At 68.2% G+C, this 47,448-nt stretch carries 43 protein-coding genes and 1 tRNA gene (1 of these 44 cut by a window edge); 15 read left to right on the forward strand and 29 right to left on the reverse strand.

Going from position 1 to position 47,448, the window contains the following annotated elements; translation table 11 throughout:
- The 3 genes in view from RBB34_RS11860 to RBB34_RS11870 are tightly spaced (at most 25 nt apart) and all read left to right on the forward strand, a layout consistent with a single transcriptional unit that may run on beyond the window.
- Window positions 1-569, forward strand: partial view of an L-rhamnonate dehydratase gene (locus RBB34_RS11860; RefSeq protein ID WP_306119439.1) — the 3' portion only. The gene continues 604 nt to the left of window position 1, outside the view; the window shows 569 of its 1,173 coding nt (coding positions 605-1,173); the start codon falls outside the window, past its left edge; it ends in the stop codon at window positions 567-569.
- A gap of 9 nt (window positions 570-578) precedes the next feature.
- Complete coding sequence (locus tag RBB34_RS11865; RefSeq protein ID WP_306119440.1) at window positions 579-1,454, forward strand: amidohydrolase family protein; 876 nt, start codon at window positions 579-581, stop codon at window positions 1,452-1,454.
- A 25-nt stretch (window positions 1,455-1,479) separates the two neighbouring features.
- Window positions 1,480-2,295: a FadR/GntR family transcriptional regulator gene (locus RBB34_RS11870; protein ID WP_306119441.1), complete on the forward strand. Its 816-nt coding sequence runs from the start codon at window positions 1,480-1,482 to the stop codon at window positions 2,293-2,295.
- 21 nt (window positions 2,296-2,316) lie between these two features.
- Here RBB34_RS11870 and urtE read toward each other — a convergent pair whose 3' ends face one another.
- The 11 genes from urtE to RBB34_RS11925 all read right to left on the reverse strand — a co-directional run bounded on the left by urtE (window position 2,317) and on the right by RBB34_RS11925 (window position 14,073).
- The gene (urtE, locus tag RBB34_RS11875) at window positions 2,317-3,012 is read right to left on the reverse strand and encodes an urea ABC transporter ATP-binding subunit UrtE (RefSeq protein WP_306119442.1); all 696 of its coding nucleotides are present in this window, start codon (window positions 3,010-3,012) and stop codon (window positions 2,317-2,319) included.
- A gap of 3 nt (window positions 3,013-3,015) precedes the next feature.
- Window positions 3,016-3,756 (reverse strand): urea ABC transporter ATP-binding protein UrtD, encoded by a 741-nt coding sequence (urtD, locus tag RBB34_RS11880; RefSeq protein WP_306119443.1) that lies wholly within the window; start codon window positions 3,754-3,756, stop codon window positions 3,016-3,018.
- Window positions 3,753-4,970, reverse strand: a complete 1,218-nt coding sequence (gene urtC, locus RBB34_RS11885; protein WP_306119444.1) for an urea ABC transporter permease subunit UrtC — start codon at window positions 4,968-4,970, stop codon at window positions 3,753-3,755. The genes urtD and urtC overlap by 4 nt, the downstream gene beginning before the upstream one ends.
- 4 nt (window positions 4,971-4,974) lie before the next feature.
- A complete protein-coding gene (gene urtB / locus RBB34_RS11890; RefSeq protein ID WP_306119445.1) occupies window positions 4,975-6,921 on the reverse strand; it encodes an urea ABC transporter permease subunit UrtB in 1,947 nt (648 codons plus the stop codon).
- 184 nt (window positions 6,922-7,105) lie between these two features.
- On the reverse strand, window positions 7,106-8,386 hold the full coding sequence (gene urtA, locus RBB34_RS11895; RefSeq protein ID WP_306119481.1) for an urea ABC transporter substrate-binding protein: 1,281 nt from the start codon (window positions 8,384-8,386) through the stop codon (window positions 7,106-7,108).
- A gap of 266 nt (window positions 8,387-8,652) precedes the next feature.
- Entirely contained in the window at window positions 8,653-9,276 is a 624-nt protein-coding gene (locus RBB34_RS11900; protein WP_306119446.1) for a nucleoside triphosphate hydrolase, read from the reverse strand.
- Window positions 9,269-10,123, reverse strand: coding sequence for a sugar phosphate isomerase/epimerase (locus RBB34_RS11905; RefSeq protein ID WP_306119447.1), 855 nt, complete (start codon window positions 10,121-10,123; stop codon window positions 9,269-9,271). The genes RBB34_RS11900 and RBB34_RS11905 overlap by 8 nt, the downstream gene beginning before the upstream one ends.
- 2 nt (window positions 10,124-10,125) lie before the next feature.
- Window positions 10,126-10,896, reverse strand: coding sequence for an ATP-binding cassette domain-containing protein (locus RBB34_RS11910; protein WP_306119448.1), 771 nt, complete (start codon window positions 10,894-10,896; stop codon window positions 10,126-10,128).
- A complete protein-coding gene (locus tag RBB34_RS11915; protein ID WP_306119449.1) occupies window positions 10,893-11,900 on the reverse strand; it encodes an ABC transporter permease in 1,008 nt (335 codons plus the stop codon). The genes RBB34_RS11910 and RBB34_RS11915 overlap by 4 nt, the downstream gene beginning before the upstream one ends.
- A 95-nt stretch (window positions 11,901-11,995) precedes the next feature.
- Window positions 11,996-12,973 (reverse strand): substrate-binding domain-containing protein, encoded by a 978-nt coding sequence (locus RBB34_RS11920; RefSeq protein WP_306119450.1) that lies wholly within the window; start codon window positions 12,971-12,973, stop codon window positions 11,996-11,998.
- 35 nt (window positions 12,974-13,008) lie between these two features.
- Window positions 13,009-14,073: a LacI family DNA-binding transcriptional regulator gene (locus RBB34_RS11925; protein ID WP_306119451.1), complete on the reverse strand. Its 1,065-nt coding sequence runs from the start codon at window positions 14,071-14,073 to the stop codon at window positions 13,009-13,011.
- A 101-nt stretch (window positions 14,074-14,174) separates the two neighbouring features.
- On the opposite strand from RBB34_RS11925, the gene RBB34_RS11930 reads away from it, so the two are divergent.
- Window positions 14,175-15,206, forward strand: coding sequence for a hydroxyacid dehydrogenase (locus tag RBB34_RS11930; RefSeq protein ID WP_306119452.1), 1,032 nt, complete (start codon window positions 14,175-14,177; stop codon window positions 15,204-15,206).
- Between the two features lie 237 nt (window positions 15,207-15,443).
- Here RBB34_RS11930 and RBB34_RS11935 read toward each other — a convergent pair.
- Window positions 15,444-15,517 (reverse strand) — tRNA-Gln (locus tag RBB34_RS11935).
- 241 nt (window positions 15,518-15,758) lie between these two features.
- On the opposite strand from RBB34_RS11935, the gene RBB34_RS11940 reads away from it, so the two are divergent.
- Window positions 15,759-17,378 carry a hypothetical protein gene (locus tag RBB34_RS11940; RefSeq protein ID WP_306119453.1) on the forward strand — a complete coding sequence of 540 codons (1,620 nt, stop codon included), beginning with the start codon at window positions 15,759-15,761 and terminating at the stop codon, window positions 17,376-17,378.
- Window positions 17,375-18,067 carry an RlmE family RNA methyltransferase gene (locus tag RBB34_RS11945; protein WP_306119454.1) on the forward strand — a complete coding sequence of 231 codons (693 nt, stop codon included), beginning with the start codon at window positions 17,375-17,377 and terminating at the stop codon, window positions 18,065-18,067. The genes RBB34_RS11940 and RBB34_RS11945 overlap by 4 nt, the downstream gene beginning before the upstream one ends.
- A gap of 85 nt (window positions 18,068-18,152) precedes the next feature.
- Here the strand turns inward: RBB34_RS11945 and RBB34_RS11950 are convergent, their stop codons facing one another.
- Complete coding sequence (locus RBB34_RS11950) at window positions 18,153-19,202, reverse strand: permease (RefSeq protein ID WP_306119455.1); 1,050 nt, start codon at window positions 19,200-19,202, stop codon at window positions 18,153-18,155.
- Window positions 19,199-19,510 (reverse strand): metalloregulator ArsR/SmtB family transcription factor, encoded by a 312-nt coding sequence (locus RBB34_RS11955; RefSeq protein ID WP_306119456.1) that lies wholly within the window; start codon window positions 19,508-19,510, stop codon window positions 19,199-19,201. Before RBB34_RS11955 ends, RBB34_RS11950 begins: the two co-directional genes overlap by 4 nt.
- A gap of 158 nt (window positions 19,511-19,668) precedes the next feature.
- Here RBB34_RS11955 and guaB point away from each other — a divergent pair, with 158 nt between their 5' ends.
- Window positions 19,669-21,171 (forward strand): IMP dehydrogenase, encoded by a 1,503-nt coding sequence (guaB, locus tag RBB34_RS11960; protein ID WP_306119457.1) that lies wholly within the window; start codon window positions 19,669-19,671, stop codon window positions 21,169-21,171.
- A 36-nt stretch (window positions 21,172-21,207) separates the two neighbouring features.
- Here guaB and RBB34_RS11965 read toward each other — a convergent pair whose 3' ends face one another.
- Complete coding sequence (locus RBB34_RS11965; RefSeq protein ID WP_306119458.1) at window positions 21,208-22,107, reverse strand: hypothetical protein; 900 nt, start codon at window positions 22,105-22,107, stop codon at window positions 21,208-21,210.
- 500 nt (window positions 22,108-22,607) lie between these two features.
- The gene (locus tag RBB34_RS11970) at window positions 22,608-23,168 is read right to left on the reverse strand and encodes a DUF2269 family protein (protein ID WP_306119459.1); all 561 of its coding nucleotides are present in this window, start codon (window positions 23,166-23,168) and stop codon (window positions 22,608-22,610) included.
- 251 nt (window positions 23,169-23,419) lie between these two features.
- Between RBB34_RS11970 and katG the strand changes: the two genes are divergently transcribed.
- Both katG and RBB34_RS11980 read left to right on the forward strand, forming a co-directional pair.
- A complete protein-coding gene (gene katG / locus RBB34_RS11975) occupies window positions 23,420-25,633 on the forward strand; it encodes a catalase/peroxidase HPI (protein WP_306119460.1) in 2,214 nt (737 codons plus the stop codon).
- Window positions 25,634-25,707: 74 nt separating this feature from the next.
- Window positions 25,708-26,016 carry a monooxygenase gene (locus RBB34_RS11980; protein ID WP_306119461.1) on the forward strand — a complete coding sequence of 103 codons (309 nt, stop codon included), beginning with the start codon at window positions 25,708-25,710 and terminating at the stop codon, window positions 26,014-26,016.
- A gap of 26 nt (window positions 26,017-26,042) precedes the next feature.
- Here RBB34_RS11980 and nagA read toward each other — a convergent pair whose 3' ends face one another.
- On the reverse strand, window positions 26,043-27,140 hold the full coding sequence (gene nagA / locus RBB34_RS11985) for an N-acetylglucosamine-6-phosphate deacetylase (RefSeq protein WP_306119462.1): 1,098 nt from the start codon (window positions 27,138-27,140) through the stop codon (window positions 26,043-26,045).
- 142 nt (window positions 27,141-27,282) lie between these two features.
- Between nagA and RBB34_RS11990 the strand changes: the two genes are divergently transcribed.
- Complete coding sequence (locus tag RBB34_RS11990; RefSeq protein WP_306119463.1) at window positions 27,283-28,755, forward strand: protein adenylyltransferase SelO; 1,473 nt, start codon at window positions 27,283-27,285, stop codon at window positions 28,753-28,755.
- A 67-nt stretch (window positions 28,756-28,822) separates the two neighbouring features.
- Here the strand turns inward: RBB34_RS11990 and RBB34_RS11995 are convergent, their stop codons facing one another.
- Both RBB34_RS11995 and RBB34_RS12000 read right to left on the reverse strand, forming a co-directional pair.
- The gene (locus RBB34_RS11995) at window positions 28,823-29,173 is read right to left on the reverse strand and encodes a TIGR01244 family sulfur transferase (RefSeq protein ID WP_306119464.1); all 351 of its coding nucleotides are present in this window, start codon (window positions 29,171-29,173) and stop codon (window positions 28,823-28,825) included.
- A gap of 64 nt (window positions 29,174-29,237) precedes the next feature.
- Entirely contained in the window at window positions 29,238-30,302 is a 1,065-nt protein-coding gene (locus RBB34_RS12000; RefSeq protein ID WP_306119465.1) for a TRAP transporter substrate-binding protein, read from the reverse strand.
- Between the two features lie 120 nt (window positions 30,303-30,422).
- Between RBB34_RS12000 and mutL the strand changes: the two genes are divergently transcribed.
- Together mutL and RBB34_RS12010 are read left to right on the forward strand one after the other, a co-directional pair.
- Window positions 30,423-32,225: a DNA mismatch repair endonuclease MutL gene (mutL, locus tag RBB34_RS12005; RefSeq protein ID WP_306119482.1), complete on the forward strand. Its 1,803-nt coding sequence runs from the start codon at window positions 30,423-30,425 to the stop codon at window positions 32,223-32,225.
- 20 nt (window positions 32,226-32,245) lie between these two features.
- Window positions 32,246-32,467, forward strand: a complete 222-nt coding sequence (locus RBB34_RS12010) for a DUF2093 domain-containing protein (RefSeq protein WP_306119466.1) — start codon at window positions 32,246-32,248, stop codon at window positions 32,465-32,467.
- Between the two features lie 11 nt (window positions 32,468-32,478).
- On the opposite strand, the gene lpxK is transcribed toward RBB34_RS12010, so the two are convergent.
- The 5 genes from lpxK to RBB34_RS12035 form a co-directional block, all read right to left on the reverse strand.
- Window positions 32,479-33,513 (reverse strand): tetraacyldisaccharide 4'-kinase, encoded by a 1,035-nt coding sequence (gene lpxK / locus RBB34_RS12015; RefSeq protein WP_306119467.1) that lies wholly within the window; start codon window positions 33,511-33,513, stop codon window positions 32,479-32,481.
- On the reverse strand, window positions 33,500-34,879 hold the full coding sequence (gene waaA / locus RBB34_RS12020; protein ID WP_306119468.1) for a lipid IV(A) 3-deoxy-D-manno-octulosonic acid transferase: 1,380 nt from the start codon (window positions 34,877-34,879) through the stop codon (window positions 33,500-33,502). The genes lpxK and waaA overlap by 14 nt, the downstream gene beginning before the upstream one ends.
- A 304-nt stretch (window positions 34,880-35,183) precedes the next feature.
- Entirely contained in the window at window positions 35,184-35,420 is a 237-nt protein-coding gene (locus tag RBB34_RS12025; RefSeq protein ID WP_306119469.1) for a DUF4170 domain-containing protein, read from the reverse strand.
- A gap of 56 nt (window positions 35,421-35,476) precedes the next feature.
- The gene (locus RBB34_RS12030; protein WP_306119470.1) at window positions 35,477-36,283 is read right to left on the reverse strand and encodes a 3'(2'),5'-bisphosphate nucleotidase CysQ; all 807 of its coding nucleotides are present in this window, start codon (window positions 36,281-36,283) and stop codon (window positions 35,477-35,479) included.
- Between the two features lie 17 nt (window positions 36,284-36,300).
- Window positions 36,301-37,638, reverse strand: coding sequence for a TldD/PmbA family protein (locus RBB34_RS12035; protein ID WP_306119471.1), 1,338 nt, complete (start codon window positions 37,636-37,638; stop codon window positions 36,301-36,303).
- Between the two features lie 294 nt (window positions 37,639-37,932).
- Between RBB34_RS12035 and RBB34_RS12040 the strand changes: the two genes are divergently transcribed.
- Window positions 37,933-39,765: a monovalent cation:proton antiporter-2 (CPA2) family protein gene (locus RBB34_RS12040; RefSeq protein WP_306119472.1), complete on the forward strand. Its 1,833-nt coding sequence runs from the start codon at window positions 37,933-37,935 to the stop codon at window positions 39,763-39,765.
- A gap of 25 nt (window positions 39,766-39,790) precedes the next feature.
- Window positions 39,791-41,209 carry an MATE family efflux transporter gene (locus RBB34_RS12045; protein WP_306119473.1) on the forward strand — a complete coding sequence of 473 codons (1,419 nt, stop codon included), beginning with the start codon at window positions 39,791-39,793 and terminating at the stop codon, window positions 41,207-41,209.
- A gap of 18 nt (window positions 41,210-41,227) precedes the next feature.
- Here RBB34_RS12045 and RBB34_RS12050 read toward each other — a convergent pair whose 3' ends face one another.
- From RBB34_RS12050 to RBB34_RS12060, 3 genes are read right to left on the reverse strand one after another with little or no spacing between them, the layout of a single operon-like run.
- On the reverse strand, window positions 41,228-42,139 hold the full coding sequence (locus tag RBB34_RS12050; protein WP_306119474.1) for a patatin-like phospholipase family protein: 912 nt from the start codon (window positions 42,137-42,139) through the stop codon (window positions 41,228-41,230).
- Window positions 42,136-42,708 carry a 16S rRNA (guanine(966)-N(2))-methyltransferase RsmD gene (gene rsmD, locus RBB34_RS12055; RefSeq protein WP_306119475.1) on the reverse strand — a complete coding sequence of 191 codons (573 nt, stop codon included), beginning with the start codon at window positions 42,706-42,708 and terminating at the stop codon, window positions 42,136-42,138. Before rsmD ends, RBB34_RS12050 begins: the two co-directional genes overlap by 4 nt.
- A gap of 4 nt (window positions 42,709-42,712) precedes the next feature.
- Window positions 42,713-44,077 (reverse strand): pseudouridine synthase, encoded by a 1,365-nt coding sequence (locus tag RBB34_RS12060; RefSeq protein WP_306119476.1) that lies wholly within the window; start codon window positions 44,075-44,077, stop codon window positions 42,713-42,715.
- Window positions 44,078-44,279: 202 nt separating this feature from the next.
- On the opposite strand from RBB34_RS12060, the gene RBB34_RS12065 reads away from it, so the two are divergent.
- The gene (locus RBB34_RS12065; protein ID WP_306119483.1) at window positions 44,280-44,714 is read left to right on the forward strand and encodes a nucleoside deaminase; all 435 of its coding nucleotides are present in this window, start codon (window positions 44,280-44,282) and stop codon (window positions 44,712-44,714) included.
- 6 nt (window positions 44,715-44,720) lie between these two features.
- Here the strand turns inward: RBB34_RS12065 and RBB34_RS12070 are convergent, their stop codons facing one another.
- Both RBB34_RS12070 and RBB34_RS12075 read right to left on the reverse strand, forming a co-directional pair.
- Complete coding sequence (locus RBB34_RS12070) at window positions 44,721-45,302, reverse strand: hypothetical protein (protein WP_306119477.1); 582 nt, start codon at window positions 45,300-45,302, stop codon at window positions 44,721-44,723.
- Between the two features lie 104 nt (window positions 45,303-45,406).
- The coding region (locus RBB34_RS12075; RefSeq protein ID WP_306119478.1) for a class I tRNA ligase family protein at window positions 45,407-47,448 on the reverse strand (2,042 nt) is incomplete at its 5' end.

Below are 47,448 nucleotides of genomic sequence, written 5' to 3' on the forward strand. Positions count from 1 at the left end.
CGCGCGAGGCGGTCGGTCCCGACGTCGATATCATGGCCGACTGCTACATGGGCTGGAACGTCGAGTATGGCCGACGCATGCTGCGCCTGCTCGAGCCGTTCAACATGCGCTGGGTCGAGGAACCGGTCATCGCCGACGATCTGGCCGGCTATGCCGAACTGCGCGCGCTCGGCCATGTGGCGATCTCGGGCGGCGAGCACGAATACACGCTGGCCGGTTTCCGCCACGCGCTCGATCTGCGCGCCTATGACATCGTCCAGTTCGACGTCAACCGCGTCGGCGGCATCACCGCGGCCAGGAAGATTGCCGATCTGTGCGAGGCCTACGACATTCCGGTCATCCCCCATGCCGGCCAGATGCACAACTATCACATCTCCATGTCGAGCTATGCCGCACCGATCGCCGAATATTTCCCCAAGGTGCCGGTCGAGGTCGGCAACGAGCTGTTCTGGTACATCTTCGACGGCGAGCCCGTGGCCGAAGACGGCTTTGTGAACCTCGCCGACGATCGGCCGGGCTTCGGGCTGACGCTGCAGGAGCCGTCCGAGCACTTCACCCTGACGCGCTAGGAGGCGATCATGCCCAGTTTCCCGATCATCGACACGCATCTGCACATCTGGGACCATGACCGGCTGACCTATTCGGCCTTTCACGGCCATCCGATCTTCGAGAACTCCTTCCACGTCGAGGACTACCGCGAGGCCTGCGGCGACGTCGACGTCGAGGCCATGGTGTTCCTTGAATGCTACGCCGATTTCACGCCCGAGGGCGGCCAGTACATCGAGGAGATCGAATTCGTCGAGGACGAGGCCAGGCGCGACCCGCGCATCAGGGGCATCGTGCCCATGGCGCCGCTCGAGCGCGGGGTGGCCGTCGCGCCCTTGCTCGAGGAGATGGTCACCCGCTTCGACAAGGTAAAGGGCATTCGCCGCATCGTCGAGTTCGACGAAGACCCGCGCGCGCTCACCCTGTCGGACGCCTTCGTCGAGGGTGTGAACACGCTCGACGAATACGGGCTGCACTTCGAGATCAACGTCAACCACACGCAGATGGACATCGTGCGCGAATTCGTGCGCCGCATCCCCAAGGTGCCGATGATCCTGGACCATTGCGGCAAGCCGGGCATCGCCGAGGGCGCCATCGGCCAGTATGTCGACGACGTCAACGAACTGGCGCGCCATCCGAACCTGTGGATCAAGCTGTCCGACCTTCCGGTGGAAGCCGATCACGACAACTGGACCGAAAACGATCTGAAGCCCTATATCGACGCCACGCTGGAAGCCTTCGGCCCCGACCGGACGATCTTCGCCAATGACTGGCCGGTCTGCCTGCAGGCAACGACCATTCCGCGCTGGGTCGAGGTGCTCGACCGGGCGCTGGCGGATCTGAGCGAGGAGGATCGGCGCAAGATCTATCGCGACAACGCCAACCGCTTCTACAGGCTGGGGCTGTGAGCGCGCAGGAGACCGGTTGAGGCCGATGACCGACCAGAAGGGCCGAATCCGCAGCGCCGAGGACGACTTCAACGCCTTCATGCGCGAGGATGGCGAGGCCGGCGAGGGCGCCGAGGGCTTTGCCGGCGGCGTGCTCAAGCGCCGCTCGATCGCCGAGCAGGTGACCGAACGGATCATGGCCATGATCAAGAGCGGCAACCTGAAGTCGGGCGACCGCCTGCCCACCGAGGCGCAGATGTGCGTCGCCTTCGGCATCAGCCGCCCGCCGCTGCGCGAGGCGCTCAAGGCGCTGACCATCATGGGCGTGCTCGACAGTCGCCAGGGCGGCCGCTACACGGTCACCGACCTGTCGCCGACCCGGCTGGTGGCCCCGTTCAACACCATGCTGGCGGTCAACGAATATGACGTGATCGAGCATTTCGAGGCGCGCGCGCTGGTCGATCTGGGTCTTGTGCGCATGTGCGTGGAGCGCGCGACGCCGGCCGAGCGGCAGCGCATCAACCAGCTCGCCCAGGACGGCCATGCCTTCTACGACGACCCGGTCGCCTTTCGGCTGCTGGACATCGAATATCATCGCGCCATCAATGAGGGCGCTCACAACACGCTGATCATGGGGCTCGCCCAGAGCCTTTACGATGTGGGGCTGGACATGCGCCGCATCGCCAGCGCGCTGCCCGGCGTGATCGAGATCTCGGTCACCCAGCATTGCGAGGTCGCCGATGCGATCAATGCCGGCGATGCCGACACGGCCGTCGCCGCCTATCGCCGGCATCTCGAACATGTGCGAGACACCACGCTCCGTTCGATCGAGTTGACCAGCAAGGGCCTGATCGAGACGTGACCGGGCGCGCACCCTCCAAGGTCAGACCGAGACGGCGCGGACCAGTTCCTCGCGGGCGATCTCGCCGCGGTCGCCGCGCAGCGAGACCGCGCCGCGCTGCATGACCACGAACTCGTCGGCCAGCCCGTAGGCAAAATCGAAATACTGCTCGACGAGCACGATCGCCATCGTGCCCTGGTCGCGCAGATATTCGATCACCTTGCCGATCTGCGTGATGATGTTGGGCTGAATGCCCTCCGTCGGCTCGTCGAGCAGCAACAGCTTGGGCCGCGTCACCAGCGCCCGGCCGATGCTCAACTGCTGCTGCTGGCCGCCGGACAGATCGCCGCCGCGCCGGCCTTCCATCTGCCGGAGCACGGGAAACAGTTCGTAGATCTCCTCGGGCACGGCGCGCGCGCCGCGCGGCAGGCAGGCAAAGCCGGTCTCAAGGTTCTCGCGCACGCTCAGAAGCGGAAAGATGTCGCGTCCCTGCGGCACGTAGGCGACGCCCTTGGCGGCCAGCGCATGCGCCGGCGGCGTGCCCAGCGTCTCGCCGTCAAGGGCCACCGTACCGCCCGAACGGTGATGAACGCCGGCGATCGCCTTGAGCAGCGAGGTCTTGCCGACGCCATTGGTGCCCATCACGCAGGTCACCGCGCCGCGCGCGGCCTGAAGCGAAACCCCGTGCAGGATCTGCGACTGACCGTAATGCAGGGTCAATTCGGAAACCGAAAGCATCGCTCAGCGCCCCAGATAGACATCGATCACCTGCTGATGGCCGGTGACGTGGTCGATCGAACCCTCGGCCAGCACCGAGCCCTCGTGCAGCACCGTGACCTTGCAGTTCAGCCGGCGCACGAACTCCATGTCGTGCTCGACGACGATCACGGCGCGTGTCTCGGCCGCCCGCTTGAGAAGGTCAGTGGTGTGCTCGCGTTCGTCGAGCGTCATGCCCGCCGCCGGCTCGTCGACCAGCAGCAGTTTCGGATCCTGGGCGAGAAGCATGCCGATCTCCAGCCACTGCTTCTGCCCGTGCGCCAGTTCGCCGGCCATCCGGTTGAGCTGATCGGCAAGCCCGATCTCGCGCGCCAGTTCGGCGACTCGGTCCATGTCCGTGGCAAACGGCCGATAGAACACCACGCTGAGCGGGTCGCGCGCATTGTCGAGGGCCATCGTGAGATTGTCGCGCACGCTCTGCTGCTCGAAGACGGTAGGCCGCTGGAACTTGCGGCCGATGCCGGCGCGCGCGATCTCGCTTTCGCTCATGCGCAGCAGGCTGGCCGGCGGCTCGCCATAGTCGACGCGGCCGCTGTCGGGGCGCGTCTTGCCGGTGACGATGTCCATGAAGGTGGTCTTGCCGGCGCCGTTCGGCCCGATGATCGCGCGCAACTCCGCGGCGCCGATCTCAAAGGACAGATCGTTGATCGCCTTGAACCCGTCAAAGGCGACCGAGACCCCGGCGACTTCCAGAAGGCTGCTCATGCCGGTTCCTTGGCGCTTTGCGGCGGTCTTGCCGGCTGCGGCCGCGCGGCGCGCGGGTTGCGGACGAGCCTGTCGACGAGCCCGCCAAGGCCCTGCGGCGCGAACAGCGTGACCAGCACGAAGCCGAAGCCGAGCAGCACCAGCCACCAGTCGACCCATTCGATCGTGTAAAAGCCAAGCGGGATGTCGGGCGCCCGGCCGGAGGTGAACCAGGTCGACAGAAGCGAGACGAGCGCGGCGCCGATCACCGCGCCGTAGAGCCGGCCCCGGCCGCCGATCGCCACCCACACGGCCAGGTAGATCGAGGCGATGGGCGCGATCTCGGCCGGATTGATGATGCCCGCCTGCGGATAGTAGAGCGCCCCGGCAATGCCGGCGATGACGGCCGTCAGCGTGAACACGACGAGCTTGTAGGCCTCCACATTGTAGCCCAGGAAACGCACGCGCGCCTCGTCGTCGCGAATGCCGCGCACCACATTGCCGAACTTGCCCGCAACGAGCCAGGCCGCGAGCAGATAGCCCGCTCCCAGCGCCAGCGCCGACGCCCACAGGAACCAGACCGAGACCACGTCCTGCGAGATGTTCTCGGCGCCGGGAATGTTCTGCAGGCCCGAAAGGCCGTTATTGCCGCGCAGGCCCGAATCGTTCTGGAACAGATAGAGCGACAGCGCCAGCGTCATCGCCTGGGTGAGGATCGACAGATAGACGCCCGTCACGCGGCTGCGAAAGGCCAGCCAGCCGAACACCAGCGCCAGCAGGCCCGGCACGAGCACGACGAGGGCGAGCTGGATGATCAGGCTGTCGGCGAACATCCAGATCGTCGGGATCTCCGAGCCGCCGACCACGCCGAAGATCTGCGCGCCGATCGCCTCGCGCACCTCCTCGGGCGTCGGCGGCAGTTGTGCGGCGGCGAGCTGGTCGACGACGATGCCCTTGGTGCGCTCATACATCAGCCACATGCCGATCATGTAGCCGCCAAGGCCGAAGAAGGCGAAATGGCCCAGCGACAGGATCCCGCAATAGCCCCAGACGAGGTCCATGGCGATGGCGACAAGGCACAGGCACAGCGTCTTGCCCAGCGTCTTGACGAAGCTGGTCGAGATCAGCCCGATGCCGAAGCCTTCCGACAGGATCGTTGCGCCCAGCGTGAACAGCGCGAGAAGCGCGATGAAGATCATCACCGAGGGATGGCGGATCAGGAAGGTGCGTTCCATGGCCTCAGTCTCCCGCCGCGCGGCCGCGCAGGGCGAAGATGCCCTTGGGCCGGAACTGGATGAAGATGATGATGAAGATGATCATGTAGGTCTGCGCGGCCAGCGTGTTGGCCGGGTTGAACCATTCGATCAGCTTCTGCAGCGAGCCGATCATGCCCGCGCCGGCCAGCGTGCCCCAGATATTGCCGACCCCGCCGACGACCACCGTCATGAAGCTCTGCACGATGTAGGAGGCGCCCAGCTCCGAGGTGACCTGCGCGTAAAGCCCGATGGCGACACCGGCGATGCCGGCGATGCCCGAGCCCAGGCCGAATGTCAGCATGTTCACCCGGTCCGGGCTGATGCCCATCGAGGCGGCCATGCGGCTGTTCTGGGTGACCGCGCGCACTTCAAGGCCCAGCCGCGTGCGGTTGAGGATGAACCACAACAGCACGAAGAAGACCAATGCGAGCACGAAGATGGCGATGCGGATATAGCTGATCGAGACCACGTCGTTGAAGGTGAGCGCGCCGTCGAGCCAGCCCGGCGCGGTCAGCGGCCGGGCCTGCGTGCCGAAGATGTTCTTGGCGAGCTGCTGCAGCGCGATGGAGATGCCGAATGTGGCGAGCAGCGTCTCCAGCGGCCGGTGCATCAGGTGGCGAATGACGAGCCGTTCGAGCGCCACCCCGGCGGCGAAGGCGAGCAGGAAGGCCAGCGGCAGCGCCAGGATGATCGAGGCGGTGTGATCGGGCACGAACTGCTGCACCACATAGCCGGTATAGGCGCCGATCATGATGAACTCGCCATGCGCCATGTTGATCACGCCCATCACGCCGAAGGTGATGGCAAGCCCGATCGCCGCCAGGAAGTAGATCGAGGCCAGCGACAGCCCGTCGAGGCCAAGATCGAGCCATCCATAGGCCGCGACGCGGCTTTCGATCGATTGCAGCGTCGCCCGCGCCGCATCGGTGACCGCCCGCGAGGGCTCGTTGTAGGTCTCGAAGAAGACATGGTCGGCCACGGCCGCCGCCCGGTCCTCGGCGCTCGGCCGAGGCGGCACGGAGCCGGTGGCGGCAAGCGCCGCATAGGCATCCTCGCGCGCCTGGTCGGTGTCGAGCGAGGCGACCGAAACGCCGCCGACCCGCCCATCGGCGATGTTTGCGACCAGCGCGGCATCGCGCGCATCGTCGTCGACCGTTTCGGGCACCCGGCCCGCATCGGCGAGCATGGCGTAGGCGTCCTCGATCGCGATGTCGCTGCCCGGTTCGAGGGTGCGCGCGACATTGGCGTCGGCCGGCAGCACCTCGGCGAAGCGGGTGCGCGTCGACAGGAGCGGATTGAGCGTTGCGCGCACATCGACCGAGATGTCCCCGGCAAAGCTTTCGATGGCGGCGACGCGTGCGGCCTCGTCGGCACCGAAGGTGACGGTGAGCAGCCGCTCGAGCCGCTGCTTGCGGGCTTTCAGCGCGACATCGGGCTCATTGTCGATGGCCGCGCGCAATGCGGCCAGATGCGAGGCGTCCGGATCGCGTTCGATGGCCTGAAGCCCGGCGGCGCGCCGGTCGGGATCGGGATCGGACAGCTGGAATCGCACCAGCGCCGCGGCGATGACGCCGCGCACGCCCGAATTGGGCCGAAGCTGGTCCATGTCGTCCTCGGGCGCCTCGCCGGCCGGCGCGCCCGTGTCGATATCGATCAGCGCCATCGGATCGGCGTCCTCGTCCTCCACCAGAAAGAACAGGCCGTCGGTTTCGCGCTGGTAGACGACGCGCTCGCTCCAGCGCTCCAGAAACAGCGGCGCCCGATCGCTGCCGGTGGCGATGATCGCATCGACGATCGGCCCGACCGTGCGGCGCGAAGCGCGCTCCACGTCCTCGCGGTTGTCCTGAAGCACGGTCTGGATCGGGCCGGTCTGGGCGTGGGCAGGCAGGGTGAGGACCGCAAGGACAAGCGGCACCAACACGAGCAGCATCGCAAGGCAGCGACCGGACCACGTCCCCGCTCCCATATGCGTGGGGGAGGGGTGAGGCGTGGGGGCGGCAGCGCCGTGCCGCAACGCGGCGGCAAACGAACCACGAAACACGTCAGACCTCGACGAACTGGTGAAGGAAGAGGCAAGGCGCGCGCACGCCCCTTGCCGGTCGTTTCGCAAGACGTCAGTAGTTCGATTCGATCTGCACGCAGGTCTCGGTTTCGGTGTTGTACATGCCGCAGCCCAGATCCTTCCAGTCGGACTTCAGCACCGCGCTCTCGGGCAGGTAGTCGGTCCACGCATCGCCGGCCACTTCCTCGGTCTGGCTGATGATGTCGAACTGGCCTTCCTCGGTAATCTCGCCGATCAGCACGGGCTTGGTCAGGTGGTGATTGGGCAGCATAGTCGCGGTGCCGCCGGTCAGGTTCGCAAACTCCTGACCCCACATCGCCTCGCGCACCGCGTCGACATCGGTGGTGCCCGCATCGGTGACCGCGTTCACCCACATGTTGAAGCCGATGTAATGGGCCTCCATCGGATCGTTGGTGACCCGGTCCTCGCCCATCCGCTCCTTCCAGGTGGCGACGAATTCCTCGTTCACATCGGTATCGGCGGACTGGAAGTAGTTCCACGCCGCCAGATGCCCCACGAGGTTTGTCGTATCGAGACCCGAAAGCTCCTCCTCGCCGACCGAAAAGGCGACCACCGGGATGTCGTCCGCCGACACGCCCTGCGCCGCGAGCTCCTTGTAGAAGCCGACATTGGCGTCGCCATTGATGGTCGAGATCACGCCGACCTTCTTGCCGTCGGCGCCGAGCTCGATCACGTCGGCGACGATGGACGACCAGTCCGAATGGCCGAACGGCGTGTAGTTGACGAAGATGTCTTCCTCGGGGATGCCCTTGTCCTTGAGATACTGCTCGAGGATGCGGTTGGTGGTGCGCGGATAGACGTAATCGGTGCCGAGCAGCGCGAACTTCTCCACCCCCAGTTCCTCGAGGAAATAGTCCGTCGCCGGGATCGCCTGCTGATTGGGCGCCGCGCCCGTGTAGAACACGTTCTTCGAGCTCTCCTCGCCCTCATACTGGACCGGATAGAACAGAAGGCCGTTGAGTTCCTCGAGCACCGGGAGCACCGCCTTGCGGCTGACCGACGTCCAGCAGCCGAAAATGACGTCGACCTCCTCGACGGTGAGCAGTTCGCGCGTCTTTTCGGCGAACAGCGGCCAGTCCGACGCCGGATCGACGACCACCGCCTCGATCGGCCGGCCCAGCAGGCCGCCCTTTTCGTTCTGCTGGTCGATGAGCATCTCGACCGTGTCCTTCAGCGTGGTCTCCGAGATCGCCATCGTGCCCGACAGCGAGTGCAGGATCCCGACCTTGATGGGCTCCTCCTGCGCCTGCGCGACGCCGGCCAGCGCTGTGGTGGCGACAAGTGCACATGCCAATGGCAGTGCGAACGGCAATGAATGGGTCTTGTGGGGTCTGGTCACGGTGGACGCTCCATGAAATGGACAAAACGCATTCCGCAACGCAACACGCGTGCCAGATCGCGAGTCGAAACGGCGTCTGGACGATATGCGCCGTGTTTTCATCGCCTTGCGGGCAACGGCGATGGACGGGCCCGACCGGATCTGCCGCGGCCCCGGCGCAAGGCGGGCGGCGCAATCGCCACTTTATTGTGCAGCGCCTAAATTGCCGGCAGTGGGAGCGGTCCGGCCACGGCCGGTCGTCACGAGCGAATGACGCGGTCGACGGGCCCGAGCGAACGCTTGACCCTTTCGGCGTTGGGGAGGTCGTTGCCAAGCGCCTTGTCTCTGGCCGCCTGCGGACCGAAGCCATGGCCGCGCCAGCGTGCGAGCAGGCGACGTTCAAGCTCCGGCATCGGCACGTCGAGGAAGATCGACAGATCCCAAAGCGGTGCCAGGTCGCGCCAGGGGGCTTCGTCCAGACACAGATAGTTGCCCTCGACAACGACGATGCGCGTCTCGGCGCGGATTTCGGCGGCGCCTGCGATCGCGATCTCTCGCGACCGGTCGAAGACCGGCACGATCACCGACGGCTCGGTTCGGATCCGGCCGAGCGTGGCGGCGAACCCTGCAAAGTCGAACGTCTCGGGGGCGCCCTTGCGCGGCAACAGGCCGCGCGGTTCGAGCAGGCGATTGTCCAGGTGAAAGCCGTCCATCGGCATCTGGACCGCCGCGACCCCGCGCCCGAGCAGACGCGCGACCACCGCCTCGGCCAGTGTCGATTTTCCCGATCCCGGCGGTCCGGCGATGGCAACCAGGCGGCGACGATCGCCATCGGCGAGCGCCTCGATTTGCGCGGCCAGGTCGGCGGCGGCGCCATCACTCATAGTCGAACCCGGCCTCTTGTGCCATGCGCAGCAGGAACGGCAGGCCCCGGTCGATGACGGCATCGGGATTGTCGGCGACCGGGCGCCAGATCGCCAGAGCCGACGCGATGGCCGGGTGGACCTGGTTCATGCTCTCCAGCGTCGTGATCCCGTCGAACCCGATCTGCGCCAGGACGCGATAGACCTCGTCCCACCGAACCGTTCCGGCTCCGGGCGTGCCGCGGTTGCTCTCCGACAGGTGGACATATCCCAGAAACGGGCCGCAATCCGCAAGGCCCTGGGCGAAGGACACTTCCTCGATGTTCATGTGGTAGGTGTCGAGGTGGATGAAGACGTTGTCCGCGCCCGCCGCCTCGCAATAGGCGCGGGCGTCGGCACCGGTGTTCATGATGTGGGTCTCGTAGCGGTTGCAGGGCTCGATCCCCAGCTTCAACCCGAAAGAGCGGGCGCGCGCGGCGGCGCGCGCGATGAAGCGAACGGTTCCGTCGAATTCGTCCCGCGTGCGCGGGGCGCCCGAGGTTCGGCCGATGGTGCCATAGGTCACGCCCGAAAGGGCAAACGCGCCGATGGCGCTCGCCACGTCGAAGGCCGGTTCGAGAAAGGCAAGGCCCTTATCCGGGTCGGAAATCACGTCGATGGAGGGCGGAATGCCGAGCGAACAGACCGGCTCGATCTCGCTTCTGGCGAGAAAGGCTCGGGTTTCGGCGACGTCGATCTCGGCGGGGTCCAGCAGCGGGATCTCCAGAACCCGGACGCGGTGTGCCCGCAGCCTGGGCAGCAGCACATCCATGGCCGCGACATCCCATTTGGGTGCGGCGGCAAATGTATGCAGTCCGAGCCTGGCCATGCTCAGGCTCTCGCTTCGTGTGCCGCGGCTTCGACCATGTCCGATCCGCCGACGATCGCGGAGACGACTTCGGCCATGTTGGTCTCGGCCGTGGTCAGGTTGGCGGCCGCACGCCCGTGGTGCAGGACGACGATCCGATCGGTGGCGGAAAGAACGTCGTTGAGCCGATGCGAGATCAGGATCACGCCGATTCCCTCCTCGCGCAGTTGGCGGATCAGGTCGAGAACGCCCTGCACCTCGCGCACGGCCAGCGCCGCCGTCGGCTCGTCCATGATGACGATCTTGGGGTTGAAGGTCAGCGCGCGTGCGATGGCGACCGACTGCTGCTGGCCGCCCGAGAACGACCCGACCGGCCGGTTGATCGCCGGCAGCTTGGCGCCCAGCCTGTCGATCATCGCCTGCGCCTGGCGTTTCATGGTCAGCCGATCGACGAATTTCATGCCCATCAGCGTGCGCACCGGCTCGCGTCCCAGAAAGATGTTGGCGGCGACGTCCTGCTGGCGCGCGAGCGCGAGATCCTGATAGATCATCTCGACGCCGAGCGCCCGCCGCTCTCCGGGCGTCTTGCCGAGGATCGATTCGCCCTCCAGCGCCACGTCTCCCGCGTCGGCCGAATACATGCCGGTGACGATCTTCATCAGCGTCGACTTTCCCGCGCCGTTGTCGCCGACAAGCCCGACCACTTCGCCGGCATCGACCTTGAAGTCGACGCCGTGAAGCACGTCGACGGGTCCGAAGCTCTTGCGGATGCCGGTGACGGCGAGAAGGCTCATACCCGGCTCTCCTTGCGGACCTGGAACTGGTCGATGAACACCGCCAGGATCAGGACCGCGCCGATGGCCATCTGCTGGTAGTAGCTTTGCACCGCCAGCAGGTTCAGGCCGTTCTGCAGCACGCCCATGATCAGCGCGCCGATCATCGTGCCCAGTATCGAGCCGCGCCCGCCGAAAAGATTCGTGCCGCCGATGATCGCGGCGGTGATCGCGGTCAGCTCATAGGTGATGCCGGCGGTCGGGTCGCCCGAATTGATCCGCGTGGCGAACAGCAGTCCGGCCAGCCCCGCCAGGGCGCCCGAGAGCGTGTAGAGCGTCAGACGATGGAAATCGACATTGATCCCGGCGGTGCGGGCGGCGTTCTCGTTGTCGCCGATCGCCAGCGTGTGGCGCCCGTACCGTGTGTAGGCGAGCACCACGTGCATGACGATCGCCGTGACGATGAAGATGATCACCGGCATCGGGATGCCGAACGGGCGGCCCTGGCCGAGATAGACCATCGCCTGCGGCAACCCGTAGATGACCCGCCCGTCGGAGATGATCAGGGCGAGACCGCGGGCGATGCCGAGCATGCCGAGCGTGACGATGAAGGCGGGCACGTAGGCCCGGGTGATGATCAGGCCGTTGACCAGCCCGGCAAGGGCACCGGCCCCGATCGTCGCCAGGACGGCGATCGGCATCGGCGCGCCGAGCTTGACGGCGACCGCGGCGCCGACGACGCCGGACAGGCCGAGCACCGAGCCCAGCGACAGGTCCAGGCCTCCGGAGCTGAGCACGAAGGTCGCGGCGATCGCCAGCACGCCGATCGTCGATGTCGCCAGCAGGATGTTCAGGAAGTTGCTGACCGACAGGAAGAACGGCGACAGGATCGCCATGAGCATCGCCAGCGCGATCAGCACGACCAGGCTTTCCAGGCGGATGTGCAATTGTTCGATGGAGCGTGCCTGCACGCGGCTCCAGAGGCCGCGCGCGGGCAGTTTCACTCTCGGTTCGGTCGAAGCCATGGAGTTCTCGCCATTGGCGCGTTTGCCGCGCCAGGCGCGCGGCGGCGAATGCGGTTCAATCCCGGCGGGGCCGATCGGCCCCCGCCGGGCCGGGATCACTTGACGTATTCGAGCAGAGGCTCGGTGCCTGCGTCCATGACGTCCTTGGTCAGCACGAGCGTCGGCACGATGATGCTTTCCTCGACCTCCTCGCCTTCGACGGCCATCTTGACGGTCTCGACCGCCTGCTTGCCGACCAGATAGGGAAGCTGCGCCACCGAAGCGGTCAGCCGGCCGTCCTGGATCGACTTGACCGCGTCCGAATTTCCGTCGACGCCGATGATGACGACCTCGCCGCCCTTGCCGGCTGCGAACACGCTTTCGACGGCGCCGAGCGCCATGCCGTCATTGGCCGCGAAAATGCCGACCAGATCGGGATTGCGGGTCAGGATGTCGTTGGTGATGTTGGCGGCCTTGCCGCGATCCCAGTCGCCGGGCAGCGAGGCGACGATCTCAAGTCCGGGCGCCAGTTCGCCCAGCCTTTCGGCGAAGCCCTCGGCGCGCATCTGACCGGTGATGTTGCCCGAAAGCCCCTCGATGACGAGGACGGGACCGGTCGCGTCGGCCCCGAGCTGGCTGACCATGAATTCGGCGCCCTGCGCTCCGGCCAGCACGTTGTCCGAGCCGATGCGGAAGGTGATGTCGATACCCTCGGCCTCGAGGATCGCCGGGTCGAGATTGCCGTCCAGGTCGACGATCTTGATCCCGGCATCCTGCGCCGACTTCAGGCAGGGCAGCAGGTTCGTCGAACTGATTGCCGCGGTGATCATCGCCACCGGGTTGCGCTGCAGCATCGTGTTGCAGACATTGAGTTGGCTTTCGGCGGCCTGGTCGCTCTCGACCGCCTGCATGAAGTAGTCGACGCCGGCCTCCTTCGCGCCGTCTTCGACGCCTTGGCCCATCGCGCCCCAGAACGGGTTGGCCAGGGTCTTCATCAAAATGCCATACTCGCCGTCGGCCTGGGCCGGGCCGGCGACGAGCATCATCGCGACGGCCGCCGCGCCGAACATGGCGGTTGGTGTCTTTCTGGGCATGGTTTTCTCCTCCTGTATGCACCATTTCGTCGTCGTCAGCCGCCACCGACGTGACGTGACGGCTCGTCTGCCGACCCGCCGGACTGGCGAGCGTGCAGAACGCAAGGTTCCAAATGCTGAACCGGATAGCCGCCGGTCGTGCCTTCGATCCTGGCCAGCAGGACATGCACGGCGCGTTCGGCGATCGCATCGACCGGCTGGGCGACCGCCGTGATCGAAGGCCAGGTCGTCTGCATCCATTCGGCATCGTCGAAGCCGACCAGTGCGACCTCGTCGGGGACGCGGATCGCGCGCCGACGCAGCTCGGCCAGCACGAGAAGCGTGGAATGCTGCGACAGCGAAAACACCGCCGTGGCGCGTGCGTCGGCCTTGGGAGTGTCGAAATAGGCGCTGATCGCGAGGCGCTGTACGTCCACAGCGTCGTCGGACAGCAATGTGTCGATGCGCACCCGGGGGTCGAGCGCGGTGGCGCGGGCCGTGAACCCTTCAAGTCGGGTGCGCACGGCCTTGGAGATCCGCGTCGCGCCGTGCAGCAACACATGGCGGTGTCCGTCGCCGACCAGGAGGTCGGCGACGCCGCATGAGGCGGCGTAATTGTCGGCCGCGACGGTGTCGAAACGATCGTTGGCCGAGGCCCGGTCGACGAGGACGGCGTGCATGTCGAGCGCGCGCATGCGCTGCGCGCCCAGCCCGCTCTCCGAGCGCACCGGCGCCAGGATCGTGCCCGCCACACGCCAATCGCTCATGCGCGCCACCAGATCGGCTTCGCGCGTCTCGCTCTCGCGCGAACTGGCGACGATCATTGTGTAGCCGGCCGCCTCGGCGGCGCTTTCAAGGCCGGTGACCAGGGCGCCGAAGAACGGGCTCTTGAGATCGGGCACGACCGCGCCGATGATGCGGCGCTGTTCGTTGCGCAGGCCGGAGGCGAGCGGATCCATCCGGTAGCCGAGGCGGTCGACCGCATCGCGCACGCGCCGGGCGTTCTCGGCCCTGACCGAGGACACGCCGCGCAGCACCTTCGACACCGTTGCGGCCGAAACGCCTGCGCAGCGGGCCACATCGTGAATCGTGGCGCGCCGTTGATCGCTGATGCCCGACATGGCCTCCCTTCCATGGACCCGGCGTTCCATGTTCCGGGCGAGACGATAAATCGGTTTACAGCGGAAGTAAATCGATTCATTTTGCAACGGGAGGGGCCGCCATGACATCTGCCGCCAAGCCGCTCGTGATCTGCGCGCCCGAGCCGCGCACACTGGACCTGATCTTCACGCCGGACAGGCTGGCTGACCTGCGCGCGCGCTACGAACTGGTCGAAACCAGCGCCGACGACGTCGCCGCGCTCGACGAGGCCGTGCTCGCCCAAGCCCGATACGTTCTCGGCCAGCCGCCGATTCCGTCCGCCACGCTGGCCAGGATGACCGCGCTGCGCGCCGTCTTGAATGTCGAATCCAACCTGCTCGACAACATGCCCTATGACGAACTGTTCGCCCGAGGTATCCACGTGGTGACGACCGGCGCGGTGTTTGCGGTGCCGGTGGCCGAGATCGGGCTTGGCATGGCGCTCGATCTGGCGCGCGGCATCACCGCAGCGGACGTCGATTTCCGGAACGGCACGGAAAGATGGGGCGGTGAGGGCAATGCGCGCGCGCGCCTTCTGACGGGCGCCGATGTGGGGATCGTCGGGTTCGGCGATCTCGGCCGGGCGCTGAACCGGCTGCTGACCGGGTTTCGGTGCAACATCAGGGTGCACGATCCATGGTTGCCGCCGTCTATTCTCGAAGACCAACAGGTGGTGCCGGCGCGCCTGGACGAGGTGCTCGAGCAGTCCGACCACATCTTCGTCATGGCCGCGGTGACCACGGAGAACCGCGGGTTTCTGGGCGCCGAAGCGTTCGCGCGGATGCGTCCCGGAGCGGCGCTGATACTGCTCAGCCGCGCCGACGTCGTCGACTTCGACGCGCTGCTGGACGCGGTCGAGCGGGGCCATATCGTCGCCGCCAGCGACGTCTTCCCGCAGGAGCCGCTACCGGCCGATCACCGCGCGCGGCGCCTGGACGGATTGCTGCGTTCGGCCCATCGTGCCGGGGCGCTCGACGTCGCCTTCAGGCAGATGGGCGACATGGTTCTCGAGGACATGGAGCTGATGGACCGGGGCCTGCCGCCGATGCGCTGCAAGCGGGCCGAGCGCGAGACGGCGCGCCGCATGCGCTCGCGGCCGGTCGAACGCAATTAGAGCCCGCACCCGGATGGACGCCTTTGTGACGGGCGCCGCCCTCCGGGCCGGCCGCCCCAGGCTTGAAAGACAGGCCGTGGGAAGATCGGCCGCACCGCCGCCATTGTCCGCGACATGGCGGTGCGTCGCCGCATGCCGAAGCGAAGGCCCGGCCAACTCCAGCATCGTCTCGCACACGCAGGCGATGGCGTGTCGTTGAAAGGCACGGCGGGTGGCAGGGCCATAATTGGCGGTGGCTGGCTGGGGAACCTGGATTCGAACCAGGACTAACGGAGTCAGAGTCCGCGGGTCTACCGTTAACCTATTCCCCATGCGCCGAGCCGGTGGCGCCGCGCCGCGTGCGCGGCCCTCCGCCACGTCGCCATATATGGCGGTTCGGCGCCGAATGCAAATCGGCCGCGCCGATTTCGGCTTGGTCTTTGGCCCTTGCGCTGTTACCCTTTCGGCAACGCAAATCTTGTGCATGCTGCGCGCCCCATCGTGGCAGCGCCATGCTGGAGAACGAACGTGACCAAGCCTGGACAGGGCGGCGCGCCGTCCCAAACAGGCCGAGTGTCCCGTCCCGGTCCGGGCACCGCCGCGGACGGATCCGACCATGGCCCCTCTCCGAAGACGGGTGCCGAGACGTCGACCGGCGAGGCCGGCCGCACGAACGCGTCCGCATGGCCGGGCGAGCCAAACGGCGCGGCGCCTCATCGGACATCGCCCGAAACGCCGCCGCCTGGCGAGGGAGCCGCCGATCGCCCGCCGGGCGACGCCGACAGCCCTGGTGAACCGCACGAAGCCGCCTCCGGCAAGATCGGCCAGGCCGGGCCATTTGCCAAGCGTCCGTCCAAGCGCGGCTCGCGCCGCCGACGCCGCCGTGGCGCCGGCTCGACCAATGCGCCGTCCCACGCGGCCGCGCAGGGCAGCGGCGCCGGGCACGGTGCGAACCGCAACGCCAGCCGGCCGGGGCGGCCCGGGGACGCATCGGCCGCCGCCCCGATCAAGGGCGCCCGCCAGGCGGCGGCCCCGGCGGCCGGGCCGCCGCGCGAGGGTTCCATCGGCGCACCGTCGACCGAGGTCGGCAAACCCGGCTCCGGCGAGGCCGGCCGCGCAAGGGCAGCCAACGCCATCGCCGCGCCGGCCCCCGCCGCGCACCGCCGGCCCGCCACCGCCTATGGCGCCCTCGATCTGGGCACCAACAATTGCCGGCTGCTGGTCGCCGTGCCGACCCGGCCGGGCGCCTTTCGCGTCATCGACGCCTTTTCGCGCATCGTGCGCCTGGGCGAGGGGCTGAGCGTCACCGGCCGGCTGTCCGATGCGGCCATGGACCGCGCGCTCGGCGCGCTGAGCGCCTGCCGCGACAAGCTCACGGCCCGGCCGATCGAGCGCACGCGGCTGATCGCCACCGAGGCCTGCCGGTCGGCCGCCAATGGCGCGGCGTTCCTCGAGCGCGTGCGCGCCGAGACCGGCCTTGATCTGGAGATTGTCGACCGCGCCACCGAGGCCCGCCTGGCCGTCGCCGGCTGCGGATCGCTGGTCGACCGTGCCGCCCGCGCGACGGTGCTGTTCGACATCGGCGGCGGATCGTCGGAGATCGCGCTCATCGATCTACGCAACGCCCATTCGCGCCGGCTCGCCGATCACATCACCGCCTGGACCTCGCTGCCCGTCGGCGTTGTGACCATGGCCGAGCGCTTCGGCGGCCGCCATATCGACGCCGATCTGTTCGCCACCATGACCGCCCATGCCGAGGACATGCTCGCCGATTTCGCCGCGCGCGAGCGCCTGCCGGGCGCCGGCGATTCCTCCTTCCACCTGATCGGCACGTCGGGCACGGTGACCACGCTGGCCGGCATCCATCTGGGCCTGCGGCGCTACGACCGGCGCCGCGTCGACGGGCTGTGGATGGATGCGCGGCAGGTCGACGCGGTCAACGCGCAGCTTCTGTCCTGGTCCTTCGACGAGCGCGTGGCCAATCCGTGCATCGGCCGCGACCGCGCCGACCTGGTGCTCGCCGGCTGCGCCATCCTGCAGGCGATCCGCAATGTCTGGCCGGCCGAACGGTTGCGCGTCGCCGACCGCGGCCTGCGCGAGGGGCTGCTGACCGAGATGATGAACGCCGACGGCGTGTGGCGGCGCACGCGCTACCGGCGCGGCCGCGTGAACCGGAGCGGCGGGCCGTCATGAGCCGGCGCGGCGCGCGATCGCCCGGCCGCTCGGTCAACCAGCATGTGCGGCGCAAGCAGAAGCTCAAGCCGTCCTCGCGGCGCTGGATCGAGCGCCAGCTCAACGACCCGTACGTGCAGCGCGCCAAGCGCGAGGGCATGCGCTCGCGCGCCGCCTACAAGCTCAGCGAGATCGACGACAAGCACGCCATCCTGACGAGGGGCGCGCGGGTGATCGATCTGGGCGCGGCGCCCGGCGGCTGGTCCCAGGTGGCGGTCGAGCGCACCGGCTCGACGCCCGAAAAGCCGCTGGTGGCGGCGATCGACTATCTGGGCATGGACCCGGTGCCGGGCGTCACCGTGCTGGAGATGGATTTTCTCGACGACGACGCGCCGGGCCGGCTGATCGCCGCGCTCGGCGGCGCGCCGGACGTGGTGCTGTCCGACATGGCCGCGCCGACGGTCGGCCACCGCCAGACCGATCACATGCGCACCATGCATCTGGTCGAGGTGGCGGCCGAGTTCGCCATCGCGGTGCTGCAGCCCGGTGGCCATTTCCTCGCCAAGACCTTCCAGGGCGGCACCGAAAAGGCGCTGCTCGACCGGCTGAAGCACCACTTCGGAAAGGTGATCCACGTCAAGCCCGACGCCAGCCGCGCCGAGTCCGTGGAGCTCTATCTGCTGGCCAAGGGTTTCAAGGGCAGGGGGTGAGGCCCGGCGTCTGCTGCCGGTGCTGCGATGGCGGCCATGGGCCGGGTGTCTGCGATGGCCCGAAACCCGCCGCACCTCCACCGCCTCACACCACCATCTGAAAAATCACGCCCGAGACGATCGCGCCGGTCACGCCCAGCGTCAGATAGGTCGCGAACACCGGCGCGCGCACCAGCGACCAGACCGCGGCCATTGCGGGGATCGAGCTGACCGCGCCGGCGATCAGGAACGCCATCGCCGCGCCGTCGCTCATGCCCTGTTCGGTCAGGCCAGCCAGCAGCGGCGGGGCGACATAGGAGTTGAGGTAGGCGGGCATGCCGACCAGCGCCGAGACGACGATCGGCCCGAGCCCCTCGCCGCCGACGAGGCCGGCGATCAGCGAGGCGGGCACATAGGTCACCAGCAGCGCTTCGAGCACGTAGGCCAGCGCCAGCCATTGCGCGAGGAAGGCGGCGTTGGCGCGCAGTTCGGCGCTGAAGATGTCGGTCCGGTGCCCCTCGGCCCAGAACCGCCAGACGGGCCGGCCGTCGAACGGCGAGGGGCCGCAGCCGCAGCCCTTGCGCACGGTGCCGCGCGAAACGGACGCGAACAGGCCGCCCGCCGTCAGCGCCTTGACGATGAACCCGCCCGCCAGCCCGAGGCCGACCGCGGCGACCGCCTTGCCGATCGCGAACGGCCAGCCCAGCGCGGCGGCGGTGATCAGCAGCGTCGGCGGGTCGATCAGCGGCGAGGCCAGCCAGAACGCCATGATCGCCGACAGCGGCGCGCCGACCGCGAGCAGCCCGGCGATGAACGGGATCACCTCGCACGAGCAGAACGGGGCCAGCCCGCCGAACAGGGCGGCCAGCACGATGGCGCGGGTCTCGCGCCCCTCAAAGGCGCGGCCGATGGCCGCTTCCGCGCCGGCCGCCTTCAGCCAGGCGATCAGGATCACCGCAAAGGCGATATAGGGCAGGGTGTTCAGGAAGGCGCTCGCCGCGAACGCCACGATCGCGTCGAACCGTCCCGGATCGGCGAAGGAGACGATCAGCGGAACCGCCACGACGATCGCCCAGGGCGTCGCCAGCACGGCGAGCGGATTGGTGGTGCGGGCCGATGCGGGCGGCGTGCCGCTTGCCTGGTCGAGGGTGCTCATGCCGCGTTTTCCTCGTTGGCGGCGCTGTCGGCGCAGCATTCCTCGAGCAGATAGCCGCCGAGGCGCTCGAGATGGTCGAACCGGGCGCGGTTGAACACCGACCGGCCCTGCCGCTCCTGTTCGATCAGGCCGGCCGAAGCCAGAAATCGCAGATGGTGGGCGAGCGTCGAGGCGGCCATCGCCGTGCGCGCCTGAATATCGCCCACGGTCAGGCCTTGCGGGCCGGCCTTGACCAGCAGCAGCAACACCTCGAGGCGCGGCTCCGAGCCGATCGCGGCAAAGCCCTGGGCGGCCTGTTCGATGTCCATCGCAAGCTCCTATAAAACTATATTTCTAGTTATATCGTGATGAAACCCGTGTCAATCGGCGCGATGGCCCTTTTGCGATCGTGCCGGCCGTGATACGGGCCACTGCCAACGTGACCGGGCGGCGCGGCACTTCGCGCGCCCACAGGCGGGATTTCGCGATGGCGACCATCATTCAATCGGCCAGCGGCGATTATGCCCTGACCTTCGACGACGTGCTGCTGCAGCCCGGCGCCTCGGCGGTGCTGCCCACCGACACCGACATCCGCACCACCATCGCGGCGGACATCGAACTGTCCCTGCCGATCGTGTCGGCGGCGATGGATACGGTCACCGAATCGCGCCTGGCCATCGCCATGGCGCAGGCCGGCGGCATCGGCATCATCCACCGCAATCTCGATGCCGACGAGCAGGCCGAAGAGGTTCGCCAGGTCAAGAAGTTCGAAAGCGGCATGGTGGTCAACCCGGTCGTCATCGGGCCGGACGCCACGCTCGCCGACGCCAAGGCGCTGATGCGGGCGCATCGCATTTCGGGCATTCCCGTGGTCGAGGAGGCCGGCATCGGCAGCCAGAAGCCGGGCCGGCTGGTCGGCATATTGACCAATCGCGATGTGCGCTTTGCGTCCGATCCCGACCAGAAGGTGCGCGAGTTGATGACGCACGACAACCTGGTCACCGTGCGCGAGAATGTCGAGCAGGACGAGGCCAAGCGGCTCTTGCATCAGCACCGCATCGAAAAGCTGCTGGTGGTCGATCAGCGCGGCTTCTGCGTCGGCCTGATCACCGTCAAGGACATGGAAAAGGCCCAGCTCAACCCGCATGCGGCCAAGGATGCCGCCGGCCGGTTGCGCGTGGGCGCCGCCGTCAGCGTCGGCGAGGACGCCATCGCCCGCGCCGAGCGGCTGATCGACGCCGGCGTCGACCTGATCGTCGTCGACACCGCCCACGGCCATTCGGCGCGGGTCATCGAAACGGTCGGCAAGGTCAAGACGCTGTCCAACGCGGTGCGCATCATCGCCGGCAATGTCGCCACCGCGGAGGGCACCAAGGCGCTGGTCGATGCGGGTGCCGACGCGGTCAAGGTCGGCATCGGGCCGGGCTCGATCTGCACCACGCGCGTCGTCGCCGGCGTCGGCGTGCCGCAGTTCACCGCCGTGCTGGCGGCGGCCGAGGAGGGTGCCCGGCACGGCGTTCCGGTGATCGCCGATGGCGGCATCAAGCTTTCGGGCGACATGGCCAAGGCGCTGGCCGCCGGCGCCTCGGCCGTCATGGTCGGCTCGGTGCTGGCAGGCACCGACGAGAGCCCCGGCGAGGTCTATCTGCATCAGGGACGGTCCTACAAGGCCTATCGCGGCATGGGCTCGGTCGGCGCGATGGCGCGCGGCTCGGCCGACCGCTATTTCCAGGCCGAGGTCCGCGATACGCTCAAGCTGGTGCCCGAGGGCATCGAGGGCCAGGTGCCCTACAAGGGACCGGTCGCCGGCGTTCTGCACCAGATGGCCGGCGGCCTGCGCGCGGCGATGGGCTATGTCGGCGCCGCCAGCCTTGCCGAATTCCGCGACCGGGCGACCTTCGTGCGCATCACCAATTCGGGCCTGCGCGAAAGCCACGCCCATGGCGTGTCGATCACCCGCGAAAGCCCGAACTATCCGGGCGGGGCGTGAGGGGGTTGCCGGCGCCTGGGCCGTGCGGCGCCGGCTTCATCGTGCGCCGACCGAGTCGAGGAACGCCTCGCGCGTCATGCATTCGGCCGTCGTGTCCAATATCGATTGGTAGTCGCCGGTTTCGACGGCCGCCATCACCGCGGCACGACGTTGGCGCGGGATGCTTTTCAGGAACAGGCCATCGCTCGTTTCGCGATCGCCGAAGGTGAATTCGCGCACGGCGGCGCCCTCGGCGAACAGACGGGTGCGACGTTCGACCAGATAGAGCGCAACGTCCGGATTGAGTGCGAAGAACGCATCCAGACCCAGTTCGCGATGCTGCTGTGTGGCTCCGATGACGGTGTCCACCAGCCTTGGAACCTCATAGCGCATCACCAGCGGGATCATCTCCTTGACGATCTGCCGAAGCTCCGGATCGACAACGCGCCCGGACCATCGTCCACACCAGACCGGCAATCCGCTGTTGATGTCCAGCCATTCCAGCGGCAGCGGGTACAGCCGGTCCAGGATCGGATTGGCAAAATGGCATCCGAGCACGACGACATAGGTTGTCAAGCCGATGTCTTCGAGCCAGGTCCGGCGCCATTCGGCGTCGTCCTGAGCGCCGCTGAAATGCGGATGTTGCCTTATGTAGGCTTCGATCAGAACATCGGTCCTCTTGCCGCAATCCTCGGACGGCACATCGAGCACGGACATCTGCGTGTTCCAGTCGAGCGCGGAAAAGGGAGTTGCCGGAAAGGCCGCGAGATGGGGGCGGCCATGGGCTGGCTCGGCACGAAAGGGCGCCGCCTGGGCAAGCTGGATCAAGACCGCCAGGGCGACCGCCGTCGCACCGAGGCATCGAGAACTTATCCAACCAAATCGGAGGTGTGAGAGCATCGGCTGAACCCCAAGCAGACCGTCGATGGACGCTAGCACAACCGAACTCAAAGCCAACCGATGCCGCGGCCCCGCCGGTATGATCGACCGATGGCACCGCGAACTTCCGCAGACGCATAGCGCCTCGCGCGCTGCACGAAGAGCGTTGCGGCGCGCTGGAGACGAGGTGCGTCGTCTCGAAAGGCGCCTCAAGCGTCTCGAGGTGGCAGCGGCCGCAGCGGCCTCTGGCGGCCGCGTCGCCCCACCCGGTTGGCCCAGAGCCGGCGCCGCTGGTGCCAGCATCGCTGCGCGCGCAGATTTGGCCTTGGCACGCAATCAGTTGGCGCAAGCAAAGATCGCAGAACTGCGCGCGGAAATCGAGCGTGACGCACGTATGCACAATGAGGAAACAATGCGATCCGACATCAATGGCGCGCGGGCTGAACGGCGCCGATTGAACTGTCCCCACTGAATCGGACCGTCACTCCGATTCGTCTGAATTGGCTAGTCAAACCGCGACGTTAGTTCGGCTTCTCCCATCATCGCCATCCGCCCGGCTGTCCGCGCCAGGCCGGCCCTCACGCCGCCTTGCGGATGCCGTTCGCCTCGGTCGGCTGTGCCGCGCCGGGTTCGGCGTTCCGATGGGCTGCCGGTCGCGCCCGCGCCTGTCTGCGCCGCGCGAAAATGGGCCGCCAGACGCCGAGCACCACATTGGCCACCGACAGCGCCATGACCGTCCACAGCGCCGCCCATTCATAGGCGAGTTCGGTCTCGAGCGCGGCGGCCAGCGCTTCGCCCCGTGCGATGCGTTCGGCCAGGGCGGCCGTGTAGTTGGCCTCGGCGACGATCACCGTCAGCACGCCCTTGAACATCAATATGCCCATCGCCGCCTTCAGCCACACCCAGCCCTTGTCGGCGAACGGTGCATGCACGGACATCGCCAGAAGGCCCGAGACCAGCGCGACGCCCAGCGAGGGCACCAGCACCCAGGTGCTGACCGCCGATATCGTCTGGCGCATGTCGGCATAGGCGCCCGGCGTATCCTGCGGCGCAACCAGCAGGATCACCATAATGGCGCCCAGCCCGCCGATCAGCCCGCACGAGCCGAGCGTGTGGAGGATCTTCAGTGTCTTGCGCATTGGCGTGGCATCCCTGACTTGCGGCGACCCGGTCCGGCTGGGCAGTCTGCCGGCCCGGCCGGGGCGATGCAAGCGTCGTTGCCGGATGCGGCAGTTCGCAAGGCGGTGCTCTGGCCCCAGCGCACCGGGCAGCCCTGCGCCGTCGGGTCGCACCGTCTGTTTTTAGAAGCGTTCCAAAAATTGCTTGGCTTTCCCCCGCCGATTTCCCATAACGGCGCCATACCAATCCATGGACGCGATCGGAGGAAACGATGGACGCAATCGTTGAAAAGTCAGGCAAGTGTCCCGTCATGCACGGGGCCACCAATTTCGCGGTCCGCACCAACAGCGACTGGTGGCCGAACCAGCTCAACCTGCGGATCTTGCACCAGAACACCGCGCTGTCGAACCCGATGGCGCCCGGCTTCGACTATGCCGAAGCCTTCGGCAAGCTCGATCTCGCCGCGGTCAAGGCGGACCTGCATGCGCTGATGACCGACAGCCAGGACTGGTGGCCGGCCGATTACGGCCACTATGGCGGCCTGTTCATCCGCATGGCCTGGCACTCGGCCGGCACCTACCGTATCGCCGACGGGCGCGGCGGCGCCGGCTCGGGCACGCAGCGATTCGCCCCGCTCAACTCCTGGCCCGACAATGGCAATCTCGACAAGGCGCGCCGGCTGCTCTGGCCGATCAAGAAGAAATACGGCAACGCCCTGTCCTGGGCCGATCTTATGATCCTGGCCGGCAATGTCGCCATCGAATCCATGGGCGGCAGGACGTTCGGCTTCGGCGGCGGCCGCGAGGACGTCTACGAGCCCGAGGAGGACATCTACTGGGGCAAGGAAGACGAATGGCTCGCCACCACCGACCATGAGCAGAGCCGCTATTCGGGCGACCGCGAACTGGAAAACCCGCTCGCGGCCGTGCAGATGGGCCTGATCTACGTCAATCCCGAGGGCCCGGACGGCAATCCCGACCCGCTCGCCTCGGCCCATGACATTCGCGAGACGTTCGCGCGCATGGCCATGGACGACTACGAGACGGTCGCGCTGACCGCCGGCGGACATACCTTCGGCAAGACCCATGGCGCCGGCGACGTTGCCCATGTCGGCCCCGAGCCCGAGGCCGCGCCGCTCGAGGCGATGGGCTTTGGCTGGCTGTCCACCCATGGCAGCGGCAAGGGCCGCGACACCATCACCTCGGGGCTGGAAGGCGCCTGGACGCCGAACCCGATCCGCTGGGACATGGGCTATTTCGATGTCCTGTTCAAATATGAGTGGGAGCTGACCAAGAGCCCGGCCGGCGCATGGCAGTGGACGCCCAAGGACCTGGCGCCCGAGGACATGGCGCCCGACCCCGAAGACCCCTCAGGGCGCGTGCCGATCATCATGTCGACCGCCGACATGGCGATGCGCATGGACCCCGACTACGAGAAGATCTCGCGCCACTTCCATCAGAACCCGGACGAATTCGCCGACGCCTTCGCCCGCGCCTGGTTCAAGCTCACGCATCGCGACATGGGGCCCAAATCGCGCTATCTCGGCCCCGAAGTGCCGGCAGAAGACCTCATCTGGCAGGACCCGGTGCCAGCGGTGGACCACGCGCTGGTCGATGAGGCCGACATTGCCGATCTGAAGGCGAAGATCCTCGCTTCGGGCCTGAGCGTGGCCGAACTGGTCCAGACGGCCTGGGCTTCGGCATCCACGTTCCGCGGCTCGGACAAGCGCGGTGGCGCCAATGGCGCCCGCATTCGCCTGGCCCCACAGAAGGACTGGGAGGCCAACCAGCCCGAGCAGCTCGCAAGGGTGCTGCAGACGCTCGAAGCGATCAAGACGGCGTTCGATGCCGATGCGACCGGCGGCAAGAAGATTTCGCTCGCCGATCTGATCGTGCTGGGCGGCTGCGCGGCCATCGAGAAGGCGGCGAAGGATGCCGGCCGCAACGTCACCGTGCCGTTCGCGCCGGGGCGCACCGATGCCACCGAGGCGCAGACCGACGCGGACTCCTTTGCCGTGCTCGAGCCGGAGGCCGACGGCTTCCGCAACTACATGAAGACCAAATACACCGTGCCCGCCGAGGAAATGCTCGTCGACAAGGCCCAGCTTCTCACGCTCACCGCCCCGGAGATGACGGCGCTCGTCGGCGGCATGCGGGTGATCGGCGGCAACCATGGCGGCACGCCCCACGGCGTCTTCACCGACAGGCCGGGGCAGTTGACCAACGACTTCTTCGTCAACCTGACCGACATGGGCACCCAGTGGGTGCCGGTGGACGGCTCGGACGATCTGTTCGAGGGTCGCGACCGCGCCTCGGGCGAGGTCAAGTGGACCGGTACGCGCGTCGATCTGGTGTTCGGCTCGAACTCGCAATTGCGTGCCCTGGCCGAGGTCTACGCCCAGGACGATGCGGCCGACAAGTTCGTCGACGACTTCGTCGCCGCCTGGACCAAGGTGATGAACGCCGATCGCTTCGACCTGAACTGATCGACACACATCCGTTGCCGGCGCGGGCCACGATCTCGCGCCGGCCGTTTGACGACCACATCGGGAGAAGCAAGATGGCGATCACGCTGGTTCAGGTCGACTTTCCCCATCAGGGGCCATGGGGCGATGAGATGGCGCAGGCCATGGAAGGGCTGGCGCAGTCGATCGCCGCAGAACCGGGCTTTGTCTTCAAGTACTGGACGGAAAATCGCGACCAGGGCCGTGCCGGCGGCGTCTACGGCTTTGCCGGCCGACCCGAGGCCGAGGCCTATCTGGCAATGCACAGCGAACGGCTGAAGGGCTTTGGCTATTCGGACATTCGCGGCATGATCTTCGAGGTCAACGAGACGCTCTCGAGGATCGACAACGCGCCGGTTCTCTAGCGCGGCACAGCCCGCGCGGTAATACTCTAGCCCGCGTTCTCGAGCGGCCGGCCGCGCAGAAAGACGCCCGACAGCGCCAGGTCGCGATCGAGCACCACCAGGTCGGCCAACGCTCCGGTGGCGATCCGCCCGCGGTCGGCGAGCCCGAGATAGTCCGCCGCGATGGTCGATGTCCGCGCGCTCGCCTCGGCCACCGACAGCCCGATCGAGACGAGGTTGGTGAACGCCTCGAACATGGTCAGGCTCGAGCCGGCCAGCGTGCCGTCGGCGAGCCGCACGCCATTGCCGCATTTGCGCACGGCCTGCGCGCCGAGCCGGTAGTCGCCATCGGGCATGCCCGCGGCGGCGGTCGCGTCGGTCACCGCGTAAAGGCCGGGGATGGCCCGCAGCGCCGCGCGGATCGCGCCGGGATGAACGTGCAAGAGGTCCGGGATCAGTTCGGCATGGGATGCATGCGCCAGCGCCGCGCCGACAATCCCCGGCGCCCGGTGATGGAGCGGCGACATGGCGTTGAACATATGGGTGACGCCGTGCCGGCCGCTGTCGAAGCAGCGCGCCGCCGTCTCGTAGTCGCAGGACGAATGGCCGATCTGCACGCGCACCCCGCGGCCCGAAAGATGGCGCGTCATGGCGCCGTCGGGATCGGCCTCGGGCGCGCAGGTGACGACCCGGATCGGCGCGATCGCCATCAGCCGGTCGATCAGCGCGATGTCGCCGTCCACGACGAAGTCCGGCTGCGCGCCGAGCTTGTCGCGGCTGATGAAGGGGCCTTCCAGATGCACGGCTGCGATCGCCGCCGCTTCGGGCTCCGGCGCCGCCATCGCCTCGGCCACGGCGCCCAGCGCCGCCTCGATGTCGCCAAGGGGCGCGGTCATGGTCGTGGCCAGCCATGCGGTCGTCCCGCTCTGCGCATGCTGCCGGGCAATGGTGCGCGGCGCATCGCCCGCCTCCATCACGTCCGCGCCGCCACCGCCATGGCAGTGCAGGTCGACGAAGCCGGGCAGCACGGTCCGGTCGCCGACGCGCCCGGTTTCCTCGATCCGCGCAATGCGTCCGTCCTCGATTTCGATGCGCGCCGGCCGCAGCCGGCCCTCGATCAGCACCTGCCCGTCAATGGCCGTCATAGGTTCACCAATCCGCCAATTCGCGTCGGCCGGTGCTTACACGCATGGCCGGCCCGCTGTCACGGCATTTGCCCGGCGCGCGCGCGACGATGTGAAGACGCGCCGCTGGCAAAGCGGAGTGTTCATGTCTAGATTTGCGCCCATGACCGTTCATTTTGACAACAGCTACGCCCAGCTTCCCCAGCGCTTCTACACGCTGCAGGCTCCGGTGCCCGTCAAGGCCCCGACGCTGATCCGGCTCAACGCCGAACTGGCCGACGAACTGGGCCTTGACGCGTCCTGGCTTGCCTCGCCCGACGGCGTGGCCATGCTGGCCGGCAACCGGTTCCCCGAAACGGCAAGGCCGCTCTCGATGGCCTATGCCGGACACCAGTTCGGCAATTTCGTGCCGCAGCTTGGCGATGGCCGCGCCTTGCTGATCGGCGAGGTCGTCGACCGCAACGGCCGACGCCGCGACATCCAGCTCAAGGGATCGGGACCCACGCCCTGGTCTCGCCGCGGCGACGGCCGGGCGGCGCTCGGCCCGGTTCTGCGCGAATACATCGTCTCCGAGGCCATGGCCGCGCTTGGCGTACCGACGACCCGCGCGCTTGCCGCGGTGACGACCGGCGAGCACGTGCTGCGCGAGGACCGGCTGCCCGGCGGCGTGCTGACGCGCGTGGCAGGCAGCCATATCCGCGTCGGCACGTTCCAGTATTTCTACGCAAGGGGCGATGTCGAGGCGCTGCGCACGCTGGCCGACCATGTCATCGACCGGCACGACCCGGCCGCGCGCCAGACCGACAATCCCTATGCCGCCATGCTGGCCGCCGTGATCGAGCGCCAGGCGCAACTCATCGCCGCCTGGCTCGGCATCGGCTTCATCCATGGCGTGATGAACACCGACAACACGACGCTGTCGGGCGAGACAATCGATTACGGGCCCTGCGCCTTCATGGACGCGTACGATCCCGGCGCGGTCTACAGCTCCATCGACCAGTTCGGCCGCTATGCCTATGGCAACCAGCCGCAGATCGGCCAATGGAACCTGGCCAATCTCGCCCAGTCGCTGGTGCCGTTGCTGGCCGACGAGGAGGCGGCGGCCGTCGAGGTGGCAAAGGGCCTGCTCGACGCCTATCCCGACGCTTTCGAGACGGCCTATGAGACAATCCTGCGCGCCAAGCTCGGCCTTGCCGAACGTCAGCCCGGCGATCTGGCGCTCGCCAAGGCCCTGCTCGCGCTCATGGCCGAGGACGGCGCCGACTTTACCAACGCCTTCCGTGCATTGTCGGCGCTGTCGGCCGCGCCGACGGGCGCGGACGAGGGCTTCGTGGCGCACTTCTCCAACGCCGATGCCGCCCGTTCATGGCTCGATGACTGGCGCGCCCGCCTTGGCGGAGAGGGCAGGGGCGACGCCGACCGCATCGTGGCCATGAAGGCGAGCAATCCGGCGATCATCCCGCGCAACCACCGGGTCGAGGAGGCGATATCGGACGCCTATGACGGCAGGCTCGGGACCTTCGGCGCACTGGTCGACGAACTGGCGAACCCGTTCGCCGACCGCGGCCCGGACGATCCACTGGTCAGTCCGCCCGAGCCACACCAAGTGGTGCATCGCACGTTCTGCGGAACGTGAGCGCCGGCGCGCTCGGCCCGTCCCGTACAGCCCGCCCGCTCGGCCCTTCCCGCTCGGCCCTTCCCGCTCAGTCCTTGGCGATCTCGTAGAGCTTGGCCGAGCGGGCGCCGGAGCGGCAATAGGCCAGGATCGGCCCGTCCAGTTCATCGAGCGCGGCGCGCATGGCCTGGACATTGTCCGGCGTGATGCCGACCTGGTTGGAGACCGGAACGTAGCGCACGGTCATGCCGGCGGCTTCGGCGGCGGCGCGGATCGGCTCGTATTGCGGCTCGGCCGGCGCTTCGCCATCGGGGCGGTTGCAGATCAGCCCCTTGTAGCCGGCCTCGGCGACGGCCGTCATCTGATCGGGGTGAAGCTGCCCGGTGACGGCGAACCCGTCATCGATCGGCCTGGTTTCGGGCATGGTGTTGGTCGACATGGTGGCTTGGTCCTTTCCGATGGCCCTTCTTGGCATATAAGCGGATGCGAATACAACCACCCAGCTAGTTCGTCGCGCTGTATTTTTCGATAGCCGAGCGTGCCTTTTCGAGGAGCGCGGCGCCGTCGATGCCCCTTTCATCCATCTCGGCGATCCAGGCGTCGATGACCGGCGCCGCCGCCGCCTGCCAGCGGGCCAGCTCCTCGCCTTCGATGCGCACGATCGTGTTGCCGCGATCGGTGGCGATCTTGCGCGCCGGCGCGTCGAACTGTTCCATCACCGCGCCCCAGGCGCCGGACAGCTCGCCGCCCGAATTGGCGTCGATCACCGCCTTCAGATCGTCGGGCAGGCGCTCATAGCTGCGCTTGTTCATCGCCAGGATGAAGGCGGCGGTATAGAACATCGTCTCGCCGCCGAACTCGGTGTGGGTTTCGGTCAATTCGGCAACGCGCAGCGAGGGTGTCACCTCCCAGGGCACCACGGCGCCATCGATGACGCCCTTTGACAGCGATTCGGGGATGGCCGGCACCGGCATGCCGATCGCCGTCGCCCCCAACTCGCCCAGCAGCTTGTTGGTGACCCGCGTCGGCGCGCGCAGCTTGAGCCGCGCCATGTTGTCGAGCGACCGGACGCCTTCGCCCTTGGCATGGATGACGCCGGGGCCGTGCACCCAGGTCGCGATCATGTGGTAGTCGCGGAAGTCGGTGTCCTTCATTTCGGTTTCGAACACCTCCCAGAAGGCACGCGAGGTCGCCTCGGCCGACGTGCCCGTGAACGGCAGTTCGAACACCTCCACCCGCGGGAACAGACCGGGCGTGTAGCCGGGCAGGGTGTAGACGAGGTCGACCACGCCGTCGCGCACCTGCGAGACCAGTTCCGTGGGGCGGCCGCCCAGCGCCATCGCCGAATAGATCTCGATCGCGATGCGCCCGTCCGATTCGGCCTCGATCTTCTCGGCCCAGGGCTCCAGAAGCTGGGCGGGAACCGTCGATTGCGGCGGCAGGAACTGGTGCAGCCGCAACGTCACGTCCTGGCCGGACGCTGCCGCCACCGTGCCGAGCATTGCCAGCGCGGCGAGCGCCGCAGCGCCCGCCACCCTCGCCGCGGCCCGATTCCTGCCAGTTGCCATCGCTGCGCACTCCCTGCCATGTCGACGCCGCCGACATTAGCTGTGGCACTTTCATAATCAAGCCGTCTGCGACCGCGGCGCCCCATTGGGCAGGCGGGCGCATTGGCCTATCATGCGGCCATGGCAATCCGTCGTCTCCAGGAGGTCGTGGTCAACCGGATCGCCGCCGGCGAGGTCGTCGAGCGGCCGGCCTCCGTCGTCAAGGAACTGGTCGAGAACGCCATCGACGCGGGCGCCCGGCGCATCGACATCGCCACCGCCGGCGGCGGCAAGGCGCTGATTCGCGTCATCGACGACGGCCATGGCATGGCGGCGGCGGAACTGGCGCTTGCGGTGTCGCGTCATTGCACCTCCAAGCTCGAGGGCGGGCTCGATGCCATCGCAACGCTCGGCTTTCGCGGCGAGGCGCTGCCCTCGATCGGCTCGGTGGCGCACCTGTCGCTGCGCTCGCGGCGCCATGACGGCGGCGACGGCGCCGAGATCGTCGTCGACGGCGGCGCGGTGGGCGGGCCGCGCCCGGCCGCCTGCAATCCGGGCACGCGCGTCCAGGTGCGCGATCTGTTCCTTGCAACGCCGGCCCGGCTGAAGTTCCTGAAGACCGACCGCGCCGAGAACGCGGCGATCACCGACGTTGTCCGCCGCATCGCGCTGGCCTGCCCGCGAGTCGCCTTTGCGCTGTCCGGGCCGGATCGCGCCACGCTGGATCTGCCGGCGACGGTCGAGCCGGCGCAGCGCATCGCCCAGGTGATGGGCGCGGACTTCATCGACAACGCGCTCGACATCGCGGCCGAGCGCGAGGGCGTGCGCCTTTGGGGGTTCGTCAGCCTGCCCAGCTATCACCGCGGCGCGGCGAGCATGCAGTTCGTCCATGTCAACGGCCGGCCCGTGCGCGACCGCCAGCTGCTGGGCGCGCTGCGCGGCGGATATGCCGATTTCCTGGCCCGCGACCGGCATCCGCTGGCCGCGCTCTTCATCGAGATCGATCCGGCTCTGGTCGACGTCAACGTCCACCCGGCCAAGGCCGATGTGCGCTTTCGCGATCCGGGTCTGGTGCGCGGGCTGATCGTCGGCGCGGTGCGCCAGGCGCTCACGCAAACGGGCCTGCGCCCCTCGACCGGCGATGCCGGGCGGCTCGCCGCCGCCTTCGTGCCCGGCGACGCCGCCGCGCCGCAACGGCCGGCCTTTGCCAATGGCGGCGGGGCAAGCCCGCCCGCCGGCTGGCAGGCCCCGTTCGATGGCGGCGGCTTTGCCGAGACCGGTCAGGCCCCGCTCGTCGATGCCGGCCCGTCGGCACGCGCCGCTACGGGCGATGATGACGGTCCGGCCCGCAGCCATCGGCTGGGCGCGGCGCGCGCGCAGATCCATGCGACCTACATCCTCGCCCAGACCGCCGATTCGCTGGTGCTCGTCGACCAGCATGCCGCCCATGAGCGTCTGGTCTACGAGGCGCTCAAGACGGCCATGGCCGACCGCGAACTGCCCGCGCAGATGCTGCTGGTTCCCGAGATCGTCGACCTTGACCCGGACCGCGCCGCGGCGCTGTGCGGTGAGGCCGAAACGCTCGCCCGCTTCGGCCTTGTCATCGAGCCCTTCGGCCCCGGCGCCGTCGCGGTGCGCGGCACGCCGGCCATGCTCGGCGAAACCGATGCGGCCGGCCTTGTGCGCGATCTCGCCGACACGCTGGAGCCCGCTGGCGGCGGCGATGGCGCGGCCGATCCCCTGCACGCCCGGCTCGCGGCGGTCGCCTCGACCATGGCCTGCCACGGCTCGGTGCGTGCCGGCCGGGTCATGCGCCCCGAGGAAATGAACGCGCTGCTGCGCCAGATGGAGGCGACGCCCGGCGCCGGCACCTGCAATCACGGCCGGCCGACCTTCATCGAACTCAAGCGCGCCGATATTGAAAAGCTGTTCGGCCGGCGCTAAGTCATGCCATCGAGAGCGCCATGAACATTCACGACATTCCCCATTCCAGCGAGGCCCGGGTCCGGTTCCTCGACGCCGATTTCCGGGTGATCACGCCGGGCACCTTCGTGCGTTGCGCGATCACCGGCAAGCCGATCCCGATCGACGAGTTGCGCTACTGGAGCGTCGAGCGCCAGCAGGCCTATGTCGATGTGCACGCCTCGCTGGAGGCCGAGCGCCGCGCCGGCCGGCTGCCCGCCTGAGGCCGGTCCCGCTACCGCCCGTTGACCCGCCGCTCCCGATAGCCCGCCAGCGTCGCATCGATGATCGCAGCAAGGCTCGCCGCGCTCTCGAAGACAAGGCGCACCGGCACGGCATGGGACAGCGCGCGCAGTTCGGCGAGCGGGCCTTCCGAATAGCTCAGCCGGACCTGGTCCTTGTGCGTGGTCACAAGCCCCAGCCGGTCGTCCTCGGCCGCCGCGAGCAGGCTTCTTGCATCCTGTTCGGTGAACATGTGGTGATCGCCGAAGCTGCGCCGCGCGATGATCCTCAGGCCCAGTTCCTCGACGCTGGAAAAGAACTTGTTTGGATCGCCGATGCCGCAATAGGCGAGCACGCGCTTGTGGCGCAGGCCCTTGGGTTTTTGCGGCACCAGCGCGGCATGCAGGATCGGTTTGGCCGCCTGCGCCGCCACGCGAACGGCGCGTCCGGCGGCGGCGCCCTCGCCGATGCAGATCACCTGGTCGGCCAGCCGCATCTGGTCGCGCAGCGGCGCGCGCAGCGGACCGGCCGGGATCACCCGGCCATTGCCGATGCCGCGGCGCGCATCGATCGTGATCAGAGCATGGTCGATGTGCACGGACCGGCTCTGGAACCCGTCATCCATGATGATGAAATTGGCGCCCGCATCGATCAGCGCCCGCGCGCTTCGGGCCCTGTCGGCGCCGATCGCGGTGGGTGCGGCGCGCGCGAGCAGCAGCGCCTCGTCGCCCACCGAACGCGCGATGTCGTTTTCCGCGTCGACGATGTGCGTGCGCGCATGCGTGCCGCCATAGCCGCGCGAGACGAATCCCGGCCTGAGCCCGCGCGCCGACACCGCCTCGGCGATGGCGAGCGCGGTCGGGGTCTTGCCGGTACCGCCGACGGTCAGATTGCCGACGCAAAGGACCGGCGCGGCCACGGCCGATGGCCGGGCGCGGTCCATGCGGCGCAGCGCCAGCCGGCCATAACCCCAGGCAAGCGGCGCGAGCAGCCGGGCCTGCAGACCCGGCTCCCGATACCAGAAGGGCGGCGCCTCATTGCCAGCCATGGCCGGAAGAGCCCGAAGCCGCCTGCGCCTGGCGCGGATCGGGCGGCAGGGACTGATGCTGCGCACCGGCGAGGCTGGCCTCGACGAGCAGCGGCTGCACGAACGGGCTCAGCGTCGCCCAGGTACGTTCCAGCGCGCCCTCCATGTCGGCGACGACGCCCTGGCCCGCCTTGGCCATGGCGCTGCACAGCGCCTTGTTGCCGAGCATGTGGTTGACCGCCTTGGCCAGCCCGCGATCGTCCTCGATCACGCGCGCCGCCCGGGCCTCGTGGAACTTGGCGTAGATTTCCTCGAAATTGGAAAGGTTCGGACCGGTCAGCACGGCGCAGCCCAGCATGGCCGGCTCGAGCGGGTTCTGCCCGCCATCGGCGGTCAGCGACCGGCCGACGAAGGCGATCTCGCCCATGCGCAGGTAAAGGCCCATCTCGCCGATCGTATCGCCCAGGAAGATGTCGGTATCGGCGCCGGGCAGCGTGTCGCGCGTGCGCCGCGCCACGCGCAGGTCGAGCCGGTTGAGCATCTCGACGATCTCGTCGCCGCGCGCCGGATGGCGCGGCACGATCACCGTCAGCAGTTGCGGCCAAAGCTTCTTGAGCGCCCGGTGCACGCGCGCCGCCGCCACTTCCTCGCCCTCATGGGTGGATATGGCGAGCCACACCGGTCGGGAGGTCACGCGCCGCTCCATCTCCCTGATCAGCCCGGGGTCGACCGGGGGCAGCGGCACGTCCGCCTTCAGATTGCCCGACACGCTCACCGGCCGCGCGCCGAGCGTCAGGAAGCGCTCGGCGTCGACCTCGGTCTGCGCGGCGACATGGGCGAAGTTCTCGAACAGCGATTCGGCCAGCGACATCCGTCTCTGCCAGCGCCGGAACGAGCGGTCCGACATGCGCCCGTTGATGAGCACCTGCGGAATGCGGCGCGCGCCCAGTTCGAGGATCGTCATCGGCCAGATTTCCGATTCGGCGAACACCGCCAGATCCGGTTTCCAGTATTGCAGGAAGCGGCTCACCGCCGGCTTGAGGTCGAGCGGCACATATTGGTGCAGCACGCTGTCGCCGAAGCGTTCGCTGGCCAGCGCCGCCGAGGTCACCGTGCCGGTGGTCAGGACCACGTTGATGTGGTGCGATCGCAGCCGGTGGATCAGCGCGGCCACCGCGCCGGTTTCGCCGACCGAGACCGCGTGCACCCAGACCAGCGGCCCCGGCGGCCGGGCCACCGAGGGCTTGCCGTAGCGCTCGCCGCGCCGCTCGTGCTGTTCCTTGCCGCGCGTGGCGCGCATTGCGACATAAACGCCGATGAGCGGATAGGCGGCCGCGCCCGCCCAGCGATAGGCCTGCAGCGCGGTGCGCGCCCAACGCTCACTCATCGGTCAGGGTCCGGTGCAAGTCGGTGTGTCCATCAGATGTCTTCGTCGCCCGCCCCGGACCGCAGAACGCGCCGCCGGACAAGGGATCCAAGCATTGCCAGCGGATCATGGCGACATATGGTTCTCGTCTTCGCTGTCTTGTTATGCGCAACATCTTCCGGTTGCAGAACCGCAGGCCGCCGCGTTTGCAGTCGCCTCGACACGAAACGGATCAAGACGCCAATTCGATTTCAGTTTCAGGGATTTGTGCACCGATTGCAAGCGCACTCATGGGTCTGGCCGCCGGACATGCGACCGCCTCCGGCTAGGTGTCGTCCGGTTCGAGCAGGCGGTGCAGGTGAACGACGAAATAGCGCATATGGGCATTGTCGACGGTCTGCTGCGCCTTGGCCCGCCACGCCTCGACCGCCTTGGCGTAATTGGGGTAGATACCGACGATATCGAGCGCCTCCAGATCGCGAAAGCGCACCGCATCGGGCGATTCCAGTTCGCCGCCGAACACCAGATGAAGCAGTTGCCGGTCCTGATCGCTCTCTGACATGGCTGTCGTCCTCGCGCCCCTTGAGACAATCGTCGATCGCACGCCGATCAGCCCACCTAACCCACTGCCTGGCCGGCCACAACTCCCAACATCGTCCGATGCAGCAAGGGATGGCACGCCACCATGACATCCTTTTGCGGATCGCGCCCGTTCAGGGCGAGCGGTGCGCCGTCGGCATCGGTCAGAAGCCCGCCCGCCTCGTGCACGATCAGGTCGGCGGCGGCGACATCCCAATCGGCCGAGGACGGCTTGACGAAGCTGGCATCCATGTCGCCGCGCGCAACCATGGCCAGCCTGTAGGCGAGCGAGGGAACATGGGTGTGGCGCTTGACGGCCAGGCCCGTCTGCGTGGCGAGCCGGTCCACCAGCCCGCGAGGGCCGCCGATCAGCGCCGGATCGCGCGGCGGCCGGACCGCGATCGGCGCGCCGTTGCACTCCGCGCCGCCGCCCCTGACCGCCTTGATCGTCTCGCCCAGGGCTGGGCATTCGAGCACGCCCGCCACCGGCCGGCCGGACTCGACCAGCGCCACCGACACGCACCAGATCTCGTGTGCCTCGATGAAGGCTCGCGTGCCGTCGATGGGGTCGGCGATGAAGGTGCGCGGCGCGCCCATGCGGCCGGCAATGTCCGTGTCCGGGGTCTCCTCGGACAGCCAGCCATAGCCCGGCCGCGCCCCCAGCAGCGTCTCGCGCAGAAAGGCGTCGACGGCGAAGTCGGCCCTGGTGACGGGCGATTCCCCGTCCTTCAGGCGCACGTCGAGATCGCGGCCGCCGAAATAGCGCATGGCCATGACGCCGGCCTCGTGCGCGATGGCGCCGATCAGCGCCAGTTCGTCCTCGAGCGGCGGCAGCTCCCGTGTCATGGGCTCGTGCCGACCGATCACGTGCCTGCCAGCGTCATCGCTTCGATGACGAGCGTCGGCGCGGCCGTGGCGAAATTGCGGTCGATGTCGCTGGCCGGGATCATCGCCTTGAACATGTCCCTGAGATTGCCGGCGATGGTGACTTCCGAGACCGGATGGGTCAGTTCGCCCTTTTCGATCCAGAAGCCCGACGCGCCGCGGCTGTATTCGCCCGTCACCAGATTGACGCCCTGGCCGAACACCTCGGTGACGTAAAAGCCGGTGCCGACATCGCCGATCAGGTCCCGTGGCGTCCGCGGTCCGGGTTCGAGCGAAAGGTTTGTCGAGCCGGCATTGACCTGCGTGCCCGAGCGCACGCCACGGCCATTGGTTTGAAGGCCCAGTTCGCGCCCCAGCGCGGTCGACAGGAACCATTGTTTCAGAACGCCGTCCTCGACCATGGTCAGCGGCTCGGCGGCCACGCCCTCGCCGTCGAACAGGCGCGAGCCCGCCCCGCGCGGCCGCTTGGGATCGTCGATCACGGTCACCGCCGGATTGGCGATCGCCTCGCCCATGGCGTTGTGCAGGAAGGTCGACTTGCGCGCCACCGCCGCGCCATTGATCGCCCCGGACAGATGGCCGAGCATGGAGCGCGCCACGCGCGGGTCGAGCACCGCCGTCACGCGCCCGGTCGGCATGCGGCGCGGGTTCAGCCGGCGCACCGTACGCTCGCCCGCCTTGCGCCCGATGGCCTCAGGCGCCTCCAGATCGGCGAAATGGGTGCGGCTGGAGAACTCGTAATCGCGCTCCATCGCCGTGCCCTCGCCGGCGATCACCGCCACCGAGCGGCCAAAGCGCGTGCCCTGATAAGCGCCCGAAAAGCCATGCGAGGTGACCAGGACGAAGCCTGCGAGACCGGCCGAGGCGCTGCCACCGGAAGACTTCGTCACGCCTTCGACGCCAAGCGCCGCCGCCTCGGTAGCCAGCGCGTCCTCGGTCAGCTGCGCGGCGGAAACCTCGGTTGCGTCGTAAAGGTCGAGATCGGGCCAGTCCCTTGCCAGCCTGTCGGGGTCGGCAAGGCCGGCATAGGGATCGACCGGCGAGACCCTCGCCATGGCGACGGCACGTTCGGCCAGCGCGGTGGCATCGGCCGAGGCCGCCGCCGAAACGCTGGCAACGCGCTGGCCGACGAACACACGCAGCGACATGTCATCGCTTTCCGATGCGTCGGTGCCCTCGACCGCGCCGTTGCGCACCGTCACTGCGCGCGAGCGCGAGCGCACCGTAACCGCGTCGGCGGCATCCGCGCCGGCCGTCTTGGCCGCCTCGACCAGCCGCGTTGCGCGGTCGAGCAGAAGTTGGGTGTGTTCGTCCATGGGTGTCGGTTCCGTTTGGAGGTCGGTCGGCATGCCGGGTTCGGCGATTGGGGACGCCTGCCCGGCAGCGGCATGGCTCGCCTTCATCTATTGCGCCGGCGGGGTCGCATCAAGGTTGCGCGGGGCCGCCGTCAGCCTGCCGCTCATCGCGCCGTCATCTTCCCTTCTTGCGCATATGCACCCATTTGTTGCGTTCCTCGCCCGATGCGCCGACGATCGCACGGGCCGGGCGCAGACGGAACGGGCAAAGGCCCGCATTGCCTGGCGTGCCGGATTGATCTACGGGACAACACCATGGCGGGCGCAACGACAGCGGGGTTCTACAACGAGGCGATCCTGCTTCTAGGCGGCGCCGTTGTCGCGGCCCCGCTCTTCAAGCGCCTCGGGCTGGGCACGGTGCTGGGCTATCTGTCCGCCGGCATCGTCATCGGCCCGGTGCTGGGTCTGTTCGCCGACGCCGAGGCCATATTCCAGGTCGCCGAATTCGGCGTGGTGCTTCTTCTGTTCGTCATTGGGCTGGAGCTCAAACCGCAGCGATTATGGTCGATGCGCAAGGCGATCTTCGGCCTTGGCCTGTCGCAGGTGGCGATCACCGGCCTGGTGCTGTGCGCGCTCGGTGTGGCGCTGGGCGGGCTCGACTTTTCCGCCGCGATCGTGATCGGCTTCGGACTGGCGCTGTCATCGACGGCCTTTGCGCTGCAGATTCTGGAAGAACGCGGCGAGATGAGCCGGCCGCACGGCCAGACCTCCTTTGCCATCCTCCTGTTCCAGGATCTGGCGATCGTCCCGCTTCTGGCGCTCGTCCCGCTTTTCGCGCCGGCCGGGCTCGACGCGGACGACATGAGCCTGCTCGACTTCGCGCTCGCCATCGGCGCCGTCGCCGCGCTCATCGCCGCTGGCCGCTACCTGCTCAATCCGCTGTTCCGGATCATCGGCAACACCGGCGCGCGCGAGGCGATGATCGCCACCGCGCTGTTCGTGGTGCTGGCCTCGGCCATGCTGATGCAGGTGGTGGGCCTATCCATGGCGATGGGCGCCTTCATCGCCGGCGTCATGCTCGCCGAATCCTCCTATCGTCACGAACTGGAGGCCGATATCGAGCCCTTCCGCGGGCTTCTGCTGGGCCTTTTCTTCATGGCCATCGGGATGAGCCTCGATCTGGGCGTTCTGGCGCGCGACTGGCTGGCGATCGTGCTGGCCGTGCCCGTTCTGATGGTCGTCAAGGCGGCCATCATCTATGCGCTGGTGCGCCTGTTCGGCGGCGCGCATGCCGTCGCGGTGCGCACGGCGCTCGTGCTGCCGCAGGGCGGCGAGTTCGCCTTCGTGATGTTCTCGGCCGCCACCGCGCTCGGCATTTTCGATGCGCGGACCGCATCGATGCTGATCGCCATCGTCACGGTCTCCATGGCGCTCACGCCGGTCACCGTCGCCCTTTGCCCCTATCTGATCCCCGATGAGGGTCCCGAGGAGATGGAGGAGGATTTCGACGGCGCCGAGGGCGCCGACGTGCTGATGATCGGGTTTTCGCGCTTCGGCCAGATCGCCTCGCAGATCCTTTTGTCGGGCGGCTCGGACGTCACCATCATCGATCATTCCGCCGACCGCGTGCGCTCGGCGCAGAGATTCGGCTTCCGCATCTATTTCGGCGACGGTACGCGCAAGGAGGTGCTCGAGGCGGCCGGCATCCGCCATGCCAAGATCGTCGCCGTGACCACCCACAAGAAGGAGATCACCGACCGCATCGTCGATCTGATCCAGCGCGACTACCCGGAGGTGCGCCTGTTCGTGCGCGCTTACGACCGCGCTCACACGCTGGAACTGCGGGCCCGCAATGTCGAGTACGAGCTGCGCGAGACCTTCGAGTCCGGGCTCGTCTTCGGCGCGCGCACGCTGCACGGCCTGGGCGTTCCCGAGGACATCGCGGTCCGCATCCGCGACGAGGTGCGCAAGCGCGACGAGGAGCGCCTGCGCATTCAGGCGGTCGACGGCATCTATGCCGGCGGCGACATGCTGCACACCAAGCCGGTCACGCCAGAGCCGCTGACAAAGCCGCAGCGCGAGGCCAGGATCATCAACACCGGCGAGACAGCATCGGACCCCCAGGCCCGGCCGCAAGAGGCCGAATGACCCAGCGTTGCGGACAGCGGCGGCCATGAGCGCGCGCGCCGAAAAGGCCAAGTTCCTCACCGGGCCGACCATGGGCCATGTCGTCACCATGACCGCCACCGGCTCGATCGGGCTGGTTGCGATCTTCGTCGTCGACGCGCTCAACCTGTTCTACATCTCGCTGCTCGGCCAGCAGGAGCTGGCCGCCGCGATCGGCTATGCCGGGACCTTGATGTTCTTTGCCATATCGGTCGCCATCGGCATGACGATCGCGGCCAGCGCGCTTGTCGCGCGGGCCCTTGGCGAGGGCGATCGCGAGCGCGCCGCCAGAAACGGCGGCGCCGCGCTGATCTATATCGGCGCGGTCATGACGCTGATCTCGGCGCTGATCTGGCCCAATCTCGACGTGCTGACCGGTCTTCTGGGCGCCCGAGGCGAGACGCTCGACATCGCGGTCGGTTTCCTGCAGATCGTCGTGCCGGCCATGCCGGCGGTCGCCATCGGCATGGGCGCGGCCGCCATCTTGCGTGCCGTCGGCGATGCCAGGCGAGCCATGTATGTCACGCTCATCGGCGGCGCCGTCAGCGCCGTGCTCGACCCGATCCTCATCTTCGGCTTCGATCTGGGCGTGACCGGCGCGGCCATCGCCACGGTCTTCTCGCGCCTTGCCATCCTGGCGATCGGCCTGCACGGCGCGATCGTCGTCCACGACCTGGTGCGAATGCCCGATGTCCATGCCTTGCGCGCCGTTGCCGGCCCGTTCTTCTACATCGCCGGCCCGGCGGTGATGACCCAGCTCGCCACCCCCGTCGGCAATGCCTATGTCACCGCGCAGATTGCCCAGTTCGGCGACGATGCCGTTGCCGGCTGGGCGGTGATCGGCCGGCTGATCCCGGTCGCCTTCGGTGCCATCTTCGCGCTGTCGGGCGCTGTCGGGCCGATTCTTGCGCAGAATCTGGGTGCGCGACAGTATCCGCGGCTGCGCTCGACCATGCGTGACGCGCTGATCTTCACCATGGTCTATGTCTTGGTGGTGTACGCCATTCTGGCGCTGTTTTCCGTGCAGATCGCCGATCTGTTCGGTGCGACCGGCCAGGCCCGTGACCTGATCGTCTTCTTCTGCGTGCTGGCATCGCTGAGCTTCTTCTTCAACGGCGCGCTGTTCGTTGCCAATGCCGCCTTCAACAATCTGGGGTTTCCGCTGCATTCGACGCTGTTCAACTGGGGCCGGTCGACGCTGGGCGTCATTCCCTTCGTGTGGGCCGGCGCGCAGTGGTTCGGTGCAATGGGCGTGGTCGCCGGCTGGGCGCTGGGCGCGGTGATCTTCGGCGTCGCCTCGGTGATCGTGTGCTTCCGCGTGATCGCCACCATCGAGGATCGCGACCGCGGCGAACCGCCCATCGGCCCGTTTCCGCCGGCCGCCCATTCGCCCTTCACCAGCGCCAAGGGCGCCACGGCGGGCTGATGGGCCGATCGTGGCGGGTCAGACGAGCCGGCGCTTGACGCCGATCGGATCCATTTCATAGGCCGCGACCGCGCCTTCGAGCTTTCGCTTGAACTCGTCGCGCACCGAGGCGGTGGCCTCCAGGATCTGCTCTGCCTTGAGGAAATCGAGCACGCGGAACCTGGAAACCGGCGGCCGGATGAACACATCGGGCGGCTCGACCATCAGCTTGAGCTGGATCATCGACTGGTTCATGAGCTGGCTGGTGCCGAACAGGCATTCGATGGTCGTCGGCGGCTTGCTCGGATCGCCCTGGGGCGCGCCGACCACGTCGATGCCGACGATGATGTCGGCCCGGCCGACAAGGTGGTCATAGGGCACCGGGTTGAAGATGCCGCCATCGACATAGATGCGGCCGTCGCGCACCACGGCCTTGAACACCGCCGGAATGGCGGCCGATGCGGCCATGGCCGAGAACAGGTCGCCGCTGGTGAACACCGTCTGACGGTGGCCGTAATAGTCGGTGGCGACGATGCCCGTCGGGATCTTCAGCTCCTCGAAGGAGTGCGCCATCTGCGGCGGCAGGAAAGTGTGCAGCATGCGCTCGATGTTGAACTGGCCGAAGCGGAAGCCGCCATCGACCAGTTCGCGCATGCGCGATGGTCGCGTCTGCCAGAACCGTCCGACCACGTCACCGCGATTGCGCGCCAGCGATACCGTATAGTCGCGGATCTGCCGTCCGGTCATGCCCGAGGCCATGGCCGCCCCCATCACGGCGCCGATCGACGAGCCGGTGATCGCCACCGGCCTGACGCCCATCTCGTCGAGCACCTCTATGATGTGGATGTGGGCGTAGCCGCGCGCGCCCCCGCCGCCAAAGGCAATCGCCACGGTCGGGTCGGTCTTTGTGGGCCGTGTCGCCACAGGCTCGGCTTGGCGTGCTTCGCTCACCGGGTTTCGGCTCCGGGGCCGATGAAATGCATCATGGTCTCTCCCATGCGCCGCTCGTCGCGCTTTGCGAGCGCCTCTGGCAGACAGATGGGCGCGCTCGCCGCTTCTTCCAAGACAATAAGCGCATTGGCGGCAAGCCAGCCACCCTCCAAAAGGCTTGCAAGCGCCTTTTCGCCCAAGCCCCTGCCATAGGGCGGATCGGCGAACACCAGATCGAAGGGCGCCATCGTGCCGATCGGCCCCAGCCGGGTCGCATCGCGCCTGAACACTCTGGCGGAGCCCTGAAGGCCCAGATCGTGCATCGTCTGGCGGATCAGCGCCCGGCCCTCGACCGAGGGCTCGACGAACAGCGCGAAGGCCGCCCCGCGCGACAGCGCCTCAAAGCCGAGCGCGCCGGTGCCGGCGAAAAGGTCGAGCACCCGGGCGCCATCGAGCCGGTCCGGCCAGCGATGGGCGATGATGTTGAACAGCGTCTCGCGCGCCCGGTCCGTTGTCGGCCGGATGCTCCAGGCGCCCGGCCGGGGCGCGGCGATCGGCCGGCCGCGCAGCCTGCCGCCGACGATCCGCATCCGCTCAGCCCTTGCGCGGCTTGCGCGGCGGCCGGCCGGTCTTGCCGGCGGGCTTTGTGCCCTTGCCCGCGCCGCGCGGCTTGCCGCCCTCGGGCCGGGCACCGGGCGCCATCCAGACATTGCTGCCGCGATTGGGCCGATGGCGCGGCTTGCGCTCCTCCTCCGCCCCGGCGGCGGGGGGCCTGGTCGACCAGCGCTCGCGCACCTGTTCGCGCCGCTCGCCGGGCTTGGTCCGGCGCTTGTCCGCGCCCCCGCCCGCGCCGGCGGGCTGTCGCGTGCCCGAGACCCAGTCGCCGGCCTTTTCCACGCCAAGCGCCGGCCTGTCGCTGTCGCCGGCCTTGACCGGCCGGTTGGAAAAGGCGGTGCGCACGGGCGCCTCGAAGTCGGCGCCCGATTCGGCGATCAGCCGCGCGCCGAGCTGCTCGCGCAGCGTCTTGCCCCGGATCTCGAGCACCGCGCCCGGCTCGAGCGCGCCGAGCTGGAACGGTCCGAAGGAGATGCGGATCAGCCGGTTGACCTCCAGCCCCAGCGCGCCCAGAACCTTCTTGACCTCGCGGTTCTTTCCCTCGCGAAGGCCGATCTCGAGCCACAGATTGCTGCCCTGTTCGCGCTCGATCCGCGCCTCGATCGCCCCGTAGAACACGCCCTCGACGGCGATGCCGTCGGCCAGCGCGTCGAGCTGTGCCTGGTTCACCCGGCCATGGGCGCGCACGCGGTAGCGGCGCAGCCAGCCGGTCTGCGGCAGTTCCAGCATGCGCGCCAGCCCGCCGTCATTGGTCAGCAGCAGCAGGCCTTCGGTGTTGATGTCGAGCCGGCCCACGCTGATCACGCGGGGCAGATCGGCGGGCAGGCGCTCGAAGACGGTCGGCCGGCCCTCGGCATCGCGCGTCGAGGTCACCAGCCCCGCCGGCTTGTGATAGAGCCAAAGGCGGGTGCGTTCGGTCTGCGGAATGGGCTTGCCGTCGATCTCGATCCGGTCATCGGCGGTGACATTGAGGGCCGGGCTGTCGAGCACCTTGCCGTTGACGCGCACGCGGCCGGCCGCGATCAGCCCTTCGGCCTCGCGCCGCGAGGCGACGCCGGCGCGCGCCAGGCGCTTGGCGATGCGCTCGCTGTCGGGCTCGGCGGGCTCGGGCGCCCGCTTCGGCGCGTCGGCGCCATGGGGCACGGTGCTTTTCGGCGGCACGGTCTTGTAGCCCCGGCTCTTGCCGGGCGGGCCGCCCTTGCCCGATTGCGCGCGCTTGTCGCGCGGCCCCGCACCGCCGCCCGGACGGTCCTTGAAGCCGCGGCTCTTCATCGGCTTGCCGGTCGCCTCGCGCGCGCTGCGGCCGGGGCGCGGGCGTCGGCCGGAGGTGTCGTCGGTCGTCATTTTGTCGTTTGCCTCGTTTGCGGCGCTGACTAGCAATATATACCCGATTGCGCGAGCGGAACCTGACGGCGAAAGGCAAGGCCTCGAACCGTCAGGAGGCCGCAAGCGCGGCCCGGCGATTCGCCCGCCGCCGCACAGCGGGTGAACGACGTGAACGTCAGCCAGAAGAGGTGATAAAACCGTGACCGACCCGCCCACGCCCATGGAGATCGCGCTCGACCAGGCGCGCGCCGCCGGCGAACGCGGCGAGGTGCCGGTGGGCGCGGTCATCGTGTGCGACGGTGCCGTCATCGCCCGCGCCGGCAACCGGCCGCGCGCGGCTTGCGACCCCAGTGCCCATGCCGAGATGCTCGCGATCCGTCAGGCCTGCGCGACGCTCGGCCGGGAACGACTGACCGGCTGCGATCTCTATGTCACCCTGGAGCCGTGCACCATGTGCGCGGCGGCGATCTCCTTTGCCCGGATCCGGCGGCTTTATTTCGGTGCGACCGACGACAAGGGCGGGGCGGTGATCTCCGGCGTGCGCTTTTACGGCCAACCGACCTGCCATCATGCTCCGGAGGTCTATGCCGGCATAGCCGAGGCGGAGGCGGCCGACCTGCTCAGGGCCTTCTTCAGGAACCGGCGGGTCCGATAGGCCGCGTCAGAGCCAGGGCACCAGCCGCCGCCAGCCGGTCTTTTCGCCCTGCGCCTGCTTGGCTGCGCGTTCCTTTTCCTTTTCCGTCGGCCCCAAATCGCCATAGGCGGCTGTCTCGGCGGGCTGGCAGTATTCGGGCGGCACGTCGGTCAGATAGACGCGGCGGCAACCGCCCGCGGTCCGGCCCGGCCCCTCCGAGGCGCCGAGCGCTGCGACCCGGTCGGGATCGGTGACGAAGTTCGGATCGCGCTCGCCCGCATCGATCTCGGCGAGCACGCGCTGGCGGCGTTCCTCCGGGCTTTCGGGCCACTGACTGGATGCCTCGGCGATGTTCTCCTGCGGCGGCGGCAGCACCGAGGTGTCGGCCGGTTTGACGATGTCGGGCCGCGGCGCGTAGTTGATCGGCGGGTCCTTGCGCCCGCCCAGCGACATGGCGCTGCTGAGGTCTTCCATGAGCTGGGCACCGGCCGTCTTGTCGGTGCCGTAGGTCGGCCCCATGCAACCGGCCAGCGCGACGCCCGCCGCGCCCACGATCACGATCGCGGCGATTGGGTTGGTCCGGTTTGCTGGCATGATTGGGCCCGTCATGAATTCCGCCTCGTCCGATCCGCCACGATTGGCGGGCAATTCCGGCATTTTGATGATGGCCTTATCACACGCATCGCGCCCGCGTCCATCGTGGTCGGGCCGGCTCAAAGCCGGCCCAGCGCGCGCAATTCGTGCAGCACGCGCGCATCACGCGCCGACACGTCCGGAAACGCCGGGTCGGAACCCACATCCTCGGTCACCCGCCAGGAACGGGCGCATTTGCGGCCGCTGGCCCGCGCCGGCACCACGGCGACGCCCGTCACGTCATCGAGCGTGAACGCGCCCTGCGGCGCCGGCTCGGACGAGATCGAGATGCCCGAGGTGATGCAGATCTCGGCCATGTCGAGCCCCTCGATGGCCGCGCGCAACTCCGGATCGGTGATGTGCACGAAGGGCGCCGCCTCGAGCGAGGCGCCGATTCGGCGTTCCTTGCGTTCGATCTCGAGCGCGCCGGTGACCACCCGGCGCACCTGGCGCACGCGCTTCCACTTCGCCGCCAGCGCGTCGACCCGCCAGTGGTCCGGGCATTTGCGAAACTGCTCCAGATGGACCGAGGCGGCATCGGGATAGCGCGACAGCCACGCCTCTTCCATGGTGAAGGGCAGCATCGGCGCCAGCCACGTCACCAGCCGGTTGAACAGGTGATGGACGACATGAAGCGCCGCCTTCCTCTTCATCGACGAGGGCGCCTCGCAATAGAGCGTGTCCTTGCGGACGTCGAAATAGAACGCCGACAGCTCCAGCACCATGAAGTCGAGCAGGGCGCGGCTGATGCGCTTGTAGTCGAAACCGTCATAGCCGGCCTCGACGAGCTTATCGAGCTCCCACAGCCGGTGCAGCATGAGCCTTTCGAGTTCGGGCATGTCGGCATGGTCGACGCTTTCGCCCTCGTCATGGGCGAGCGTGCCCAGCATCCAGCGGATCGTGTTGCGCATCTTGCGATAGGCATCGATGTTGGTCTGCAGGATCGTCTGCCCCAGGCGCTGGTCTTCCCAGTAGTCGGTGTTCATGACCCACAGGCGCAATATGTCGGCGCCCGACTTGGCCATGACGTCCTGCGGGACGACCACATTGCCCAGCGACTTGGACATCTTGCGGCCTTCCTCGTCCATGGTGAAGCCATGGGTGATGACCGTCTCGTAGGGCGCACGCCCGCGCGTGCCGCAGCTTTCCAGCAGCGAGGAATGGAACCAGCCGCGATGCTGGTCGGTGCCTTCCAGATAGACGTCGGCCGGCCATTTCAGGTCGGGCCGATCCTCCAGCGTGAAGGTGTGCGTCGACCCCGAATCGAACCACACGTCCAGAATGTCGGTCACCTGGTGCCAGTGGGCCGGATCGTGATCGTTGCCCAGGAACCGTTCCTTGGCGCCTTCTGCGAACCAGGCGTCGGCGCCCTCGGTCCTGAAGGCGTCCAAAATACGGGCGTTGACAGCCTCGTCGCGCAGCACATTGCCGTCCGCGTCGGCGAACACGCAGATCGGCACGCCCCAGGCACGCTGGCGCGACAGCACCCAGTCCGGCCGGTCGGCGATCATGCCGCGCAGCCGGGTCTGGCCGGATTTGGGCACGAAGCGGGTGGCGTCGATGGCGGCGAGCGCGCGGGTGCGCAGCGTGTCGACGCCATCGGGTTTCTCGTCGAGACCGTACCCGTCCAGTTCCTTGTCCATATGGACGAACCATTGCGGCGTGTTGCGGAAGATGACCGGCTTCTTGGACCGCCAGGAATGCGGATAGGTGTGCTTGAGCCGGCCGCGCGCGAACAGCATGTCCTGTTCGATCAGCGCGGCGATGACCGCCTTGTTGGCATCGCCCTTCTTGCCCTTGTCGTCGATGACGCGGGCCGGCCCGCCCTCGCGGTCCGGGCCGAAGCCGGGCGCGTCCCTGGTGAAGAAGCCGGCATCGTCGACGGTGAACGGGATGGCGGGCGAGATGCCGCGCGCCTCCAGTTCGCGGGCATGGCCCATCCACGCGTCGAAATCCTCGCGGCCATGGCCCGGCGCGGTGTGCACGAAGCCGGTGCCGGCATCGTCGGTGACATGCTCGCCCTCGATCAGCGGGACATCGAAGTCGTAAGGCCCCCCTCTCCCCCCTTGTGGGGGAGATGTCCCGTCAGGGACAGAGGGGGGTGTTTCGGCGTCGTTACCCC

Source organism: Roseitalea sp. MMSF_3546 (assembly GCF_030732865.1).
GTDB lineage: Bacteria > Pseudomonadota > Alphaproteobacteria > Rhizobiales > Rhizobiaceae > Roseitalea.

Excerpts from the sequence above, each read along its gene's own strand:
- RBB34_RS11865 (WP_306119440.1), top strand. The coding sequence starts at position 579 with ATGCCCAGTTTCCCGATCATCGACACGCATCTGCACATCTGGGACCAT.
- RBB34_RS11870 (WP_306119441.1), top strand. The coding sequence starts at position 1,480 with ATGACCGACCAGAAGGGCCGAATCCGCAGCGCCGAGGACGACTTCAAC.
- urtE (WP_306119442.1), bottom strand. The coding sequence starts at position 3,012 with ATGCTTTCGGTTTCCGAATTGACCCTGCATTACGGTCAGTCGCAGATC.
- urtD (WP_306119443.1), bottom strand. The coding sequence starts at position 3,756 with ATGAGCAGCCTTCTGGAAGTCGCCGGGGTCTCGGTCGCCTTTGACGGG.
- urtC (WP_306119444.1), bottom strand. The coding sequence starts at position 4,970 with ATGGAACGCACCTTCCTGATCCGCCATCCCTCGGTGATGATCTTCATC.
- urtB (WP_306119445.1), bottom strand. The coding sequence starts at position 6,921 with ATGCTGCTCGTGTTGGTGCCGCTTGTCCTTGCGGTCCTCACCCTGCCT.
- RBB34_RS11900 (WP_306119446.1), bottom strand. The coding sequence starts at position 9,276 with ATGAGTGATGGCGCCGCCGCCGACCTGGCCGCGCAAATCGAGGCGCTC.
- RBB34_RS11905 (WP_306119447.1), bottom strand. The coding sequence starts at position 10,123 with ATGGCCAGGCTCGGACTGCATACATTTGCCGCCGCACCCAAATGGGAT.
- RBB34_RS11910 (WP_306119448.1), bottom strand. The coding sequence starts at position 10,896 with ATGAGCCTTCTCGCCGTCACCGGCATCCGCAAGAGCTTCGGACCCGTC.
- RBB34_RS11915 (WP_306119449.1), bottom strand. The coding sequence starts at position 11,900 with ATGGCTTCGACCGAACCGAGAGTGAAACTGCCCGCGCGCGGCCTCTGG.
- RBB34_RS11920 (WP_306119450.1), bottom strand. The coding sequence starts at position 12,973 with ATGCCCAGAAAGACACCAACCGCCATGTTCGGCGCGGCGGCCGTCGCG.
- RBB34_RS11925 (WP_306119451.1), bottom strand. The coding sequence starts at position 14,073 with ATGTCGGGCATCAGCGATCAACGGCGCGCCACGATTCACGATGTGGCC.
- RBB34_RS11930 (WP_306119452.1), top strand. The coding sequence starts at position 14,175 with ATGACATCTGCCGCCAAGCCGCTCGTGATCTGCGCGCCCGAGCCGCGC.
- RBB34_RS11945 (WP_306119454.1), top strand. The coding sequence starts at position 17,375 with ATGAGCCGGCGCGGCGCGCGATCGCCCGGCCGCTCGGTCAACCAGCAT.
- RBB34_RS11950 (WP_306119455.1), bottom strand. The coding sequence starts at position 19,202 with ATGAGCACCCTCGACCAGGCAAGCGGCACGCCGCCCGCATCGGCCCGC.
- RBB34_RS11955 (WP_306119456.1), bottom strand. The coding sequence starts at position 19,510 with ATGGACATCGAACAGGCCGCCCAGGGCTTTGCCGCGATCGGCTCGGAG.
- guaB (WP_306119457.1), top strand. The coding sequence starts at position 19,669 with ATGGCGACCATCATTCAATCGGCCAGCGGCGATTATGCCCTGACCTTC.
- RBB34_RS11970 (WP_306119459.1), bottom strand. The coding sequence starts at position 23,168 with ATGCGCAAGACACTGAAGATCCTCCACACGCTCGGCTCGTGCGGGCTG.
- katG (WP_306119460.1), top strand. The coding sequence starts at position 23,420 with ATGGACGCAATCGTTGAAAAGTCAGGCAAGTGTCCCGTCATGCACGGG.
- RBB34_RS11980 (WP_306119461.1), top strand. The coding sequence starts at position 25,708 with ATGGCGATCACGCTGGTTCAGGTCGACTTTCCCCATCAGGGGCCATGG.
- nagA (WP_306119462.1), bottom strand. The coding sequence starts at position 27,140 with ATGACGGCCATTGACGGGCAGGTGCTGATCGAGGGCCGGCTGCGGCCG.
- RBB34_RS11990 (WP_306119463.1), top strand. The coding sequence starts at position 27,283 with ATGACCGTTCATTTTGACAACAGCTACGCCCAGCTTCCCCAGCGCTTC.
- RBB34_RS11995 (WP_306119464.1), bottom strand. The coding sequence starts at position 29,173 with ATGTCGACCAACACCATGCCCGAAACCAGGCCGATCGATGACGGGTTC.
- RBB34_RS12000 (WP_306119465.1), bottom strand. The coding sequence starts at position 30,302 with ATGGCAACTGGCAGGAATCGGGCCGCGGCGAGGGTGGCGGGCGCTGCG.
- mutL (WP_306119482.1), top strand. The coding sequence starts at position 30,423 with ATGGCAATCCGTCGTCTCCAGGAGGTCGTGGTCAACCGGATCGCCGCC.
- RBB34_RS12010 (WP_306119466.1), top strand. The coding sequence starts at position 32,246 with ATGAACATTCACGACATTCCCCATTCCAGCGAGGCCCGGGTCCGGTTC.
- lpxK (WP_306119467.1), bottom strand. The coding sequence starts at position 33,513 with ATGGCTGGCAATGAGGCGCCGCCCTTCTGGTATCGGGAGCCGGGTCTG.
- waaA (WP_306119468.1), bottom strand. The coding sequence starts at position 34,879 with ATGAGTGAGCGTTGGGCGCGCACCGCGCTGCAGGCCTATCGCTGGGCG.
- RBB34_RS12025 (WP_306119469.1), bottom strand. The coding sequence starts at position 35,420 with ATGTCAGAGAGCGATCAGGACCGGCAACTGCTTCATCTGGTGTTCGGC.
- RBB34_RS12030 (WP_306119470.1), bottom strand. The coding sequence starts at position 36,283 with ATGACACGGGAGCTGCCGCCGCTCGAGGACGAACTGGCGCTGATCGGC.
- RBB34_RS12035 (WP_306119471.1), bottom strand. The coding sequence starts at position 37,638 with ATGGACGAACACACCCAACTTCTGCTCGACCGCGCAACGCGGCTGGTC.
- RBB34_RS12040 (WP_306119472.1), top strand. The coding sequence starts at position 37,933 with ATGGCGGGCGCAACGACAGCGGGGTTCTACAACGAGGCGATCCTGCTT.
- RBB34_RS12045 (WP_306119473.1), top strand. The coding sequence starts at position 39,791 with ATGAGCGCGCGCGCCGAAAAGGCCAAGTTCCTCACCGGGCCGACCATG.
- rsmD (WP_306119475.1), bottom strand. The coding sequence starts at position 42,708 with ATGCGGATCGTCGGCGGCAGGCTGCGCGGCCGGCCGATCGCCGCGCCC.
- RBB34_RS12060 (WP_306119476.1), bottom strand. The coding sequence starts at position 44,077 with ATGACGACCGACGACACCTCCGGCCGACGCCCGCGCCCCGGCCGCAGC.
- RBB34_RS12065 (WP_306119483.1), top strand. The coding sequence starts at position 44,280 with ATGGAGATCGCGCTCGACCAGGCGCGCGCCGCCGGCGAACGCGGCGAG.
- RBB34_RS12070 (WP_306119477.1), bottom strand. The coding sequence starts at position 45,302 with ATGACGGGCCCAATCATGCCAGCAAACCGGACCAACCCAATCGCCGCG.